Source organism: Achromobacter sp. EB05, assembly GCF_044232075.1.
Taxonomy (GTDB): Bacteria; Pseudomonadota; Gammaproteobacteria; order Burkholderiales; family Burkholderiaceae_B; genus Achromobacter; species Achromobacter dolens.
This window is the reverse complement of record NZ_CP155917.1, coordinates 1,586,184-1,642,235: the sequence shown is the minus strand read 5'-3', so window position 1 is coordinate 1,642,235 and position 56,052 is coordinate 1,586,184. Positions and strand designations below refer to the sequence as shown.

53 protein-coding genes and 1 other RNA gene (2 of these 54 running past the window's edge) are annotated in these 56,052 nt (G+C 66.6%); 13 read left to right on the top strand and 41 right to left on the bottom strand.

What is annotated here, in order from left to right; translation table 11 throughout:
- Positions 1-243 carry the beginning of a 1,2-phenylacetyl-CoA epoxidase subunit PaaA gene (gene paaA, locus AAID08_RS07470; protein ID WP_049072388.1) on the bottom strand. Its footprint begins 747 nt before the window's first position, so 243 of the gene's 990 nt are visible here — the first part of the coding sequence; the start codon lies at positions 241-243; its stop codon lies off the left edge, out of view.
- 173 nt (positions 244-416) lie between these two features.
- Here paaA and paaX point away from each other — a divergent pair, with 173 nt between their 5' ends.
- Positions 417-1,346, top strand: coding sequence for a phenylacetic acid degradation operon negative regulatory protein PaaX (gene paaX / locus AAID08_RS07465; protein ID WP_054501432.1), 930 nt, complete (start codon positions 417-419; stop codon positions 1,344-1,346).
- 9 nt (positions 1,347-1,355) lie between these two features.
- Here paaX and AAID08_RS07460 read toward each other — a convergent pair whose 3' ends face one another.
- Both AAID08_RS07460 and orn read right to left on the bottom strand, forming a co-directional pair.
- Positions 1,356-1,988 carry an NAD(P)H-hydrate epimerase gene (locus tag AAID08_RS07460; protein ID WP_175167623.1) on the bottom strand — a complete coding sequence of 211 codons (633 nt, stop codon included), beginning with the start codon at positions 1,986-1,988 and terminating at the stop codon, positions 1,356-1,358.
- A 36-nt stretch (positions 1,989-2,024) separates the two neighbouring features.
- Positions 2,025-2,570 carry an oligoribonuclease gene (gene orn, locus AAID08_RS07455; RefSeq protein ID WP_026382789.1) on the bottom strand — a complete coding sequence of 182 codons (546 nt, stop codon included), beginning with the start codon at positions 2,568-2,570 and terminating at the stop codon, positions 2,025-2,027.
- A 76-nt stretch (positions 2,571-2,646) separates the two neighbouring features.
- Between orn and AAID08_RS07450 the strand changes: the two genes are divergently transcribed.
- Positions 2,647-3,897, top strand: a complete 1,251-nt coding sequence (locus AAID08_RS07450) for a M48 family metallopeptidase (RefSeq protein WP_054501434.1) — start codon at positions 2,647-2,649, stop codon at positions 3,895-3,897.
- The gene (gene rsgA, locus AAID08_RS07445; protein ID WP_081273567.1) at positions 3,894-4,856 is read left to right on the top strand and encodes a ribosome small subunit-dependent GTPase A; all 963 of its coding nucleotides are present in this window, start codon (positions 3,894-3,896) and stop codon (positions 4,854-4,856) included. Before AAID08_RS07450 ends, rsgA begins: the two co-directional genes overlap by 4 nt.
- Positions 4,857-4,907: 51 nt before the next feature.
- Here the strand turns inward: rsgA and AAID08_RS07440 are convergent, their stop codons facing one another.
- Positions 4,908-5,639, bottom strand: a complete 732-nt coding sequence (locus AAID08_RS07440; protein WP_054501435.1) for a CoA pyrophosphatase — start codon at positions 5,637-5,639, stop codon at positions 4,908-4,910.
- 124 nt (positions 5,640-5,763) lie between these two features.
- On the bottom strand, positions 5,764-6,144 hold the full coding sequence (gene rplS / locus AAID08_RS07435; protein WP_006218237.1) for a 50S ribosomal protein L19: 381 nt from the start codon (positions 6,142-6,144) through the stop codon (positions 5,764-5,766).
- 234 nt (positions 6,145-6,378) lie between these two features.
- Here rplS and AAID08_RS07430 point away from each other — a divergent pair, with 234 nt between their 5' ends.
- Positions 6,379-7,251, top strand: coding sequence for a DMT family transporter (locus AAID08_RS07430; protein WP_054501436.1), 873 nt, complete (start codon positions 6,379-6,381; stop codon positions 7,249-7,251).
- Positions 7,252-7,333: 82 nt separating this feature from the next.
- Here AAID08_RS07430 and AAID08_RS07425 read toward each other — a convergent pair whose 3' ends face one another.
- The 17 genes from AAID08_RS07425 to AAID08_RS07345 form a co-directional block, all read right to left on the bottom strand.
- On the bottom strand, positions 7,334-7,795 hold the full coding sequence (locus AAID08_RS07425) for a hypothetical protein (protein WP_054501437.1): 462 nt from the start codon (positions 7,793-7,795) through the stop codon (positions 7,334-7,336).
- Positions 7,796-7,867: 72 nt separating this feature from the next.
- Positions 7,868-9,208: a PA0069 family radical SAM protein gene (locus AAID08_RS07420; protein ID WP_054501438.1), complete on the bottom strand. Its 1,341-nt coding sequence runs from the start codon at positions 9,206-9,208 to the stop codon at positions 7,868-7,870.
- Between the two features lie 212 nt (positions 9,209-9,420).
- On the bottom strand, positions 9,421-10,719 hold the full coding sequence (locus tag AAID08_RS07415; RefSeq protein ID WP_395757495.1) for a sulfate adenylyltransferase subunit 1: 1,299 nt from the start codon (positions 10,717-10,719) through the stop codon (positions 9,421-9,423).
- Between the two features lie 43 nt (positions 10,720-10,762).
- On the bottom strand, positions 10,763-11,671 hold the full coding sequence (gene cysD / locus AAID08_RS07410) for a sulfate adenylyltransferase subunit CysD (protein ID WP_395757494.1): 909 nt from the start codon (positions 11,669-11,671) through the stop codon (positions 10,763-10,765).
- Between the two features lie 40 nt (positions 11,672-11,711).
- The gene (locus AAID08_RS07405) at positions 11,712-12,461 is read right to left on the bottom strand and encodes a phosphoadenylyl-sulfate reductase (RefSeq protein WP_063584889.1); all 750 of its coding nucleotides are present in this window, start codon (positions 12,459-12,461) and stop codon (positions 11,712-11,714) included.
- Entirely contained in the window at positions 12,458-13,522 is a 1,065-nt protein-coding gene (locus AAID08_RS07400; protein ID WP_049072368.1) for a sulfate/molybdate ABC transporter ATP-binding protein, read from the bottom strand. Before AAID08_RS07400 ends, AAID08_RS07405 begins: the two co-directional genes overlap by 4 nt.
- A gap of 25 nt (positions 13,523-13,547) precedes the next feature.
- Positions 13,548-14,447, bottom strand: a complete 900-nt coding sequence (cysW, locus tag AAID08_RS07395; RefSeq protein WP_049072367.1) for a sulfate ABC transporter permease subunit CysW — start codon at positions 14,445-14,447, stop codon at positions 13,548-13,550.
- Positions 14,444-15,334 (bottom strand): sulfate ABC transporter permease subunit CysT, encoded by an 891-nt coding sequence (gene cysT, locus AAID08_RS07390; protein ID WP_064526926.1) that lies wholly within the window; start codon positions 15,332-15,334, stop codon positions 14,444-14,446. The genes cysW and cysT overlap by 4 nt, the downstream gene beginning before the upstream one ends.
- Before the next feature lie 24 nt (positions 15,335-15,358).
- On the bottom strand, positions 15,359-16,387 hold the full coding sequence (locus tag AAID08_RS07385) for a sulfate ABC transporter substrate-binding protein (RefSeq protein ID WP_049072363.1): 1,029 nt from the start codon (positions 16,385-16,387) through the stop codon (positions 15,359-15,361).
- A gap of 225 nt (positions 16,388-16,612) precedes the next feature.
- On the bottom strand, positions 16,613-17,254 hold the full coding sequence (locus AAID08_RS07380; RefSeq protein WP_006388282.1) for a peroxiredoxin: 642 nt from the start codon (positions 17,252-17,254) through the stop codon (positions 16,613-16,615).
- 153 nt (positions 17,255-17,407) lie between these two features.
- The gene (locus tag AAID08_RS07375) at positions 17,408-19,234 is read right to left on the bottom strand and encodes an acyl-CoA dehydrogenase (protein WP_395757493.1); all 1,827 of its coding nucleotides are present in this window, start codon (positions 19,232-19,234) and stop codon (positions 17,408-17,410) included.
- Between the two features lie 161 nt (positions 19,235-19,395).
- Positions 19,396-21,099 carry an aspartate-alanine antiporter gene (gene aspT, locus AAID08_RS07370; RefSeq protein WP_395757492.1) on the bottom strand — a complete coding sequence of 568 codons (1,704 nt, stop codon included), beginning with the start codon at positions 21,097-21,099 and terminating at the stop codon, positions 19,396-19,398.
- A gap of 35 nt (positions 21,100-21,134) precedes the next feature.
- Positions 21,135-22,949 carry a bifunctional aspartate transaminase/aspartate 4-decarboxylase gene (locus AAID08_RS07365; RefSeq protein ID WP_100504045.1) on the bottom strand — a complete coding sequence of 605 codons (1,815 nt, stop codon included), beginning with the start codon at positions 22,947-22,949 and terminating at the stop codon, positions 21,135-21,137.
- A 97-nt stretch (positions 22,950-23,046) separates the two neighbouring features.
- Positions 23,047-24,738, bottom strand: a complete 1,692-nt coding sequence (gene aspT, locus AAID08_RS07360) for an aspartate-alanine antiporter (RefSeq protein ID WP_063584886.1) — start codon at positions 24,736-24,738, stop codon at positions 23,047-23,049.
- A 199-nt stretch (positions 24,739-24,937) separates the two neighbouring features.
- Positions 24,938-25,867: an electron transfer flavoprotein subunit alpha/FixB family protein gene (locus tag AAID08_RS07355; protein WP_175144360.1), complete on the bottom strand. Its 930-nt coding sequence runs from the start codon at positions 25,865-25,867 to the stop codon at positions 24,938-24,940.
- Position 25,868: 1 nt separating this feature from the next.
- Positions 25,869-26,618, bottom strand: a complete 750-nt coding sequence (locus AAID08_RS07350; RefSeq protein WP_006388274.1) for an electron transfer flavoprotein subunit beta/FixA family protein — start codon at positions 26,616-26,618, stop codon at positions 25,869-25,871.
- A 79-nt stretch (positions 26,619-26,697) separates the two neighbouring features.
- Complete coding sequence (locus tag AAID08_RS07345) at positions 26,698-27,621, bottom strand: histone deacetylase family protein (protein WP_395757491.1); 924 nt, start codon at positions 27,619-27,621, stop codon at positions 26,698-26,700.
- 10 nt (positions 27,622-27,631) lie between these two features.
- Here AAID08_RS07345 and mltB point away from each other — a divergent pair, with 10 nt between their 5' ends.
- Complete coding sequence (mltB, locus tag AAID08_RS07340) at positions 27,632-28,792, top strand: lytic murein transglycosylase B (RefSeq protein ID WP_144655004.1); 1,161 nt, start codon at positions 27,632-27,634, stop codon at positions 28,790-28,792.
- A 37-nt stretch (positions 28,793-28,829) separates the two neighbouring features.
- Here the strand turns inward: mltB and AAID08_RS07335 are convergent, their stop codons facing one another.
- Positions 28,830-29,879 (bottom strand): cyclase family protein, encoded by a 1,050-nt coding sequence (locus AAID08_RS07335; protein ID WP_054501939.1) that lies wholly within the window; start codon positions 29,877-29,879, stop codon positions 28,830-28,832.
- A 134-nt stretch (positions 29,880-30,013) separates the two neighbouring features.
- On the opposite strand from AAID08_RS07335, the gene AAID08_RS07330 reads away from it, so the two are divergent.
- Both AAID08_RS07330 and AAID08_RS07325 read left to right on the top strand, forming a co-directional pair.
- Positions 30,014-30,724, top strand: a complete 711-nt coding sequence (locus AAID08_RS07330) for an IclR family transcriptional regulator (RefSeq protein WP_395757490.1) — start codon at positions 30,014-30,016, stop codon at positions 30,722-30,724.
- Positions 30,721-31,701 carry a tripartite tricarboxylate transporter substrate binding protein gene (locus AAID08_RS07325; RefSeq protein ID WP_064527124.1) on the top strand — a complete coding sequence of 327 codons (981 nt, stop codon included), beginning with the start codon at positions 30,721-30,723 and terminating at the stop codon, positions 31,699-31,701. Before AAID08_RS07330 ends, AAID08_RS07325 begins: the two co-directional genes overlap by 4 nt.
- Positions 31,702-31,817: 116 nt before the next feature.
- Here AAID08_RS07325 and cysM read toward each other — a convergent pair whose 3' ends face one another.
- From cysM to gyrA, 15 genes are all read right to left on the bottom strand, one after another.
- Positions 31,818-32,729, bottom strand: coding sequence for a cysteine synthase CysM (gene cysM / locus AAID08_RS07320; protein ID WP_054501451.1), 912 nt, complete (start codon positions 32,727-32,729; stop codon positions 31,818-31,820).
- 166 nt (positions 32,730-32,895) lie between these two features.
- Positions 32,896-33,408, bottom strand: a complete 513-nt coding sequence (locus AAID08_RS07315) for a ComEA family DNA-binding protein (protein WP_395757489.1) — start codon at positions 33,406-33,408, stop codon at positions 32,896-32,898.
- A 196-nt stretch (positions 33,409-33,604) separates the two neighbouring features.
- Complete coding sequence (rfaD, locus tag AAID08_RS07310; RefSeq protein ID WP_116792628.1) at positions 33,605-34,594, bottom strand: ADP-glyceromanno-heptose 6-epimerase; 990 nt, start codon at positions 34,592-34,594, stop codon at positions 33,605-33,607.
- Positions 34,591-35,532 (bottom strand): D-glycero-beta-D-manno-heptose-7-phosphate kinase, encoded by a 942-nt coding sequence (gene rfaE1 / locus AAID08_RS07305; protein WP_054501454.1) that lies wholly within the window; start codon positions 35,530-35,532, stop codon positions 34,591-34,593. Before rfaE1 ends, rfaD begins: the two co-directional genes overlap by 4 nt.
- On the bottom strand, positions 35,529-36,746 hold the full coding sequence (gene lapB / locus AAID08_RS07300) for a lipopolysaccharide assembly protein LapB (RefSeq protein ID WP_054501455.1): 1,218 nt from the start codon (positions 36,744-36,746) through the stop codon (positions 35,529-35,531). Before lapB ends, rfaE1 begins: the two co-directional genes overlap by 4 nt.
- 61 nt (positions 36,747-36,807) lie before the next feature.
- Positions 36,808-37,122 carry a lipopolysaccharide assembly protein LapA domain-containing protein gene (locus AAID08_RS07295; RefSeq protein ID WP_049072347.1) on the bottom strand — a complete coding sequence of 105 codons (315 nt, stop codon included), beginning with the start codon at positions 37,120-37,122 and terminating at the stop codon, positions 36,808-36,810.
- A 191-nt stretch (positions 37,123-37,313) separates the two neighbouring features.
- Positions 37,314-37,673 carry an integration host factor subunit beta gene (locus AAID08_RS07290; protein ID WP_006388263.1) on the bottom strand — a complete coding sequence of 120 codons (360 nt, stop codon included), beginning with the start codon at positions 37,671-37,673 and terminating at the stop codon, positions 37,314-37,316.
- A 3-nt stretch (positions 37,674-37,676) separates the two neighbouring features.
- Entirely contained in the window at positions 37,677-39,389 is a 1,713-nt protein-coding gene (gene rpsA / locus AAID08_RS07285) for a 30S ribosomal protein S1 (RefSeq protein ID WP_026382780.1), read from the bottom strand.
- A 174-nt stretch (positions 39,390-39,563) separates the two neighbouring features.
- On the bottom strand, positions 39,564-40,253 hold the full coding sequence (gene cmk, locus AAID08_RS07280) for a (d)CMP kinase (RefSeq protein WP_054501456.1): 690 nt from the start codon (positions 40,251-40,253) through the stop codon (positions 39,564-39,566).
- A gap of 30 nt (positions 40,254-40,283) precedes the next feature.
- On the bottom strand, positions 40,284-41,606 hold the full coding sequence (gene aroA, locus AAID08_RS07275; RefSeq protein ID WP_395757488.1) for a 3-phosphoshikimate 1-carboxyvinyltransferase: 1,323 nt from the start codon (positions 41,604-41,606) through the stop codon (positions 40,284-40,286).
- A gap of 5 nt (positions 41,607-41,611) precedes the next feature.
- Positions 41,612-42,514, bottom strand: a complete 903-nt coding sequence (locus AAID08_RS07270) for a prephenate dehydrogenase (protein ID WP_395757487.1) — start codon at positions 42,512-42,514, stop codon at positions 41,612-41,614.
- Entirely contained in the window at positions 42,511-43,632 is a 1,122-nt protein-coding gene (gene hisC, locus AAID08_RS07265; RefSeq protein WP_054501459.1) for a histidinol-phosphate transaminase, read from the bottom strand. Before hisC ends, AAID08_RS07270 begins: the two co-directional genes overlap by 4 nt.
- Before the next feature lie 7 nt (positions 43,633-43,639).
- The gene (gene pheA, locus AAID08_RS07260) at positions 43,640-44,725 is read right to left on the bottom strand and encodes a prephenate dehydratase (protein ID WP_054501460.1); all 1,086 of its coding nucleotides are present in this window, start codon (positions 44,723-44,725) and stop codon (positions 43,640-43,642) included.
- Complete coding sequence (serC, locus tag AAID08_RS07255) at positions 44,718-45,848, bottom strand: 3-phosphoserine/phosphohydroxythreonine transaminase (protein WP_054501461.1); 1,131 nt, start codon at positions 45,846-45,848, stop codon at positions 44,718-44,720. Before serC ends, pheA begins: the two co-directional genes overlap by 8 nt.
- A complete protein-coding gene (gene gyrA, locus AAID08_RS07250) occupies positions 45,848-48,505 on the bottom strand; it encodes a DNA gyrase subunit A (RefSeq protein WP_049072335.1) in 2,658 nt (885 codons plus the stop codon). The genes serC and gyrA overlap by 1 nt, the downstream gene beginning before the upstream one ends.
- A gap of 413 nt (positions 48,506-48,918) precedes the next feature.
- Between gyrA and ompA the strand changes: the two genes are divergently transcribed.
- From ompA to ssrA, 5 genes are all read left to right on the top strand, one after another.
- Entirely contained in the window at positions 48,919-49,512 is a 594-nt protein-coding gene (ompA, locus tag AAID08_RS07245; protein WP_054429492.1) for an outer membrane protein OmpA, read from the top strand.
- 142 nt (positions 49,513-49,654) lie between these two features.
- Entirely contained in the window at positions 49,655-50,383 is a 729-nt protein-coding gene (gene ubiG, locus AAID08_RS07240; protein WP_395757486.1) for a bifunctional 2-polyprenyl-6-hydroxyphenol methylase/3-demethylubiquinol 3-O-methyltransferase UbiG, read from the top strand.
- Positions 50,380-51,054 carry an HAD-IA family hydrolase gene (locus AAID08_RS07235; protein ID WP_175167614.1) on the top strand — a complete coding sequence of 225 codons (675 nt, stop codon included), beginning with the start codon at positions 50,380-50,382 and terminating at the stop codon, positions 51,052-51,054. Before ubiG ends, AAID08_RS07235 begins: the two co-directional genes overlap by 4 nt.
- 381 nt (positions 51,055-51,435) lie before the next feature.
- The gene (locus AAID08_RS07230; RefSeq protein ID WP_054501464.1) at positions 51,436-52,611 is read left to right on the top strand and encodes an MFS transporter; all 1,176 of its coding nucleotides are present in this window, start codon (positions 51,436-51,438) and stop codon (positions 52,609-52,611) included.
- Between the two features lie 88 nt (positions 52,612-52,699).
- Positions 52,700-53,088, top strand: a transfer-messenger RNA (tmRNA) gene (gene ssrA, locus AAID08_RS07225).
- A 123-nt stretch (positions 53,089-53,211) separates the two neighbouring features.
- On the opposite strand, the gene AAID08_RS07220 is transcribed toward ssrA, so the two are convergent.
- From AAID08_RS07220 to AAID08_RS07210, 3 genes are all read right to left on the bottom strand, one after another.
- Entirely contained in the window at positions 53,212-53,625 is a 414-nt protein-coding gene (locus AAID08_RS07220; protein WP_054501465.1) for a YidB family protein, read from the bottom strand.
- 109 nt (positions 53,626-53,734) lie between these two features.
- Complete coding sequence (locus AAID08_RS07215) at positions 53,735-54,964, bottom strand: lytic murein transglycosylase (protein WP_395757485.1); 1,230 nt, start codon at positions 54,962-54,964, stop codon at positions 53,735-53,737.
- Positions 54,961-55,881: a ferritin-like domain-containing protein gene (locus AAID08_RS07210; protein WP_240317363.1), complete on the bottom strand. Its 921-nt coding sequence runs from the start codon at positions 55,879-55,881 to the stop codon at positions 54,961-54,963. Before AAID08_RS07210 ends, AAID08_RS07215 begins: the two co-directional genes overlap by 4 nt.
- Positions 55,882-55,987: 106 nt before the next feature.
- Here AAID08_RS07210 and AAID08_RS07205 point away from each other — a divergent pair, with 106 nt between their 5' ends.
- Positions 55,988-56,052: the 5' end (the start) of a GNAT family N-acetyltransferase gene (locus AAID08_RS07205; protein WP_395757484.1), read on the top strand. The gene runs 1,075 nt beyond the window's last position; 65 of the gene's 1,140 nt are visible here — the first part of the coding sequence; the start codon lies at positions 55,988-55,990; the stop codon falls past the right edge of the window.

Sequence of the window (56,052 nt, the reverse complement as noted above, 5' to 3'; positions counted from 1 at the left end):
CTTGCGTTTGAGCGACGGGGCGCGCGTGATCCAGTTGCCTTCGGGCAGCATGCCCACGATTTCGGAGTGGGCGTGCTGCGAGATCTGGCGCACCAGGGTCTTGCGGTAGGCCTCGGGCATCCAGTCCTTGGCCTCGATCCGCACGCCTTCGTCGATGCGGCGCTGGAACGTCTGTTCACGGCCTTCGAGCTGGTCCGCGGTCTTGACCTGCTTGACGCCGGTTTCGACGAGTTGAGCGTACATGTTTTGTCTCCTTGAGACGGTTTGCGATAGCGCAAAGCAAACGCCGCGCAGGGCCGTCATGTCATAGGCGGATTATTTAATACAAAAAATCCATTGTCAAACTCAAATCTGTATCACATTGGATTTATGTATCATATTGAGGATCCCGATATCGGCCCCTTGCGGCCCCCCTTATGGCAAACCCTCAGTCGCCCCTGGACCGTTACCTGTCACGCCTCATCAAGAGTGATCCGCCGCGCGCCAAATCGCTTTGTGTCAGCTTGCTGGGGGACGCCCTGGCGCCCCATGGCGGCGCCATCTGGCTCGGCGACCTGATCGAATTGCTGGCGCCCCTGGGCATCAACGAGCGCCTGCTGCGCACCAGCGTGTTCCGGCTGGTCGCGCAGAACTGGCTGCAATCCGAACGGCATGGCCGCCGCAGCCTGTATCTGATCTCCGAGCAGGGCCTGCGCCACACGGCGCATGCGTCGCAGCGCATTTACGAAGGCGCGCCGCGGGAGTGGAGCGGAGAATGGACGCTGGTGGCGCTACCGCGCACTGGCAATGGCCTGGCCGAGCGCGCGGAACTGCGTCGCGAGCTGGTGTGGGAAGGATTCGGCATGGTCGCGCCCGGGCTGTTCGCCCATCCGCACACCGAGGCGCGCGCGGCGCACGACATCCTCGAAAAGCTGGGCATTCCGGACAAGGCGCTGGTGCTGTCGGCGCGCGATCTGGCGGGCGCCGGCGGGCTGCCGATCGCGAGCCTCGCGTCGCAATGCTGGAACCTGGAAGACGTGGCCGAGCAATACCGGCAGTTCAGCCGGAATTTCGGGCCACTGGAAAAACTGCTGGAAACGCCGCCAACGCCTTCCGACGCGTTCATCGCGCGGGTCATGCTGCTGCACAATTGGCGCCGGATCGTGTTGCACGATCCGCAGCTACCCGGCCCGATGCTGCCGGATAACTGGCCCGGCCACGCGGCGCGCGAGCTCTGCGGCCGCATCTACTGGCAGGTGTTCGACGCCTCGGAAGCCCACCTGGGCGCCCTGGCCGGCCGCGACAACGAACGCTACGCGCCACTGGCCGCCGACATCGCCACGCGCTTCGGCGGACGTCCGGCGTAAGACAGCGGCTCAGCCGCCGTCGCCGGCTTGCGGTATCGCCACGCCCAACGCGTCAACATGGGATTCGCCAACGGCAAGCGCCGCGCCGGGCTGAGTGAGGCCCCTGGCCCGGGCGATGAAAGATAGTGTCCAACGAGCAAGGATCGGGCGCCCCAGCCTCGCCCCGGTGTCGGCATCCAGGCCGCTGGGCACGTCAAGCGCCAGGATCGGCACTCCCCAGCCATTGACCTGATCGACCAGCGCCTGCCAATCAGCCCCCAGGGGACGGTTCAGGCCGATACCAAACAGCCCATCGATGACCAGATCCGGCGCCCGCTGCGAGTCGAGGGCGATTTCGGTCGAACCGCCTGCGGCGATCCAGCCCGCGTAGGCGCGGGCGGCGTCGGCGGGCAGGCCCTGCGCGCCCTTGGGCATCACGACCCGCACCTCAAACCCCATTTGCCGCAGGTCCGTCGCCGCCACCAGGGCATCGCCGCCATTGTTGCCGGGCCCGGCCAGCGCCAGCACCGAGGCGCCGGGCGGCACGCGCGCGGCCACGAAGCGGGCCGCGGCGGCGCCCGCCAGCGGCATCAGGCGCCGGCCCTCGGCCAATGCCTGGCGCTCGGCGGCCCGGATCCGGGCGACGGGATGGGAGCTTGGCATGGCGATTGGCGGGCGAGGCCGCCACGTCGGGGCGGTTTACACCTTCAGGAAGTGTTCGCGGTAATACTTCAGTTCGTCGATCGATTCATAGATGTCGGCCAACGCCTCGTGACGGCTCTTCTTCTCGAAACCCTTGTACACGGCCGGCGCCCAGCGGCGCGCCAGTTCCTTGAGCGTGCTGACATCCAGGTTGCGGTAGTGGAAGAACTGTTCCAGGCGCGGCATGTAAGCAAACATGAACCGGCGGTCCTGGCTGATGGTGTTGCCGCACAGAGGCGACTTGCCGGCCGGCACGTGCTGCGCAAGAAACGCCAACAGCGTATCCTCTGCCTGCGCCTCGGAAATCGTCGATGCGCGGACCTTGTCGATCAGGCCGCTCTTGCCATGAGTGGATTTGTTCCAGTTGTCCATGGCGTCGAGCAGGCTGTCGGACTGGTGCACAACCAGCACGGGGCCTTCGGCGACCACGGTCAGGTCGGCCTCGGTCACCACCACGGCGACCTCGATGATGCGTTCTTTTTCAGGGTCCAGGCCGGTCATTTCCATGTCGAGCCAGACCAGGCGGTTTTCGTTCACAGCCATATAATTTGCCTATAAAAGACGCGATTTTCAAACCCGCGATTTTCGCACATACCCATTTGAGCCGGCCGCATCGCCCATGTTCACATTGCTGTTCGTTGCCTTCCTGCTGACCGATATTGCCGTGCGCATGTGGCTGGCCAGTCGCCAGATCCGCCACGTGGCGCGCCATCGCGACCAGGTGCCGCCGGAATTCTCCCACCGGATCGGCCTGGCGAGCCATCAGCGCGCCGCCGATTACACGGTCGCCAGGGTCAGGCTGGGCATGTTCGAACGCACCTATGATGCCATCCTGCTGATCTGCCTGACGCTGATGGGCGGCCTGCAGGTCATCGACCTGTGGGTAGGCCAGCTTACCAGCAACGACTTCCTGCGCCAGATGTTGCTGCTGGTGGCCGTGGCGCTGCTGCTGGGCCTGCTGGGGTTGCCCTTCACGCTGTGGCGGCAATTCAAGCTGGAAGCCCGCTTCGGTTTCAACCGCATGACGCCCGAGCTGTTCATCTCCGACGCGGCCAAGGGGCTGCTGGTGGCGGCGGTGCTGGGGCTACCGCTGGCGGCCGCGGTGCTGTGGCTGATGGGCAGCGCAGGGCAGTACTGGTGGATCTGGGCCTGGGCGCTGTGGACGGTGTTCAACCTGGCGCTGCTCATCGTCTATCCGATGTTCATCGCGCCGCTGTTCAACAAATTCACGCCACTGTCCGATCCGGAGCTGGCCGGCCGTATCCAGCGCCTGGCGCAGCGCTGCGGCTTTGCGCTCAACGGCCTGTTCGTGATGGACGGCTCGCGCCGTTCCGCCCACGGCAACGCCTATTTCACCGGCTTCGGCCGCTCGCGCCGCATCGTGTTCTTCGACACGCTGCTGGCGCGCCTGAACGCCGACGAGATCGAGGCCGTGCTGGCCCACGAACTGGGCCATTTCGCCAAGCGCCACATCATCAAGCGCATCGTCTTCAGCTTCGCCGCCGCGCTGGGCTTTTTCGCCATCCTGGGCTGGGTCGCCCAGCAACCCTGGTTCTACGTCGGCCTGGGGGTGCTGCCCCAACTGGGCGGCCGCAACGACGCCATGGCGCTGCTGCTGTTCTTCCTGGCCATCCCCGTTTTCACCTTCGTCTTCACGCCGCTGGCCAGTTGGTATTCGCGCCGCGACGAGTTCGAGGCCGACCGCTACGCGGCCGAGCAGAGCTCGCCCGATCGCCTTGTCTCCGCCCTGGTCAAACTCTACGACGACAACGCTGCCACCCTGACGCCCGATCCCGTGCACTCCGCCTTCTACGACAGCCACCCCCCCGCCGCCGTGCGCATCCGCCACCTGACGGCGCCCGCGGCATGAGCATGAACGACCGGAACAAGACCGCCTTCCAGGACGCGCCCCAGGCGGGCGGGCGCGGCGACGCCGCCAACGAAGGCCGCATCATCGCGGCGCATGGCCGTCACTACACCGTCGAGCTGGCCGATGGCAGCCTGCGCAAGTGCTTCCCCCGCGGCAAGAAAGCCGGCGCGACAGTCGGCGACCGCGTCCGCATCACGCCCCAGGGTCTGGACGAGGGCGCCATCGATGCGATCCTGCCGCGGCGCAATCTGCTGTACCGCTCCGACGAAATGCGGTCCAAGCAGTTCGCCTCCAACGTCGACCAGTTGCTGATCGTGGTGGCGGTGCAGCCGACCTTCTCCGACGATCTCACCGGCCGCGCGCTGGCCGGCGCCTGGAGCGCCGGCATCGCGCCGTTGATCATCCTGAACAAGACCGACATCGTCGACGCCCTGCCCGCGGCCCGCGCCCGCCTGGCGCCAATCGCCGCGCTCGGCGTGGACATCATCGAACTGAGCGCGCTCGAACCCGAAAAGGTCCACACGCTGCTGGCGCCGCGCCTGGCCGGCCGCACCAACCTGCTGCTGGGACAGAGCGGCATGGGCAAGTCGACGCTGCTGAACGCGCTGGTGCCGGACGCCGCCGCGCCCACCCGCGAGCACTCGACCGCGCTGGACATGGGCAAGCACACCACCACCAGCACCCGCCTCTATCACCTGCCCGCACCGGGCGGCGACCTGATCGACTCGCCGGGGTTCCAGGCCTTCGGCCTGCAACACCTGAGCCGCGAGGACATCATCCGCGGCTTTCCGGAGTTCACCCAGCCGATCGAATCCTGCCGCTTCTACAACTGCACCCATCGCCATGAGCCGGGCTGCGGCGTGGTCGCGGCGCTGGACGCGGGCGCGATCGATCCGGCCCGCTACGCGCTATATCTGCGCATCCTGGACGAGAACCTGGCGGGACAACAGCGGTATTGAGCGACCCACGAGGCGGCGCACGAGGGGCGCAGCAATCGCGCGCCCGCCTTGTCAACGCGGCTGCAAGCCGTTGCGCAGCAGGTGATAGAGGTTGCGCAGCATGCCGGCGGTGGCGCCCCAGATGAAGTGGCGGCCATAGGGCATGCCGTAATAGTGGCGCACCCGACCATCCTCGAGCCGCGCCTCGTACAGGCGGTGATTGGCCGGGTCCATCAGGAAAGACAGCGGCACCTCGAACACCTCGGCCACTTCGAACGCGTCCGGCGCCAACTGGAAGCCCGGGGTCACCAGCGACACCACGGGAATGATCGAGAAACCGGTGGCCGTCAGGTACGGCGGCATGCTGCCCAACACCTCGACGTGGTTGGCCGGCAGCCCGGTTTCCTCCTGTGCCTCGCGCAACGCCGCGGCGATCGGGGTGGCGTCGCTGGTCTCGATGCGGCCACCCGGAAAGCTGATCTGGCCGGCGTGATCATGCAAATGCGCCGCGCGCTGAGTCAGCATGATGTGCACGCCGTCATCACGGGTCACCAGCGGAATCAGCACGGCCGCCGGCACCGGCGCGCCTTCGCGGCCGGGATAGCGCAGATCGTTGTCGCGCGAGAGCTCAAGCGTCCAGGTGGAAGGCTGGCTGAGCGTGCCGCGCAGCTGGTCGGGCGTGAGCAGGCCGGACGGCACCGCCGGCAGGGAATCGTTGGCGACGACCCAGGGTTGCGACGCCGGATCAAATCCGGGGCGCGCCAATGGCCGTCGCGGCCGAGCGGAAGACGAGGAATCAGACATACGGCTTTTCAAAAAAGAAAAAGGCACCCTCGCAGGTGCCTTTTTAACCCGGAAACCCGTGCCGAACGAAAACGCTGGATGGCGTGTGCGTCCGACACTGGTGGGGCCGTGTGCCGATAAGCGATCAAGCCGCCGAGGCTTGCTTGCTGACCAGCTTTTCCTTGATACGCGCCGACTTGCCCGAGCGGTTGCGCAGGTAGTACAGCTTGGCGCGGCGCACGTCGCCGCGGCGCTTGACTTCGATGCCGGCGATTTGCGGCGAGTAGAGCTGGAACGTACGTTCCACGGCTTCACCCGACGAAATCTTGCGCACGGTAAACGCGGAGTTCAGGCCGCGGTTGCGCTTGGCGATCACGACGCCTTCGAAGGCCTGCACGCGCTTGCGGGTGCCTTCAACGACGTTCACGCTCACGATGACGGTGTCACCGGGAGCAAATTCAGGCTTGGCTTGGCCGCCGGTCAGGCGGGCAATCTCTTCCTGTTCCAGGATAGCGATAAGGTTCATTGAGAACTCCTAGATCATCATGCCTTTGCGGACTAAAGCGCTTTGCCGTTCGATGTTGTTCACGCCTGCCAAAAAGGCCAGGCCATGTACCGCAAGCAGAGGATGAGATTTGGCAAACCAATGATTCTACACCAAAAATTGGCGGATGCCTCAGGTAACATGGCGCCCTGCCCGCAGGTTTGCGGTACCCTAGCGGTTTCTGTAACAAACACGTCATAAGACGCTGTTCCCCTCATGTCGTACTCGTCCCTGTTATTGGTCGTCCTGGCGGCGATGGCCCACGCAACGTGGAATCTGCTTGCCAAGCGCGCGGCCATGGTGGGCGCTCCGTTCGTGTTCGCCTACGGCCTGTGCGCTTCGGTACTGTATGCGCCGTGGGTGATCTGGGTGCTGCTGCACGACGGCATGACCTGGACCTGGCCCGTGGTGGGGGCGATCCTGACATCCAGCCTGTTGCATCTGGGCTACAGCCTGTGCCTGCAGCGCGGCTATCAGGTGGCCGATCTGTCTGTGGTGTACCCGATCGCCCGGGGCACCGGCCCCCTGCTCTCCACGACTGGCGCCTTCCTGCTGCTGCGCGAACCGGCCACCGCCACCGGCATTGCCGGCATGCTCTGCGTGGTGATCGGGGTGCTGCTGATCGCCACCCAGGGACGGCTGGCGATCTTCCGCAACGCGCAGGCCTGGGTGGGCGTGCGCTGGGGCATGGTGATCGGCCTGTTCATCGCCGCCTACACCGTGGTGGATGCCTATGGCGTCAAGGTGCTGCTGATCAGCCCGGTGCTGTTCGACTGGTTCACCTGTGTCACCCGCACCGCGATGATGACCCCGCACATGGTAAAGCGCCGCGCGCAGGCGTGGGAACTGATGCGCGGCCACTGGCATCTGGCCCTGGCGGTGGGACTGCTGTCGCCACTGGGCTACATCCTGGTGCTGTATGCGCTGCGCAATGGCGCGCCGCTGAGCCTGGTGGCGCCGGCGCGGGAAATGTCGATGATGCTGGGCACGCTGGCAGGCATGTTCCTGCTGCGCGAGAAAGTCGGCCCCGGCCGTCTTGCGGGCTGCCTGTCGATCCTGGCGGGCGTCGTGCTGCTGGGCTCGACCTGAAAAGCCCCGGCCCGGTGCTGGAACCGGCGCCACCTTCCGTGCAGCCATCCTGCCGGTTTCGGACTCCGGCGCCGGCCTGCTCTCAAAAGCCGCCGGCCACGCCCAACCACATGAGGGCGGGAATCATCGCGCCCCACGCCAGCACCAGCACCACGTCCACGACCATGCTTTTCACGCTGACCTGATCCGACACCGGTTCGACCGTGGCGTTGCCCAGGCTGCGCTCGCGGGGCGCCTGGACGACGTTGCCGACCGGCAGGGCGTCGACCGCCGCCGGCGGAAACGGCCACCGGCCGGGCAGCGTGCCCGCCCGCTTGCGCGGCTCGACTTCCGCGGGCGTCGCCACGCCGTCAGCGGCGGGCACCGCAAGATCGATGGATACGGCGCCCCTCGCATGGCTGCTCGCCGGCGTGGCCGACCCGGGCATGGCCAGCCCCGCGAAGCGCGCATAGATGGCGCGGGCGCGTTGCGCCGCACGGCGCAGCGGTGTCAGGGAAACAACGGCGAGATCATCCGGCAGGACGGAAAGCTGAGCGGTGTTCATGAGGAACTCCTAATAACGCGATCAAGAACCGCGGCGACACGCCGCGGCGGCGACCCACGGCTGGGCCGTGGGTCAATCGAACAACGACAACTGCCCGGCGACCATCGCGCGCAACTGGCGCGCGCCGCGCCCGTAGGCGCCGGCAACCGGCAAGGCACTGGCAAAAGGGACCCCTGAAGACGCTTTCGCGTCAGCCGGGGATGGGAAAACGGGAGCGCCGGCAGCGGCTGGCGGGAACAAGGCGGCCGAACCACCGGCGGGCGCCGGGGCCAGGAAACGGTCGCAGTCGAGGGCAAGCCGGTGGCGGTTCAGGCCAAGCTTGCGGGTGGCCACGGCGAAGCGCTGGCGCAGCAGGTCGGCCCAGATGCCGGTGCCCCGCATGCGCGAACCGAAGTTGGGATCGTTGCGGCGGCCGTTGCGCAGGTCTTCGATACGGTGGAGCACGCGCTGCGCACGGTCGGGGAAATGGGCGTTGAGCCAGTCCTCGAACAGCGTTTTGACTTCCCAGGGCAGGCGGATGACGGTGTAGCTGGCGTAGTGCGCACCGGCCGCCTTGGACTCCTGCAGGATGTGTTCCATGGCGTCATCGTTGATGAACGGGATCACGGGCGCCACCAGCACGCCGACCGGCACGCCGGCGGCGGTCAGGCTGCGCACGGCCTCCAGGCGGCGCCACGGCGCCGCGGCGCGCGGCTCGAGCGTGCGGGCCATGTCGGCGTCCAGCGTGGTGATGCTCATGTAGACGACCACGAGGTTCTGTTCGGCCAACGCCGCCAGGAGGTCGAGGTCGCGCGCCACCAGGGCGTTCTTGGTGACGATGGTGAGGGGGTGGCGGGTCTCGAGCATCAGCTCGAGCATGCCGCGCGTCAGGCGCCAGTCGCGCTCGATGGGCTGGTAGGCGTCGGTGGCCGATCCGATGTTGATGGGCGACGGCTTGTAGCCGGGACGGCTGATTTCCGCCCGCAGCGCCTCTACGGCGTTGGCCTTGGCCACCAGCCGCGTCTCGAAATCGAGGCCGGGGGAGTAGCCCAGGTAGGAATGGGTGGGACGGGCGTAGCAATAGACGCAGCCATGCTCGCAGCCACGGTAGGGATTGACGGCCACGTCGAAGGGGATGTCGGGCGAATCGTTGCGCGACAGGATCTTGCGGGCTTCTTCGGCGGTGACGGTGGTCTTGGGGGCTGCGGGCGCCCGGCGGACGTCGGGCAGGATGGGGATGACGGAAGTATTGGGGACGGCATCAACGAAATCGGCCGGGAGGCCCGAAGCGGACCAGCCATCGTCGACCTGCACGCGATCGTCTTTCTGGAAGCGATGCCGAACATTAGTAACCGCACCCCGACCGCGCAAGGCGGCGGGGGCGGCAGCCGGGGACCCAGAACCGGCGGGAAAAGAATGATCGGTGCGTGCCATGAAAACAACTGTACAAAAACACAGTGGTTTTGACAAGCACCAAAAGCCTTTTCGTAAGACAGCCCCACTTTACCGCAAGACGAAGACGGCGTCCGGACAATTCGATTTCATGTTGCGATATCGCCCGGAAACCCGCGCCGGCATTGGGTTTGGAATAAAAACAACACCCAAAAACCGGTACGGGGCGGGCCCTTCCCGCCCCGACTTGCGGTTTACCGAAGCATGCCCGCCGCCGCGGTCTGATGCGTGGCTTCGTCGATCAGGATGAAGGCGCCGGTGGCGGGCACATCGGCGTATCGATCGACCGCCAACGACTCGCGCGTGGTGAACGCGACGCGACCGATGTCGTTCATGCGCAGCGTGCCTTCGGTGTTCTCCACTTCCTGCAGTTCGTGGATGTCGCGATGCGAGAGCACCGCGCGGATCTTCGCCGACGTCAGTCGCGTGCCATGCTTGAGCAGATACTTGCGCGCGAGGTTGAGCGCCTGCGCATCGAGCCAGCACAGCTCCGCCTCGAATTCGCGCGCGACCTGCGCCGGCGCCGCCGCGTGCACGATCACGTCGCCGCGCGAGACATCGACGTCGCGGTCCAGCACCAGCGTGACCGAGTCGCCCGCCACCGCTTCATCGAGTGCCCGATCGAACAACCGCACTTCCTGCACGCGCGCGGTCACGCCCGACGGCTGCACCGCGATCTCGTCGCCGGGACGCAGCACGCCGCTGGCGATGCGGCCGGCATAGCCGCGGAAATCGTCCTTGCGATTGCCATCGTGGCGCGCCACCCACTGCACCGGAAAGCGCAGCGGACCCGCGCCGCCGTCGCCGCTCAGATCCAGCGACTCCAGCAACGTCAGCAGCGGTTGCCCCGAGTACCAAGGCGTCTTGTCCGACCGCGTCACCACGTTGTCGCCGTTCAGCGCCGACAACGGCAGCGCGTCGAAGTGAGCGATGCCGAGCTTGCCCGCCAGGTCGGCATAGGCGGCGCGGATACGCTCGAACACGGCCGGGTCCCAATCCACCAGGTCCATCTTGTTGACGGCCACCACGATGTGGCGGATGCCCAGCAGGCGGGCGATGGTGCTGTGGCGCTTGGTCTGCGGCAGCAGCTTGCCATCGGCGGCGCGGGTGGCGTCGATCAGGATCACGGCCACGTCGGCGGTCGATGCGCCGGTCACCATGTTGCGGGTGTACTGCTCGTGGCCGGGCGCGTCGGCGATGATGAACTTGCGCGCCGGAGTCGAGAAGTAGCGATAGGCCACGTCGATGGTGATGCCCTGCTCGCGCTCGGCCTCAAGGCCATCCGTGAGCAGGGAGAAGTCGATGCCGCCCTCGGCCACGCGCTTGTACTTGGCGCGCGAGATGGCGTCGAGCTGGTCGGCGAACACGCCCTTGCTGTCATACAGCAGGCGGCCGATCAGCGTCGACTTGCCGTCGTCCACCGATCCCGCGGTGATCAGGCGCAGCACGCCCGTGCCGGCGCCCGAAAGAAAAGAATCGTTTACTGCGTTCATATGCGTCCCCTGTCGGCCGGCCAGGCGCCGGCCACTCGTGCGATCAGAAATAGCCTTCCTTCTTGCGGCGCTCCATCGAGGCCTCGGAAGTCTGGTCGTCCATGCGCGTGGCGCCGCGCTCGGTGATATCGGTCACCGCGGTCTCGGCGATGATGGCGGCGGTATCGGCGGCATCCGAGGCCACCGGGCAGGTGCAGGAGATATCGCCCACGGTGCGGAAACGCACCGACAGGCGCTCGACCGTGTCGCCGTCCTGCGGCGGCGTCAGGCGCGTGACCGGCACCAGCAGGCCCTTGCGCCGCACCACCTCGCGCTCGTGACTGAAGTAGATCGACGGCAGCGCCAGCTGTTCGCGCTGGATGTACTGCCAGACGTCCAGCTCGGTCCAGTTGGAGATCGGGAACACCCGCATGTTCTCGCCGCGGTGCACCTTGGTGTTGAACAGGTTCCACAGTTCCGGGCGCTGGGCCTTGGGGTCCCACTGGCCAAACTCGTCGCGGAACGAGAAGATGCGCTCCTTGGCGCGCGCCTTTTCCTCGTCGCGGCGGGCGCCGCCGATGCAGGCGTCGAAGCCGAATTCCTCGATCGCCTCCAGCAGCGTCACGGCCTGCGCCGCGTTGCGCGAATCGGTCTCGCGCCGCAGCACCAAGCTGCCGCGCTTGATCGAGTCCTCGACGCTGCGCACGATCAGGGTCTCGCCCAGTTCGGCCGCACGCGCGTCGCGGAAGGCGATGACCTCGTCGAAATTGTGGCCGGTGTCGATGTGCATCAGCGGGAACGGAAAGCGCCCCGGCCGGAACGCCTTTTCGGCCAGGCGCAGCAACACCACCGAATCCTTGCCGCCCGAGAACAGCAACACGGGCTTCTCGCTCTCGGCCGCCACCTCGCGCATGATGAAAATGGCTTCCGATTCCAGCCAGTCCAGGTGGCTGCGTTGAATCACTGCGGACATAGGTATTCCCCTAAAACGAATTCTTGATACGTGACGGGCGTCAGGCGCGCGTGGTTTCCGCGACGATGCCAATGACCCGGTTGCCTGCGTGCAGGCCGCATTCCTTGGAGTCCGACGACTCCCACCACCAGCGCCCGGCCCGCAGGTCTTCGCCCGGGCGGATAGCGCGGGTACAGGGCTCGCAGCCGATGGACGGATAGCCCTGGTCGTGCAGCGGGTTGTAGGGAATGCCCAGGCCGCGGATCACGCCCCAGACATCCTCTTCGCGCCATTCGGCCAGCGGGTTGAACTTGTAGAGGCCGAAGGTGGCGTCGTCCTCTTCCAGGTGCAGTTCACCGCGCGTGGTCGATTGCGCGCGCCGCTGCCCGGTGATCCAGGCGCCGCGTCCGGCCAGCGCGCGCTTGAGCGGCTCGACCTTGCGGATCTGGCAACAGGCCTTGCGCAGCTCGACGCTCTCGTAGAAGGCATAGGCGCCGTGCTCTGCCACATGGCGCTCGACCGCCCCGGACTCGGGTCGATACACGGTGATCTCGCGTCCGTAGCGTTCGCGCACCGCGTCCAGCACGCCCAGCGTTTCCGCGTGCAGCCGGCCGGTGTCCAGCGTGAAGACCTCCAGGTCCAGGCCGGCGCTGTAGATGGCGTGCGTCAGCACCATGTCCTCGGCCGCCAGCGACGAGGCCAGCGCCGCGTCGGGATAGCGCTGGCGCGCGTCCGCCAGCCGCGCGATCAGTTCGTGCCAGCGAACCGCAAGGGCCGGCGCCAGGCCGGCGGCGAGATCCGCGGCCGTCATGCTTGCACCGCGAAGACACGCGCCCGGCGCGGGCGGGCCAGCAGGATATCGCCATCGCGCAGCGCCAGTTCGCGATAGAGATGCTCGGGCACCTCGGCCTCGATGACGGCGTCGGAATCCTGGCTGGCCAATTCCAGGTAGGCGCTGGGGCCGGCCAGGTAGGCATGCGACAGGCGCACCGGGATGCCGGCGCCGCCAGCGTGATAGCGTTCGATATCGAATTCGTGCGGCCGCACGTAGGCGGTGGCGCGTTGCGACTCGGCCTGCGCCAGTTCAGGCGCCGGCAACGACAGCCCGGCGCCTTCCCAGACGCCGCGGCTCGCCACGCCCTGCAATTGATTGACATCGCCCAGAAAGCCGTAGACGAACGGAGTGGCCGGCCCCTCCCAGACCTCGCGCGGGGTGCCGACCTGTTCGATCCTGCCGGCGTTCATCAGCACCACGCGGTCGGCCACTTCCAGCGCTTCTTCCTGGTCATGGGTGACGAACACGCTGGCCACGTTCAGCTCATCGTGCAGGCGGCGCAGCCAGCGGCGAAGCTCCTTGCGCACCTTGGCGTCGAGCGCGCCGAACGGCTCGTCCAGGAGCAACACGCGCGGCTCCACCGCCAGCGCGCGCGCCAGCGCGATACGCTGGCGCTGGCCGCCCGACAGTTGCGCCGGGTAGCGGTCGGCCAGCCAATCGAGCTGCACCAGGTTGAGCAGGTCATGCACCTTGCGCCGGATCTGGTCTTCCGGCGGCCGCTGCGAGCGATGCTTGACGCGCAGGCCGAAGGCAACGTTCTCGAACACCGTCATGTGCTTGAACAGCGCGTAGTGCTGGAACACGAAACCGACCTGGCGCTGGCGCACGTCCACCGCGGTGGCGTCCTCGCCGGCGAACAGCACGCTGCCCGTGTCGGCCGATTCCAGCCCGGCGATGATGCGCAACAGCGTGGTCTTGCCGCAGCCCGAAGGCCCCAGCAGCGCCACCAGCTCGCCCGTCTCGATGTGCAGCGATACGTCATTGAGCGCGCGGAACTGGCCGAAGCGCTTGGATAGATTGCGAACCTCGATACTCATGCTTGTCTCCGTCTGGCCGGCCGCGTCAGGCGACGGCCGGCTTGATGGCCGTCGCCGGCCCGGGATACTCGACCGGCAGCTCCGCCGCCTTCAGGTAGCGCGCGTTGCGCCACTCGACCACGTTCTTGGCCACCAGCGTCACCAACGCCAACAGCGCCAACAGCGAGGCCACCGCGAATGCCGCCGAATACTGGTATTCGTTGTAGAGAATCTCCACATGCAGGGTCATGGTGTTGGTCAGGCCGCGGATCTGGCCCGACACCACCGAGACCGCGCCGAACTCGCCCATGGCCCGCGCATTGCAGAGAATGGCGCCGTACAGCAGGCCCCACTTGATGTTCGGCAGCGTCACCCGCCAGAAGATCTGCCAGCCGTTCGCGCCCAGCGTCAGCGCGGCCTGTTCTTCCTCGCTGCCCTGCGCCTGCATCAGCGGAATCAGCTCGCGCGCGACGAAGGGAAAGGTCACGAACAGCGAGGCCAGGATGATGCCGGGCACGGCGTAGACGATCTTCAGGTCGTGCGCCTGCAACCAGCCGCCGAACCAGCCCTGGGTGCCGAACAGCAGCACGAACACCAGGCCGGCCACCACCGGCGACACCGAGAACGGCAGGTCGATCAGCGTGATGAGGAACTGCTTGCCGCGGAACTGGAACTTGGTGATGGCCCAGGCCGCGGCCACCCCGAACACCAGATTGACGGGCAAGGCGATCGCCGCCACCAGCAAGGTCAGGCGGATCGCGGCCAGGGCGTCCGGCTCGACGATCGCTTCCAGGTAGAGCGCCCAGCCTTTGCGGAATGCTTCGTAGAACACCGCGGCCAGCGGCACCAACAGAAACAGCGCCAGAAAGCCCAGCGCCAGGAACAGCAGAATGCCGCGCACCCAGCGCGGCTCGGTCAGGTGCGCGGGACGGTCAACAAAGCTCATGCCTGTCTCCCCAGGCCGCGACGGGCCTGCCAGCCCTGCAGCAGATTGATGACGAAAAGCAGCACGAACGACAGCACCAGCATCACGGTGGCGATGGCGGCGGCGCCGGCGTAGTCGAACTGCTCCAGCTTGGCGATGATCAGCAGCGGCGTGATCTCGGACACCATCGGCATGTTGCCGGCGATGAAAACCACCGAGCCATACTCCCCGACGGCGCGGGCGAACGCCAGCGCGAAGCCGGTCATCAGCGCCGGCAACAGGGTCGGCAGCAGCACGCGGCGGATGGTCTGCCAGCGATCGGCGCCAAGGCTGGCGGCGGCCTCCTCGATTTCGCGCTCGATGTCTTCCAGCACCGGCTGCACCGTGCGCACCACGAACGGCACGCCGATGAAGATCAGCGCGATCACGATGCCCAGCGGCGTGAACGCCACCTTCAGGCCGAACCAGTTGGCCAGCGGCGCGCCCAGCCAGCCCTTTTCGGCGTACAGCGCGGTCAGGGCGATGCCGGCCACGGCGGTGGGCAGCGCGAACGGCAGATCCACCAGCGCGTCCAGGATCTTCTTGCCGGGAAAGCGGTAGCGCACCAGCACCCAGGCCACGATGGTGCCGAACACCAGGTTCACCAGCGCCGCCAGCAGCGAGGCGCCGAAGGTGAGCTGATAGGAGGCCAGCACCCGTGGCGCCGTAACCGCGTCCCAGAAGCCCTGCCAGCCCAGCGAGGCGCTCTTGATCGGCAGCGCCGCCAGGGGAATCAACACGAGCACGCTCAGGTACAGCACCGCGTAGCCCATGGAAATGCCGAAACCGGGCAGCACGCCCGGGCTGTTGCGCCGAACGGCAAAAGGCGCCTGCGCGCCCTTTGCCGTCGGAATCGAGGCTGAAGTCATGGCCGTCGTCCGCTGGTTGTCCGCTTACTTCTTCTGCGGCTGGTAGATCTGGTCGAAGGTGCCGCCGTCGCTGAAGTGGTCCTTCTGCGCCTTGCGCCAGCCGCCGAAGATCTTGTCGTCGATGGTCACCAGCTTGACCTTGGGGAACTTGCTTTCGTACTTGGCGGCCACGGTCTTGTCGATCGGCCGGTAGTAGTTCTTGGCGATGATCTCCTGGGCCGCCGGGGTGTAGAGGAATTCCAGGTAGGCCTGGGCCGCGGCACGGGTGCCCTTCTTGTCGACGATCTTGTCGACGATGGCCACGGGCGGCTCGGCCAGGATCGACAGCGACGGCACCACGATGTCGAACTTGTCCGGACCCAGTTCCTCCAGCGCCAGGAAGGCTTCGTTTTCCCAGGCCAGCAGCACATCACCCACGCCGCGCTCGACGAAGGTCGTGGTGGCGCCGCGGGCGCCGGTATCGAGCACCGGCACGTGCTTGAGCAGCTCGCCGACATAGGCGCGCGCCTTCTCTTCGCTGCCGCCGTTCTTTTCCAGCGCGTAGGCCCAGGCGGCCAGATAGTTCCAGCGGGCACCGCCCGAGGTCTTGGGGTTGGGCGTGATCACCTGCACGCCGTCCTTGACCAGGTCGTCCCAGTCCTTGATGTGCTTGGGATTGCCCTTGCGCACCAGGAACACGATGGTCGAGGTGTAGGGCGAGCTGTTCTGCGGCAGGCGCGCCTGCCAGTTCTCGGGCAAGAGGCCGCGGTCGGCGATGGCGTCGATGTCGTAGGCCAGCGCCAGCGTCACCACGTCGGCTTCCAGGCCGTCGATGACCGAGCGCGCCTGGCGGCCGGAGCCGCCGTGCGACTGACGGATGGTCAGGTCGACGTTGGCCTTTTCCTTGTACTGCTTGATGAAGGCGTCATCGATGGCGCGATACAGTTCGCGCGTCGGGTCGTACGACACGTTCAAAAGAGTCTGCTTCTGCTGCGCCTGCGCCGGCGCGATCGCGGCGAGAGACATCGTCACTGCGGCCAAGGCGGCCAACCATCCGGCTTTCCTGAAAGACATTCCCTGCTCCCTTCGCGTGTTTGGCAATGTGGAAGCAAGTTTGCCGGGGGCCTGTTCTGAACGGAACGAATCATTCTTTGATTGCTCATCGCTCCCAGGCATATAGCGCGGCCGCCGCCCCCTGTGAAAAAGCCGCGCATTCCCAGGGAATACGCGGCTTTGCGGGTGGCTAGCGCCAGAATCCGGGCAAGCGGTGACGCACCGCCTTGCGCACGGATTTCTTATTTACTTATTCGGTTGGGGCGTAATGCGCAGATAGGGACGCACCGCCTTGTAGCCCTTCGGGAACTTCTGCTTGATCACCGCTTCGTCCTGCAGAGACGGCACGATGATGACGTCGTCGCCGTCTTCCCAGTTGACCGGCGTGGCCACGCTGTGGCTGTCGGTCAGTTGCAGCGAGTCGATGACGCGCAGGATCTCGTTGAAGTTGCGGCCGGTGCTGGCCGGATACGTGATGATCAGGCGCACCTTCTTGTTCGGGTCGATGATGAAGACCGAGCGCACCGTCAGCGTGGCGTTGGCGTTGGGGTGGATCATGTCGTACAGCTCGGACACCTTGCGGTCCTTGTCGGCCAGGATCGGGAAATTGACCTTGGTCGACTGGGTGTCGTTGATGTCCTCGATCCACTTGGTGTGCGAGTCGGTGCCGTCCACCGACAGCGCCAGCACCTTCACGTTGCGCTTGGCGAATTCGTCGGCCAGCTTGGCGGTGTAGCCCAGCTCGGTGGTGCAGACAGGCGTGAAGTCGGCCGGATGCGAGAACAGCACGCCCCAGCTATTGCCCAGATACTCATGGAAACGGATCGGGCCGGCCGAGGATTCCTGTTCGAAATCGGGCGCGGTGTCGCCCAGGCGTAGATGACTCATGGTGTCTCCTGCTTGCGGATTCAGGTTACGGAATCGACCGGCCGCCACGTCCGGCGGCCGGCCTGAAAAACGTTTCGGCGGCGGCCTGTGCCGCCCCTGGAAACGATTCTTCCATCAAACCTGTTGCAGGGGAAATACGCAAGACATATAACCTTATGCAATATTCGCGGCCGCGCCGCAGGCGTCCGCCACCACGCCGGCGCGCACCGCCGCCGACAGCGCCAGGGCGCGCGGCAGGATGTGGGCGGCGTAGAACAATCCCGTCGCCAGCTTCTCGCGATGGAACGGATCGGTCGATCCCCCCGCCAGGAGCCGGCGGCACGCCAGCACCGCGCGCGCCATCTGCCAGCCGCCATGCACGACGCCGGCCAGCATCAGGTACGGCACGCTGCTGGCGTACACCGCCCGGATATTCGCCGCGGATTGTTCAAGGATGAATTCCACGCCCGACTCATAGGCCTGGATGGCGCTGTCGAGGTTGTCGCGCAGCAGGCGCAGGCCGTCGCGGTCGGCGGCGGCCGCCCGCGACGACTCGGCCTCGACCGCCCGCAAGGTCTCGCGCATGGCCGAGATGGCGGCGTAGGCGGTGGCGCCGCCATCGCGCTGCGTCTTGCGGCTGACCAGGTCATTGGCCTGGATCGCGGTGGTGCCCTCGTAGATCGGCAGGATGCGCGCGTCGCGGTAATACTGCGCGGCCCCGGTCTCCTCGATATAGCCCATGCCGCCATGCACCTGGATGCCGAGCGAGGCTACCTCCACCGCCGATTCGGTCGAGAAGCCCTTGACGATGGGCACCATGTATTCGTAGAACGCGCGGTTGCGGGCGCGCTGCTCGGGATCCGGGTGATGCGTGCCTTTGTCGTGCGCGGCGGCGGTCACGTACGACACGGCGCGCGTCGCCTCGGTGAGCGCCTTCATGGTCAGCAGCATGCGCTGCACGTCCGGATGGCGCGCGATCGCGACCGCCGCGGAGGAACCTTCCACCGCCCTGCCCTGCACCCGTTCGCGCGCATAGGCCAGCGCGTGCTGGTAAGCCCGCTCGGACACGCCGATGCCCTGCTGCCCGACCGAATAGCGGGCCGCGTTCATCATGATGAACATGTATTCCAGGCCGCGATTCAACTCGCCCACCAGATAGCCGACCGCGCCTTCGCCCGCCTCGCCCTTGCCCGAGCCATACAGCAGCACGGCCGTGGGACTGCCATGGATGCCCAGCTTGTGCTCCAGCGAGGCACACCAGACGTCGTTGCGCGCGCCCAGGGCGCCATCGGCGCCGACCAGGAACTTGGGCACGATGAACAGCGAGATGCCCTTGACCCCGGGCGGCGCGTCCGGCGTGCGCGCCAGCACCAGGTGGATGATGTTCTCGGCCAGGTCATGCTCGCCGTAGGTGATGAAGATCTTCTGGCCCGACAGGCGATAGCTGCCGTCCTCCTGGCGCACCGCGCGGGTGGCGACCTGGGCCAGGTCCGAGCCGGCCTGCGGCTCGGTCAGGTTCATGGTGCCAGTCCATTTACCGCCGATCAGGTTGGGCACGAACTTCTTGCGCTGTTCTTCCGAGCCGACGGTGAGGATGGCCTCGATCACGCCGTCGGTCAGCATCGGGCACAACGAAAACGCCAGGCTGGCGGCCTGGATGTTTTCGCCAGGCGCGGCCGCGACCAGCTTGGGCAGCCCCTGGCCGCCCCAGGCCTGCGGATGCTGCAGTCCCTGCCAGCCACCGGCGGCATAGTCCTTGAATCCCTGGGCGTAGCCTGGCGTCGCGGTCACATGGCCGTCGTTCCAGACGGGCGGGCGGGTATCGCCGGGTACGTTCAGCGGCGCGATCGCCTGCTCGACGAAGCGGCCGTTCTCTTCCAGGATGGCGTCCACCAGATCGGGCGTCACCTCTTCGAATCCGGGCAGTTTGAGGACGTCGTCCAGGCCGGCCAGTTCCTTCAGCGCGAAGCGGAAATCCTGCAGCGGGGTAAGGTAGGGCATCTTGTCTCCATGAGCCTGCGCCCGTGACGGCGGGGGCGGCGGGGTGCGATGGGATGCCGCCTTGGGCGACACGCATGGCGCGGTCGATGGCGGTCTCGGTAGTTTCCCTAGCCTATGTTAAACCCTCGCTCCGCCTCATGGGGCAACGCGCCCTGCCGGCCTCATCCACCGAGGTGATGCGCCAGCGACACAATGATCGGCCCCAGCACCGGCAACAGCACGTTGGCGATGGCGTAGGTCACGGTGTAGCCCAGCAGCGGCACCGCGCTGCCGCTGGCGCCCAGGATGGCGCTGATCGCCGGCGTGCTGACGTGCTGGCCCGCGATGGCGCCGACCAGCAGCGGCCCCTCTATCTTGAGCAGCTTGTGCCCGACCCACAGCGACAGGCAGGCCGGCCCGAGCGATACCAGCAGGCCGATCAGCGGCAGCACTGCGCCGTGCTCGCGGATCAGCGACACCGCCTCCGGCCCGGCCGACAGGCCGACGCAGGCGACAAACACCGCCAGCCCCAGATCCTTGAGCAATTGCACCGCCTGGTCCGGCATGTGCCCCAATGCGGGCCGCTTGGCGTTGATCCAGCCGCACACCAGGCCGCTGACCAGGGCGCCGCCGCCGCTGCCCAGCGACACCGGAATGCCCCAGAGGCGTGCCCCCAGCGCGCCGATCATCAAGCCCGCGAGAATGCCGAAGGCCAGGAACACCAGGTCGGTCACGCCGCTGCGCCGCAGCTCGTTGCCCAGCCCCGCGCCGGCCTGCGACAACTCGGGCTCGGCGCCCACCAGCGTCACCAGGTCGCCATACTGCACCACGGTGGCAGGCGTGAGCGGCAGCATATGACCGGACCGCTGGATCGACTGCAGGAACACGCCCCGCGCCCGCTGCGCGCGCGGCCCCTTGGCCAATTCGCCCAGGGTGCGGCCATTGGCCGTCTTCCTGTTGACGATGACCTGCAGCTCGGCCAACTGCAGGTCATCGGCATGCGCCTCCGGCAACTGGATCTCCGGCCCGACGACCGAGCCGGCCCGCAATGCGAAGCGGCGCAGGCCCAGCACGACGACGATGTCGCCGGTGGCCAGGCGGTCCTCAGGCGTGGGCGCGATCGCCTCGCCATTGCGCAGGATGCGGCTGATGGCGGTGCGTCCGCCCAATTCGGCTTCGACCTCCCCCACCGTCCTGCCGTCCGCGTCCTTGACCACGTGCGAGCGGCCCACCAGCCGCGGCAGGGTCGGAAGCAGGTTCTCGTCGGGCTCGCCCGGTCCCCCGCCCAGTTTTTCCTCAAGCGCTTTGGAGGCTTCGCGCAGGTTGATGCGCAACAGGGCTGGCGCCACCTGGCTGGTGAAGAACACGATGCTGATCAGGCCCACCAGATAAGTCAGCGTGTAGGCGGTGGCGATATTGGCCTCCATGCGCTGCACGTCGGCGTCGGGCAGACCCAGGTGCTTGAGCGCCTCCGCCGCGGTCCCGACCACGGCCGACTCGGTTGCCGCCCCCGCCGCCAGCCCCGCCGCCGTGCCCGCGTCGAGCCCGAACAGCGGCACCGCCAGCAGCACGACGGTCAGCACCAGCAGCGCCTCGATGACCGGCAGCACGATGTAGCGCAGGCTGGAGCGGTTCAGGTTGGCGAAGAACTGCGGCCCGCCGGAATAGCCCATGGCGAAGATGAACAGGGCGAACGCGACCTCCTTCAGGTCGCCGCGCATCTGGCAGCCGGTCTGGCCAATCAGCAGGGCGACGATGAGCGTGCCGCACACGCCCCCCAGCTGAATCGGCCCGACCTTGAGCTTGCCGATCAGGTATCCCAACCCCACCGTCAGGAACAGCACCGCGATGGGCACGTTATTGAAAAACCCGACTGAGCACGTCATGAGGTCATGTCACCCTGGATGTCCGACGATGGCGACTACTTCGCCCCTTTGGTGGCGGAACGCTCGGCCTTGGCGGCCTGCTTGACCGCCTGCTTCACCGCCTTCTTGGCGGCTTGCTTGCCGGCGGCCTTGCGCTTGGCGGCGGCGGGCTTGACCTTCTGGCCCTTGCCGGCGGTCGGACCAGAACGCACCAGTTGGCCGGCCTTCCAGGCCTCGACGTACTCCGTGGCGGCCTCGACCATATGCTTGCCGATCTTGGAATAGTCGCCATCGTCCAGGTTGGCCAGGGAAATGCGGATCGACCACGGCGGGCCGCCGAAGCCGCCGCCATCCATGAGCACCACGCCGGATTTCTCGGCCAGGCGGAACAGGAAGTCGACCGGCTCGTAGTTCGACGCCATGTACTTGCAGAAGGCGTCGCCATAGGTGTTCTTGGCCCACACCATGAAGTCCAGCTCGACGTAGTACCAGCCACGCATCGGATCTTCCGGCGGCAACGGCGCCCCCAGGCCACGCCACAACGCATCGCGGCGGGCGCGCACGATCTGCATGGTCAGGTGTTTGTACGCGTCCTTCAGGTCCAGCAGATGAGATAGCGCGAAAAAGCCCATCTGCACCTGCTGCGGCAACGACAGGCCGGCGGTGTGGTTCAACGCCACATTGCGGCTGTCGGCCACCAGCCGGTCGATGAACTTGAGCTTCTCGGGCTCCATGGTCATGGCGCCGTAGCGCTTGTTCAGCCGGTTTTTCCAGGATGCCGGCAATTCGGCGATGCGGCGGTCCATGGTGTTCTTCTCGTGGATCGCGATCACGCCCAGGCGCCAGCCGGTGCAACCGAAGTTCTTCGAGAACGAATACACGCAGATAGTGTTGTGCGGCACCTCGGCCATCAGCGAACGGAAGTTGGGCACGAAGGTGCCATACACATCGTCCGTCACCAGCACCAGGTCCGGATTCTTGCGGATCAACCCCACGATCTGTTTCATCTCTACCGGGCTGAAAGCCACCGACGGCGGATTGCTGGGATTGACGGTCACCGCCAGCTTGATCTTGGGGTTCTCCAGCTTGGCGATTTCCGAGGCGGGATAGTGCCAGTCGTGGGTGCCATCAGCGCGCACGCTGCTGGCATTGATGGCGACAATCTTGAACTGGAAGCGCTCCAGATGCGCGATCTCGATATACGGCGTGAAGGTCGGCAGGAACAGCGCAATGGTGTCGCCCTGCTTGAGCAGGCCGTTCTGCATCAGCGAATCGAAGATGTAGCACATAGCCGCCGTGCCGCCTTCGACCGGGAACAGGTCGAACTTGCCCTTGGGCGGACGGCCATCGCACATTTCCTTGATCAGGTAGTCGTGCAGGATCTGTTCAAGGTGCACCAGTGCGCGCGGCGGCACCGGATAGTTATCGCCGATGATGCCGTCGGTCAGCTCGTGGATCCACTCATCCGGCACGAAGTTCTTGACCTTCACGCCATACTCCAGGACGCCGGCCAGGAAGTCCGCTCCCGCCGCGCCCTTGTTCTTGGACAGGAACTTGCGCAGGCGGTCGGCGCAGCCCTTCTTGGGCGGCATGCCCGCCAGGATGACGTCGTCGCGCACCCGGCGCGCTTCCTTCATCGCGAACTGGCCCAGCAGAAAGAAAGCGTCGCGCGGCTCGGTGGCGATCCAGTTCGGATTGCCACGCCCGGCGTTCAGCATGGTCAGCACGGCGGTCTGCTGACTTTCCTTGGCCAACGTGATCAGGTAGTCCTTCAATTCGAAGGGCGACAGTTGCTCCAGGTCGCGCTGGCGCGAACGGGTGGTCTTGAGGGCCGAAGCCAGGCTGACGGTGAGAGGCGCGGTGGAAGCCATTATTCAGTACTCCTGTTTTGCGATTGACAGGCGCTTGCCGGGGGCGCGGCCCCCGGAATCCGCAGGCCCGCCCGCATGCGCGCGGGCGGGAATCCCGCTAGGTCATGAGCATGACGATGACAATGCCCCAGATGATGAGCAGGGTATTGCCGATGGCGTAGGGCACGGTGTAGCCCAGGGCGGGCACCTGGCTCTTCGCGGTCTCGGTGATCTGGCCGATGGCGGCCGTGGTGGTGCGGGCCCCGGCGCACACGCCCAGCACGATGCCCGGGTGGAACTTGAAGACGTAGCGGGCGATGTACACCCCCAGGATCATCGGTACGCTGGTGGCGATGATGCCGGCGATGAACAGCTTGGCGCCGAGCTGCTGGAAGCCCTGCACGAAGCCCGGCCCGGAACTGATGCCCACTACCGCCACGAAGGCCGTCAGGCCGACCGAGGTCAGGAACCAATGCACCGGTTCCGGCACTCGCCCGAAGGTGGGATGCACCGACCGCAGATAGCCGAAGATCAGGCCGGCGATCAGCGAGCCGCCCGAGGTCGACAACGTGATGGGAATGCCGCCGACCGTCAGCACCAGCGTACCAAACAGGCCGCCCAGCAGGATGCCGAAGCCCACGAACACCATGTCGGTCTGCTCGGTGGCGCGGTCCACGTAGCCCACCTTGCTCACCACCCGTTCGACGTCGCGCTTGGCGCCGAGGATGAACAGGCGATCGCCCCGGTCGAGCTTCAGGCCCCAGTTGACCGGCATTTCGTGACCGCCGCGCACCACTTTGCGCAGGAACACGCCGCGACCCAGCTCGCGCACCTGTTCCATTTCGGATATTTCCTTGACGGTCTTGCCGGCCAGGTTCTTGTTGGTGAGCACCACCTCGACAATCTCGGCGGGCAGGTTGATCAGGTCACGGTCCTCGACCTCGGTGCCGATGATCCCGGCCGCCTGCAGCACCAGCGCGTCATGCCTGCCGGCCACGCCCAGCACGTCGCCGGCCTGCAGCACGGTGGTGGAATCGGCGTCGAGGATCTGGTCGCCGCGGCGGATGCGTTCGATGAATACGCGCGCCTCGACGAAGCGCGATTCAATCTCGCCCACTGTCTTGCCGACGAATTCGGGATGGTCCAGCCTGTAGGCGCGGGAAATGAACTTGCGATAGCCCGACAGCTCCATCGAATCCGCCCCGCCGGACATCTTGGCTTCGTACTCCTTGCACTCCTTGACGATGTCCACGCGCATCAGCTTGGGGCCAAGCGAGGCCAGCAGCCAGGCGCTGCCCACCGTGCCGAAGATGTAGCAGACCGCGTACGCCACCGGGATGCTGTCGATCCATTTCTTCTTGGTGGCCGCGTCGATGCCCAGGCCGTTGATGGTATCGGTCGCCACCCCCATCACCGCCGAAATGGTCTGCGCGCCGGACAGCAGCCCCGCGCCGGTGCCGGCATCGAAGCCGAAGCCCACGGCAGTGCCCCAGGTCACCAGCAGGCAGATGACGCAGATGATCACGGCGAAAATGACTTGCGGCAGGCCATCGCTTTTCATGCCGCGAAAGAATTGCGGCCCGACGCCATAGCCCAGGCCGAACAGGAACAGCAGGAAGAAAACCTGTTTGACGATCGGGGCGATCGTGATATTGAGCTGGCCGACCAGCACACCGACCAGCAAGGTGCCGGTCACCGCCCCCAGGTTGAATCCGAATATCTTCTTGGCGCCTATCCAATACCCCAGCCCGAGGGTAAGGAATATTGCCAGTTCAGGGTATTTCCGCAGAGTGTCAAATAACCATTCCATCCCGAATCTCCTTCGTTATGTACCGGCCAAGCACTTGCGCGAATCCTAGCTGCGCGCGGCATACATTATCAGAATCTTTCCAAAGATCAAAAGATTCCCACTATAAATATCAAATAGTTTCGTTTGTCAGGTGCAATAAAAAAGCCCGCGGACACATAATGTCCGCGGGCTTTTGGCATTAACGCCGGGGCGCGTCGGCTTACAGCGCGCCGGTCAGTTCGGGAACCACCTGGAACAGATCGCCCACCAGGCCATAATCGGCCACGCCGAAAATCGGCGCTTCGGGATCCTTGTTGATGGCGACGATGACCTTGGAATCCTTCATGCCGGCCAGATGCTGGATGGCGCCCGAGATACCGACGGCCACGTACAGTTGCGGCGCAACAATCTTGCCGGTCTGCCCGACCTGCCAGTCGTTGGGCGCGTAGCCGGCGTCGACCGCGGCGCGCGAAGCGCCCAGGGCGGCGCCGAGCTTGTCGGCCAGCGGATCCAGGATCTTGAAATTCTCGGCGCTGCCCAGGCCACGGCCGCCGGACACGACGACGCGGGCGCCGGCCAGTTCGGGACGGTCGCTCTTGGCGACTTCGCGGCCGACGAAGCTCGACAGGCCGGAATCGGCCACGGCGGCGACGTCTTCCACGGCAGCCGAGCCGCCCTGCGCGGCCACGGCGTCAAAGCCGGTGGTGCGCACGGTGATGACCTTGACCGGGTCGGCCGACTGCACGGTGGCGATGGCGTTGCCGGCGTAGATCGGGCGCTGGAAAGTGTCGGCGGATTCCACGCCGATGATGTCGGAGATCTGAGCCACGTCGAGCTTGGCAGCCACGCGCGGGGCGACGTTCTTGCCCGAGGCGGTGGCCGGGAACAGGATGTGGCTGTAGCCGGAGGCCACGGCCAGCACCTGGGCGGCGACGTTCTCGGCCAGGCCGTCGGCCAGTTGCGGCGCGTCGGCCAGCAGCACCTTGGACACGCCAGCCGCCTGCGCGGCCTGGTCGGCCACGGCACGGGCATTGGCGCCGGCGACCAGCACGTGGACGTCGCCTCCGATCTTGGCGGCGGCGGCGACGGCGTTCAGGGTTGCGCCCTTGAGCTGGGCGTTATCGTGTTCGGCAATAACCAGCGTCGTCATCTCAAACCACCTTCGCTTCGTTCTTGAGTTTGTCCACCAGGGCCGCGACATCGGCCACCTTGATGCCGGCCTTGCGGGCCGGCGGCTCGCTGACCTTGAGCGTCTTCAGGCGCGGCGCCGGATCGACACCCAGTTCTTCCGGGGTGACGGTGTCCAGCTGCTTCTTCTTGGCCTTCATGATGTTCGGCAGCGTGACGTAACGCGGCTCGTTCAGGCGCAGGTCGGTGGTGATGATGGCCGGCAGCTTGAGCGTCAGCGTTTCCAGGCCGCCGTCGACTTCGCGCGTGACCGTGGCCTTGCCATCGGCCAGCTCGACCTTGCTGGCGAACGTGGCTTGCGGCCAGTCCAGCAGCGCGGCCAGCATCTGGCCGGTCTGGTTGGCGTCGTCGTCGATGGCCTGCTTGCCCAGGATCACCAGTTGCGGCTGTTCCTTGTCGACGAGGGCCTTGAGCAGCTTGGCCACGGCCAGCGGTTGCAGTTCGGCGTCGGTCTGGACCAGCACGCCACGGTCGGCGCCGATGGCCATTGCGGTGCGCAGGGTTTCCTGGCATTGCGCAACGCCGCAAGAAACCGCCACGACTTCGGCCACGGCGCCCTTTTCCTTCAGGCGGGTGGCTTCCTCGACGGCGATCTCGTCAAAGGGGTTCATCGACATCTTCACATTGGCGATATCCACGCCGGTCTGATCAGACTTGACGCGCACCTTGACGTTGTAGTCAACGACGCGCTTGACAGGTACCAACACCTTCATCCCGCTGCCTCCAAATGGAAATAAATTCCCGGCGGATCAACGACCCGCCGGGATCGCATTGCACAATTTTTTCCTGATTCTACAGCTTCGCCAGCGCCCGTATATGGGCCACGACGCTGCGCCCCAGGGCGGACAGGTTGTAACCGCCCTCGAGCGTGCTGACGATGCGCCCCTGGCAATGGCGTTCCGCCACCTCCACGAGCTGCTCGGTGATCCATGCATAGTCGGCCTCCACCAGCCCCATTTGACCCATGTCGTCCTCGCGGTGGGCATCGAAACCGGCCGAAATCAGAATAAGTTCCGGGCGGTGCGCCTCCAGCCGTGGCAGCCAGGTGTCCGTGACGATGGCACGGACAGCAGCGCCCGCCGTATAGGCGGCTACAGGCACGTTGACCATGTTGGCCGCCGGATGTTCGGTGCCGCTGTTGGGAAAGAAGGGATGCTGGAAAATGCTGCACATCAGCACCCGCTCATCGCCCGCGAAGACGTCCTCGGTGCCGTTACCGTGGTGCACGTCGAAATCGACGATCGCCACCCGCGACAGGCCGTGGAAGTCCATGGCGTGGCGGGCCGCGATGGCCACGTTGTTCAGGAAGCAGAAGCCCATCGCCTGCGTGCGGCAGGCATGGTGCCCGGGCGGACGCACCGCACAAAAAGCCGTGCGGGCCTCGCCGCCGATCACCGCGTCGACCGCCGCCACCCCTGCGCCGGCAGCGTACAGCGCGGCCTCGTAGGTATGCGGATTCATCAGGGTGTCGGGATCTATCGGGTAATACCCTTGCTCGGGCGTATGTCCGCGCAAATCGTCCAGATACTGGACAGTGTGCACCCGCAGCAAGTCATGGCGCGACGCCTGCGGCGCCTGCCGGTCATCCAGATAGGGCATCAGGCCGCTGGCAAGCAATTGGTCGGAAATGGCGTCCAGCCTCTGCGGGCTCTCCGGATGCCAACTGCCCATTTCATGCAAGCGGCATGCCGGGTGGGTAAGATACATGGTCTCCATAAGGAAGATTATGTTCACCTGTCGGCGATTACTGCAACTCGGCACCTTGTCGGCCCTCCTGGCCGGCTGTTCCACCACCGCTCCCACCGCCTCGAATCCCTCCGCCGTCCAGGCCCCCGCGGCCACCGCCGGCAACCCCGCCCCCATCCGCATCGGACCCGCGGCGCCGCCCCCCGGCCCCGAACTGGCGGACGACGGCCCGGCCGCCCTCACCCCCAGCGGCGTCCTGCGCCCCGAGGTGCGCAGCTTCGTCGAAAGCCTGGCCGTCGAACGCAATCTGCCGCTGCAGCCGATGGTCTCGGCGCTCGAAAGCACGCGCTACAACGCCACCGTGGCGCGCCTGATCGCGCCGTCACCGCCGGGGAAAAAGATCTGGCGCAGCTGGCTGACCTACCGCTCGCGCTTCGTCGAGCCCAAGCGCATCGGCTGGGGCGTGGAGTTCTACAACGAGCATCGCGACCAACTCAACCAGGCCGCGCAGCGCTTTGGCGTGCCGGCGCCGATCATCGCCTCGATCATCGGCGTTGAAACGCTCTATGGCCGCAACATGGGCAATTTCCGCGTGCTGGACGCGCTGACCACGCTGGCCTTCGATTATCCGGACCCGGCCAAGCCCGAGCGCGCCACCATGTTCCGAGGCCAACTGGCCGACTTCCTGACGCTGGCCATGACCGGCAAGCTCGACCTCGAAACGCGTGGCTCCTACGCCGGCGCCATCGGCATGCCGCAATTCATGCCCACCAGCATCAAACACTACGCGGTGGACGGCGACGGCAGCGGCCATATCGACCTGACCAACAACACCCGCGACGCCATCATGTCGGTCGGCAGCTTCCTGTCGCAGCACGGCTGGCAACGCGGACTGCCGGTATTCGCGCCGGTGACGTTGCCGGCCGATCCCACCGCGCTGGTGGACGGCGGCCTGGAACCCAAGCAGACCTGGGGCACCCTGACAGCGGCCGGCGCGCGCCTGCAGCCCGGCGCCTCGGCCAACGGCTGGGGCAGCCAGCCCATGGGCGTGGTCGATCTGGTGGAAGAAGCCCGCGGCACCGCGCAATACCGCGTCGGCACGCCCAACTTCTTCGCGCTGACGAAGTACAACCGCAGCTACTTCTACGCCACTGCCGTGGCAGATCTGGCCAGCGAAATCGAGGCGCGCGTCGGCCGCTGAGGGGCCGGTGCCCGCCGCGCCCGCGCCGCCGCAGGCTTCATACCGTGGCCACCGGCGTGGCGGGCGAACCCACCGCGCCCGGCAGGTTCAGCGGCGGCGCGGTCAGGAGGAAGCGGCTGCGGCCGTTGGCGGTCAGCCAGCGGGCCAGCGCGCCCAGATACCACATCTCGCCGATCGGCAGGCCGAGCTTGAAGATGCAGTGGTGGTGCAGCGGCAATGCCGCGCAGCACGCGTTCGGCTTCTGCGTCGGGTAGATCTCCAGCGCGTGGTTGTCCGACGCCATGGCGGCCACCTTGGAATCGGTGATCCACTGCAGCAGCTTCTCGTCGCTGCCATCCAGCCCGGCGCAGATCTCGTGCAGGGTGTGGTGGTCCGGCTGGCGCTGCTTTTCCAGCAGCGCATCGCCGAATTCGGTATGGAACAGCACGATATCGCCCTGCTCGATCTCGATGCCATCGGCCTCGATGATGCGCATCAGATCGTCGTAGCCCACCGACTTCTGCTCGCGGCCATAATGCCGGGCCAGGTCCACCATGACGCCACGGCTCTGCAGGCAGGATTCAGCCAGGTGGGTGATGTCCAGTTTCTTGGCATGGGAGGCGCCGCCACGCCCCAGGTCGGTCTTGGCGAAGCCATTGTCGACGTCGTAGTCCACCGGGCCGACCACGTGTTCGTTGGGACGGTAGCCGTTGTAGTAGACGCGCTCGGGCAGGCCATCGCCATTGGCGTCGAACAAGGCGCCCACGTGCGCCAGCGAATCCCACTGGGTCGAGTACTGCAGGCTCATCTCGACGATGTCGTCGCTCAGCACATCGACGCATCCCGGACGCAGGCGGCCCAGCGGAAAGTTCAGGTACTGGTCGCCGTCGCGCTCGGTCGGCCGCAGCTTGGGCGGATGGCGGCGCACATTGACGCCGTTGCCGCCGGGATAGTCCAGCGGCAGCGACAGACAGAAGCTCAGGCCCTCGCGGACTTCCTGGATTCCCTTCATCACGTTCGCGGGAGTGATGTAATTCAGGCAACCCCGTTGGTCATCAGGGCCGAAGTCTCCCCAGTTCGATCCCTCGGGACGGTTCTTCCATCTCATGTGGCGCGGCTCCTTGGCCATGAATTAAGAATTTGACACAAATTTATCACATATAGGATAATAACATCATGGATGTGAAAACAGCCGCATGAGTCCTGGATGTTCTGAACCTCTTCGCCGAGGCGCAGAAGCCATTGCTGTACAGCGAGATCGCCGCGCAGATGGAGATTCCGCTGTCCAGTTGCCATGGTCTGCTCAAGACCATGGTGGCGCGCGGCTATCTGTACGAGATCGGCAAGAAGCACGGCTACTACCCGACGCAGAAGCTGATCCACGTCGCCACCCTGATCTGTCGCAGCGATCCGCTGAACGCCGTGATCGAACCGGTGCTGGCGCGGGTGCGCGACATCACCGGCGAGACCGCCCTGCTGGCCAAGCTTGCAGACGACAAGGTCGTGTACCTGATCGTCGCCGAGTCCAAGCAGACCATCCGCTTCTCGCATCAGCCCGGCGGATTCAAGGCGGTGCACGCCACCAGCTCGGGCAAGGCCCTGCTTTCGGTGCTGTCCGAGGACGAGCGCCAGAAATGGTTCAAGACCTATCCCGGCTTCGCCTCGTACACCGAAACCACCCTGACCAGCCAGGCCGCGTTCGAGCGCGACCTGCAGGCCGGCATCCAGCGCGGCTGGCAACGTTCCCTGGGCGAAAACGTCGAGGACGTGATGTCCATCTCGCTCGGGTTCCGCGCCTATGAACAACCCTTCGCCATCGTGGTGGCCGGCCCCCTGGGGCGCATGCAGAAGAACGAAGCCACCACTGGCCAGCAACTGAAAGAGGTCAAGGCGCTGCTGTACGCGGCCCTGCCCTCGGCCAACCTCACCTTTGTAGGAGAAGACAGCAGATGAACAAGCGCACTTTGCTCGCCGCGGCATGCTCGGCGATCGCCATAGGGGCCCTGCCGCTGGCTGGCGCACAGGCGCAGGACGCCTATCCCGACAAGCCGATCCGCGTAATCATGCCGTGGGCCGCGGGTGGCCCGACCGACGTGGTGGGCCGCGTGATCGCGGTGCGCATGGGTGAAATCCTGGGCCAGCCGCTGGTGATCGAAAGCCGTCCCGGCGCCAGCGGCACCATCGGCGCCGCCCAGGTCGCGCGCGCGCCGGCCGATGGCTACACCGTGCTGATGAACCCGTCGGTGCAGGGCATCTACCCCGCCCAGTTCAAGAGCCTGACTTTCGACCCGATCAAGGATTTCCGCATGGTCGGCGTGCTGGGCACGGTGCCGATGGTGGCCGTGGTGCCGCCCGACTCCAAGTTCAAGACCTTCGGTGAGCTGATCGCGCAGGCCAAGGCCCAGCCGGGTTCGCTTAGTTTTGCCTCGCCCGGCGTGGCCACGCTGCCGCACCTGGCCGGTGAGCTGATCAACACCACCACCAAGGCCTCCATCTCGCACGTCGGCTACCGCGGCAGCAGCCCGGCCCTGACCGACGTCGCCGGCGGCCACGTCGACCTGATGTACGCACCGCTGGCGCCCGCCCTGCCCCTGATCCAGAGCGGCAAGGTGCGCCCGATCGCCGTCACCACCAAGACCCGCCTGGCCGAGCTGCCCGACGTCCCGACCATCGCCGAGAATGGCCTGCCCGGCTTCGACATCGTCACCTGGTACGGCATGTGGGTGCCCAAGGACACGCCCGAACCCATCATCGCCAAGCTCAACAAGGCCATGATCGAGGCGTCGCAATCGCCCAAGGTGGTCGAGGCGCTGAAATCGCAAGGCACCCTGCCCAGCACCATGAGCTACCAGGAAGCCGAAGCCTTCAACCTGGCCGAAAGCGCACGCTGGATCAAGGTGATGAAGGACGCCAACATCCAGCCCGAATAAGGACTGGACGGGCGCGGCGCCGCGCGATCGGGCCCGCAACGCAAACGCCCCACGCTCCGGATGGCATCCGGGACGTGGGGCGTTTTTCCTGGGGCGAAGCGGCCCCGTGCAAGGCGTCAGTTGTTGAAGACGCCCGTGGACAGGTAGCGGTCGCCGCGGTCGCAGACGATGAAGACGATGGTCGCGTCGTTCACGCGCTCGGCCACGCGCAGGGCGGCGACCAGCGCGCCGGCCGACGAAATGCCGCCGAAGATGCCCTCTTCAGCCGCCAGGCGGCGCGCCATGGCTTCGGCCTCGGCCTGCTCGATGGACTCGTAGGCGTCCACGCGGCTGCGGTCGAAGATCTTGGGCAGGTAGGCTTCCGGCCATTTGCGGATGCCGGGAATCGATGACCCCTCGGCCGGTTGCGCGCCCACCACCTGCACCGCCGGATTACGCGACTTCAGATAGGTGGACACGCCCATGATGGTGCCGGTCGTGCCCATGGCGCTGACGAAGTGCGTGACGCGGCCGTCGGTCTGGGTCCAGATTTCCGGGCCGGTCGTCTCGACGTGGGCGCGCGGATTATCCGGATTGGCGAACTGGTCCAGCACCACGCCGCGCCCATCGGCCTGCATTTCCGTGGCCAGGTCGCGGGCGTATTCCATGCCGCCCTTGTCGGCCGGCGTAAGGATCAGCTCGGCGCCATAGGCCGTCATGGCGGCGCGGCGCTCCACCGACAGGTTGTCGGGCATGATAAGGATCATGCGGTAGCCGCGCATGGCGGCGGCCATGGCCAGCGCGATACCCGTGTTGCCGCTGGTCGCCTCGATCAGTGTGTCGCCCGGCTTGATGTCGCCGCGCTCCTCGGCATGCTTGATCATGGAGAGCGCCGGCCGGTCCTTCACCGAGCCGGCCGGATTGTTGCCTTCCAGCTTGGCCAGGATAACGTTGCCGCGCGCCGCGCCTGCGGCGCCGGGAATGCGCTGCAGGCGCACCAACGGCGTGTTGCCGACGGTCTGCTCGATAGTGGGATAGGTAGTAGTCATGGGGCCGATGATAACCCCGCCCGGCGCGACGCGTCGCCAAAAGCCGCGCTCGCGCCAGGGGTTCCGTGCCTGGCGGCGCCAGCCCCGCCAGGCGCCGGGCAAGGCCCGAATCCGCCCCGGCCATGGCGGCGGACATGGCAACGCAGGCAGGCCGAGGCGGCGCCGGTCAAGGCCGGGTTGGCGCGGCGGGCTTGCCCGCCTGGGCCGCGCCGGGCCTGGCCCCGACACCCGCGGGGGCGCCCTTGGCGGCGCCCGCCCCTGCCGCGGACCGGGCCGACGCCGGGACCGCCGGTTTCGCGCCCGCGGCCTTCGGCTCGGCGCCGGCCGCGCCAACCGTCAGGCCGGCGGCCCCCAGGGCCTCCGCCTTCTTCTGGCTGATGCCGCGTACCCGGTCGGCCAGGTCCTGCAGCGATTCATACTTGCCGGCGCGGTCGCGTTCGCTGACGATGATCTGCGCCGTGCGCGGCCCGATGCCGCGGATGCCCTCGAGCTGCTGCACGGTGGCATCGTTCAGATCCAGCGCCTGCGCCGGCGCGTGCGCCACGCCGACGACCAGCAGGGCCGCACCCAGCGCCTGGCGCAACACCGGCGTACCGCGCCGCGCGGCGACGGGTCGTTGACGGCGCCACGGCAGCGCGGGCAGGCGGCGGGCAACGGTGGAATGGAGGAAGGGATTCATGGACAGGTCTCCGGAAAAGGCGTGGCGCAACGGTTGCCGCGCCACCTCCGGATCATGGCCCGCGCGCCGCGCCCGGCGGTTGCGCTGTGCATGGATTGATCCACCTCGGCAACTGCGTAGGCCAAAAAAAGCCGCCTCGGAAGGCGGCTCTGTTTCAAGTCGGCACGGCCACAGGCCGGCGGCGGCCGTTATCGGCCTACTTGCGCGCGCGCCAGTAGCGCACGTACTCGGCCACGCCGGTCTGCACGTCGCGCATGGGGGCGGTAAAGCCCGCCGCGCGCAGGCGGCTGACGTCGGCCTGGGTGTAGCTCTGGTAACGGCCCTTGAGGTCATCCGGGAACGGGATGTAACGAATCAGGTCCAGCTCGACCAACTGGGCCAGCGTCAACTGCGCCTCGCCGCGTTCGGCGCGCAGCGTATTCACCACCGCCGCGGCGACGTCGTTGAACGGCTGGGCCCGGCCCGTGCCGCAATTGAACACGCCCGACTGCTCCGGATGGTCCAGGAAGTGCAGATTGACCGCCACCACGTCCTCGACCGAGATGAAGTCGCGGCTCTGGCCGCCGTCCACATAGCCATCCCAGCCGGCGAACAGGCGCACGTGGCCGTGTTCCAGGAACTGGTTCATGTTGTGGAAGGCCACCGAGGCCATGCGGCCCTTGTGCTGCTCGTGCGGACCGTAGACGTTGAAGTAGCGCAAGCCGACAACCTGGGCGGTCAGGGAGTCCATGCGCTTGCGCAGCACTTGGTCGAACAGCAGTTTGGAATAGCCGTAGACGTTCAGCGGGCCTTCGTTGGCCGGATCTTCCACGTAGATCGATGAACCGCCGTAGACAGCGGCCGACGAGGCATACAGGAAAGGAATGCGGCGCGCCTGACAGAATTCGAACAATTCCAGCGTGACGCGGTAGTTGTTGTCGAGCATGTAGCGGCCGTTGCGCTCGGTGGTGTCCGAGCAGGCGCCCTGATGCAGAACGGCGCGGATCTGCGGCAGGCTGCCATCGGCGACGCGGCGGCGAAAGTCGTCCTTGTCCAGGTAGTCGGCGATCTTGCAGTCCACGAGATTGACGAACTTGTCGCCCTCGGTCAGGTCATCGACCGCGATGATGTCTTCGATGCCACGGCGATTGAGGCCGCGAACCAGGTTGCTGCCAATGAAGCCCGCGGCTCCGGTAACGACGATCATGAGAGTTCTCCTGCCAGTTCGGCGGCGGTGACGACGGACGTGCCCAGCTTGCCCACGGCGATGCCGCCGGCCCGGTTGGCCCAGCCCATGGCATCCGCCCACGGCAGGCCGATGGCGCGCGAGACGGCCAGCGTCGCCAGCACGGTATCGCCCGCGCCGGACACATCGAACACCTCATGCGCCTGCGCGTCGATGTGCTCGCGGCCCGTGTCGGTAAACAAAGTCATGCCCTGCTCGGAACGCGTCACCAGCAAGGCTTCCAGGTCCAGATCGGCGCGCAGGCGTTGCGCCCGATCGGTCAGTTCGGATTCGGAATTCCAGCGGCCGACGGCCTGCTGCATTTCGGAACGGTTGGGCGTGACCAGCGTGGCGCCGCGATAGCGCGAATAGTCATCGCCCTTGGGATCGACCAGCACCGGGATGCCGGCGCTGCGGGCCAGCGCGATCAGCGACTCGACCCGCGTCAGCACGCCCTTGGCGTAATCCGACAGCACCACGATGTCGTGGTTGGCCAGGTGGCGCGCCAGCGCGGCATCGATGCTGTCGAGCGCTTCCTGCGCCGGATGCTGCTCGAAGTCGACGCGCAGCAACTGCTGCTGGCGGCCCAGCACGCGCATCTTCAGCGTGGTGTGCAGGCTCAGGTCGGTGATCAGGTCGGCCTGGATGCCGGCCTCGGCGGCCAGGCGGCGCACGCTGTCGCCGGCCTCGTCCTCGCCCAGCACGCCCACCAGCGTGACATGGCCGCCCAGCGCGGCGACGTTGCGCGCCACGTTGGCGGCGCCGCCCAGGCGGTCCTCGCGGCGCGCGACGCGCACCACCGGCACCGGCGCCTCGGGCGAAATACGCTCCACCTCGCCAAACCAGTAACGGTCCAGCATGACATCGCCCACCACGAGCACGCGGCTATGCGAAATGGATTCGGCGGGAAATTGGCTCATTCAAGTTCTTCCAGACGACGCGGCGCGTAGGTTTCCCAGGCATTGCAGCCAGGACATTGCCAGTAGAAACGGCGCGCTTGAAAACCGCAGCTCCGGCACGCGTAGCGGTCCAGTCGTTGCGTATGCTTGTGGATCAGGCTGCGCAGCAGCGTGAGGTCGGCCCCGGGCACGGGGCCCTGTTCGGTGGCGCCTTCCGCGTTGGCCAGTTCGGCCTCCAGCAGCCGGTCCAGGCCGAGCAGCGAGGGATGGCTGCGCAGCGCGCCGCGGGCGAACGCCCAGGCCGGCGCCGAGCCTTGCTGCACGCGCAGCTCGCGGAACACGACATTGAACAGGTCGAGCGAGGCATGGCGGGCGTACTGGCGCTGCAGCAACTCCAGCCCGGCCTCGGCCTGGCCCGCGGCGCGGTAGTTGGCCAGCAACTGCTCGGCCACCAGGCCGGCGTACTCGGGGGCGTCGGTCATGACCGACTCCAGGTACAGGCGCTCGCGCTTGGGATCCTGCTCGATCAGCGCCAGGCGCGCGCGCAGCATCGCGGTGCGCACCATGGCGCCCTTGCTCGACATGCCGGCATCCGCGGTCGACAGGGCGTGATCGGCGGCATCCAGGGCGGCGTGCGCGGCATCGACATTGGGCGGCTTGGCGGCCAGTGCGGTCGCGGCCTGCTCGCAGTAGTAATGCACGATCTGCGGCACCGGCTCGTCGACCAGGCCATGCAGCGTCTTGACGGCCTCGATGGCGCGCGGCCAGTCGTGCTCGGATTCGTAGATGCGGATCAGCGAGCGCAGCGCCGGCAAGGCATAGCGGGTGTCCTTGAGCTGCTCGAAGCCGCTTTCGGCGCGGTCGAGCATGCCGGCCTTGAGGAAATCCTGCGCCAGTTCATGCTGGGCGTGCTCGCGCTCGGCGGCGGGCAGGTCGGAACGGTTCAGCAGGCTCTGGTGCACGCGGATGGCGCGCTCCATTTCACCGCGGCGGCGGAACAGGCTGCCCAGCGCGAAGTGCAGTTCGGTCGTCTCGGGATCGAGCTTGGCCACCTCGACGAACGCGTCGATGGCGCGGTCGGGCTGCTCATTGAGCAGGAAGTTCAGGCCCCGGAAATACGAATCGGGCAGGCTGCGGGTCTCCCGCAGCATCTGCCGGATGTCGAAGCGCGCGGCCAACCAGCCCAGCGCGAACAACACCGGCACGAATATCAACCACCAAGGTTCAAAATCCACTATGCGGGCTCTTGCGTAGATTCAATGCGGAAAAGAAAGGCCTGCGGATGGCGCGGCGCCGTCACAGCGGCGACATCGGGGCGACGGCTTCCGGCGGCACGGCCGGCGTGGTGCCGGCCACGGCGGCCTGCACGCGGTCGAGTTCGCGGCGCAGGCGGATGGCCTCGCGGCGGCGGCGCATGGCGGCGGGCACGGTCAGCAGCAGGCCGAACAGGGCGCCGACCACGAACACCACCAGCATGACGACGATCAGCGGCACGTCCTGCACCACGTAATCGGCATAGAACTTCACGGCGACGGGATCGGTGTTCTTCAACGCGAACATCAATACCGCCACGAACACGAGCAATCGCAGGGCCCAGACAAGGTAGCGCATGACGCATGCTCCTAAGAATTCGAGAGGGTCAATTGTAAGCGACCTCCACACCTCGTGTATCGACCATCAAAGGCACGCCTTCGATGGTCGCCAAGCCTGCTGGCGGGAAGCCCAAAAACAAAGCCCCTTGATTGCTCAAGGGGCTTTGCTCGCGGTCCGATCCGCCCGAAGGCGGCCTGCTGGCCGTGCCGTCAATGCATGGCGTGCAAGCCAGCCATGGACGGCATCGGTTCGCTCGATCCAGAGGATTGAGCGTCCTCGTCGTTGCCGCCGACCAAGTCCACCCGCTCGCGCAATTCCTTGCCCGCCTTGAAATGCGGCACCTGTTTACCAGGCACCAGCACTTGTTCGCCGGATTTCGGGTTGCGGCCGATGCGGGGAGACCGCTGCGACAGCGAGAAGCTGCCAAAACCGCGGATTTCGATGCGTTGGCCCGAGGCCAGGGCCTGGGTCATCGCATCGAGCACGGTCTTGACCGCGTAATCGGTGTCGCGGGCGGCCAGCTGAGGATAGCGGGCCGCCAAGGCGGCGATCAGCTCCGACTTGGTCACGAATTAACCGTCGTTGCGCTGTTGGTCCAGCTTGGCCTTCAGCAGCGCGCCGAGGTTGGTGGTGCCGGACGAAGCGCTGGCGTCGGACATGCGCTGGATCGTTTCGGCGGTTTCGGCGTTGTCGCGGGCCTTGATCGACAGTTGGATCGAACGCGTCTTGCGGTCGATGTTGACGATCATGGCTTCGATGTTCTCGCCGGCGGTCAGCACGGTGGTGGCATCTTCGACGCGGCCCGAGGAGATCTCGGAAGCGCGCAGGTAGCCTTCGACGTCCACGGACAACGTCACGACGGCGCCCTTGGCTTCGACCGACTTGATGGTGCCCGGAACCACGGCGCCCTTGTCGAACGTGGCAACGAAGTTGTTGAAGGGGTCGCCTTCCAGCTGCTTGATGCCCAGCGAGATGCGTTCCTTGTCGGTATCGATGCCCAGGACCACGGCTTCGATCTCGTCGCCCTTCTTGAAGTTGCGCACGGCTTCTTCGCCGGTTTCCGTCCACGACAGGTCGGACAGGTGAACCAGGCCATCGATGCCGCCGGGCAGGCCGACGAACACGCCGAAGTCGGTGATCGACTTGATGGCGCCGCGGACCTTGTCACCACGCTTGAAGTTGGTGGCGAACTCTTCCCACGGGTTCTGGCGGCACTGCTTCATGCCCAGCGAGATGCGACGACGGTCTTCGTCGATTTCCAGGACCATGACTTCGACTTCTTCGCCCAGGGTCACGACCTTGCGCGGATCGACGTTCTTGTTGGTCCAGTCCATTTCGGAGACGTGCACCAGGCCTTCGATGCCGGCTTCGACTTCAACGAACGCGCCGTAGTCGGTCAGGTTGGTGACCTTGCCGAACAGGCGGGTGCCTTGCGGGTAGCGGCGAGCCAGGCCCACCCACGGATCTTCGCCCAGTTGCTTGACGCCCAGCGAGACGCGGCTCTTTTCCTGGTCGAACTTGAGGACCTTGGCTTCGACTTCCTGACCCACTTGCAGGACTTCGGACGGGTGACGCACACGGCGCCAGGCCATGTCGGTGATGTGCAGCAGGCCGTCGATGCCGCCCAGGTCCACGAACGCGCCGTAGTCGGTGATGTTCTTGACCACGCCCTTGACCACCGCACCTTCGTGCAGGGTTTCGAGCAGCTTCTGGCGCTCTTCGCCCATGCTGGCTTCCAGCACCTGGCGACGCGACAGCACGACGTTGTTGCGCTTGCGGTCGAGCTTGATGACCTTGAATTCGAGGGTCTTGCCTTCGTACGGGGTGGTGTCCTTGACCGGACGCAGGTCCACCAGCGAACCCGGCAGGAACGCGCGGATGCCGTTGGTCATGACGGTCAGGCCGCCCTTGACCTTGCCGGTGATGGTGCCGGTGACCAGCTCGCCGTTTTCCAGGGCCTTTTCCAGTTGCAGCCAGGCCGACAGGCGCTTGGCGCGGTCACGCGACAGGATGGTGTCGCCGTAGCCGTTTTCCAGGGAATCGATGGCCACCGAGACGAAATCGCCGGGTTGCACTTCGAGCTCGCCCTGGTCATTCAGGAACTCTTCCAGGGGGATCAGCGCTTCGGACTTCAGGCCGGCGTTGACGACGACGAAGTTGTGGTCGACGCGCACGACTTCGGCGCTGATGACCTCGCCGGACTTCATGTCCTGGCTCTTGAGGCTCTGGGCGAAAAGGTCGGCGAAGCTTTCGCCGCCGGTGGCGGTAGTGGAAACGGAAGACATGGGGTTGAAATCCATTGGGCCGAAATGGCCGTTAAAAACACACCGCAGCGGATTGCCCGCCACAGTGGAGTCAAAATACCTGCCTGCCGGTTTGCCCTTGCGGGGTGTCCCGTGGGGGTGTCGCCTGGCCAGGACAGGGCCGATAAAAAAAACGATTGGCGGGGGGCTGCCCGATCAGTCGGTCGGGCGGGCCTGCCAGAGATCCAGTATTGCCTGCACGGTTTCCGCAATCGTCAGATTCGACGAATCCAGCACGTGTGCATCCGCTGCGGGAGCAAGCGGCGCCGTGGCGCGTTGCGTGTCGCGGGCATCCCGCTCACGCATGTCCCGCAAAAGGTCGTCTAGATTAGCAGAAATTCCCTTTTCGATCAACTGCTTACGCCGCCGCTCAGCCCGTGCGACCACGTCGGCCACCAGGAACACCTTCAGGGACGCATCAGGGAACACCACCGTGCCCATGTCGCGGCCGTCCGCCACCAGCCCGGGAGGCAGGCGAAAGGCGCGCTGGCGCTCGAGCAGTGCCTGCCGCACGCCGGGGAACGCGGCCACGCGCGAAGCGAAATTGCCAACAGCCTCGCGGCGGATCTCATGGCCGACATCGGCGCCTTCCAGGTAGACATGAGGGCCGTCGAAACGCACGTCCAGCGTCTCGGCCACGCGAGCCACGGCGGGCTCGTCGGCCGCGTCGACGCCCCGGTTGATCGCAGCCAGGGCGGTCAGCCGGTAGAGCGCGCCGCTGTCGAGCACCGCCCAGCCCAGCGCCTTGGCGACGCGGTGGGCGACGGTGCCCTTGCCCGAGGCGGTCGGGCCGTCGATGGTGATGACGGGAGCAGCGGAAGTCACGATCGGATCAGTCGAAGTCATGTAGGGAAAATGGGCCGGAGCCCGTGGTCGCTACGCCGACACCAGGCCGGCGTAGACATCAAAGTAACCCGGGAACGTCTTGCTGACGCAACCCGGATCCAGAATGCGCACCGCCGCCGGGCCGAACGCGGCCAGCGAAAAGCACATCGCCATGCGGTGGTCGTCCCAGGTGCCAATGTGCGCATCGCGCCAGCCCCCCTCAGCGGGTGGCGTCACGCTCAGCCAATCCGGCCCCGACTCCACCCGTGCGCCCAGCTTTTCCAGCTCGGTCTGCATGGCGTGGATGCGGTCGGTCTCCTTGACGCGCCAACTGCCGATGTTGCGCAGGCGGCAGGGGCCATCGGCGTACAGCGCCAACGCGGCGGCCGTCATGGCGGCGTCGGGAATCAGGTTGAAATCGGTGTCAAAGGCCTTCAGGCGACTGCCCTCGGCCACGCGCACGCCGGTCACTTCGATCCAGCCGTCGCCGTAGGTCACGCTGGCGCCCATGGCCGCCAGCGTGTCGGCGAATTTGACGTCGCCCTGGATGCTGTCGGCGCCCACGCCGGTCACCCGCAGCGGACCGCCGCCGATGGCGCCCAGCGCCAGGAAATACGACGCGGTGGAGGCATCGCCCTCGACCGCGATCCGGCCCGGGCTGCGGTAGCGGGCGCCGCCGGCGATGGTGAAGCGGCTCCAGCCGTCGCGCTGCACGGTCACGCCGAAACGCGCCATGAGGTTCAGGGTGATCTCGATGTAGGGCTTGGAGATCAGTTCGCCCAGCACCTCTATCACCACCGGCTGGCCGCTCTGGCCGGCCTGCAGCGGCGCGGCCATCAGCAAGGCGGTCAGGAACTGGCTGGAGACCGAACCCTGCACCTGCGTCACGGCCGGCGTCGCGATCTCGCCGCGGCCGATATGCAGCGGCGGGTAGCCAGGCTGCCCCAGGTAGTCGATGCGGGCGCCGAGCGCCTTGAGCGCATCGACCAGGTCGCCGATGGGACGCTCGTGCATGCGCGGCACGCCGGACAGGCGGTAGTCGCCGCCCATCAGCGCCAAGGCCGCCGTCAGCGGCCGGATGGCGGTGCCGGCGTTGCCCATGAACAGGTCGGCGCTGTCGACCGGAAAGCGGCTCACGCCGCGCACGGTGACGCGGCCCTCGGCCAGCTCGGACACCGCCACGCCCAACTGCCGCAGGGCAGCCAGCATCACGCGGGTGTCATCCGAATCCAGCAGCCCCGTGATGGCGGTCTCGCCCTCGGCGATGGCTGCCAGCAGCAACACGCGGTTGGAAATGCTCTTGGAGCCGGGCAAGGCCATGACGCCCTGCGCGCGCCGCACGCGCGGCAGATCCAGGAAAGGCAACGCGCCCATGTCGATTACTCCTTGCGCCAATTGCGGCGCGCCTGCGCCGCCGTGTCCAGCAATGCCAGCAAGGCCGCGCCGTCGCCGCCATCGATCGCGCGCTCGGCGCGGTCCAGCACGGCGCGCACGGCCGCCAGCTCCGCCAGCATGGCGTCGCGGTTGGATAGAAAGATATCGCGCCACATCTCGGGCGAACCCGCCGCGATGCGGGTGAAGTCGCGGAAGCCGCTGCCGGCCAGCGCCAGCCGCGTGGCGGCGTCCTCGGCGGTGGCGACCTGTTCCATGTACACCGACGACAGCAGGTGCGGCAGGTGGCTGACCGACGCCAGCACCCGGTCATGCGCGCCGGCCTCCATGTCGATCACTTGCGCGCCACAGGCCCGCCACGCATCGCGCACCAGGGCGATGGCGGCGGCACTATTCTCGGCCAGCGGCGTCAGGATGACGCAACGCCCCTGGTACAGGCCGGCATCGGCGGCATCGGGGCCGCTGCGCTCGGCGCCGGCGATGGGATGGCCCGGCACGAACTGGCCGATGCGCGCGCCCAGCGCCAGGCGGGCGGCATCGACCACCTCGGCCTTGGTGCTGCCGCCGTCGGTCAGCAGCGTCGCGTCACGCAGATGCGGCAGCATGCGCGCCAGCATGTCCTGCAGGCCGCCCACGGGCGTGGCCAGGAACACCAGGTCGGCGCGGGCGGCGGCCTCTTCGGCGCTGACAGCCTCGTCGATCAGGCCCAGCTCCACCGCGCGCGCCAGCGACGCGGCATTGCGGCCCACGCCCAGCACCCGTCCCACCTGCCCCGCCCGGCGCAAGGCCGCGGCGAAGGAACCGCCAATCAGGCCCACGCCGACGACGGCCAACACAGGAATCAGGGGGCCAGCGGCCCCCTGATTCGGCTTGGAGGAAGCGCCGTTCATTCGGACAGGATGGCGGTCAGCGCGTCGATGAAGCGGGCGTTTTCCTGCGGCAGGCCGATGGACACGCGCAGCCACTCGGGCAGGCCGTCGCCAGCCACGGGGCGCACGATCACGCCGCGCTTGAGCAGCGCCAGATTGATGCGCGGCGCATCGCCCACGTGCACCAGCACGAAGTTGCCGTAGCTGGGCACGTAGCGCAGCTTGAGGCGGTCGAAGGCTTCGCACAACTGCGCCTTGCCGGCCTTGTTGGACGTGTACGCCTGTTCCAGGTAGGCGGCATCGCCCAGCGCAGCCACGGCGGCGGCCTGCGCCAGCGTGTTGACGTTGAACGGCTGGCGCACGCGGTTGAGCAGGTCGGTCAGGGTCGGCTGCGCCACCGCGAAGCCCACGCGCAGGCCGGCCAGGCCGTAGGCCTTGGAGAAGGTGCGCGAGACAATCAGGTTGGGATAGCGGCGCACCAGCGCGGTGCTGTCGAACCGGAATTGCGGTTCCAGGTATTCGTTATAGGCCTCGTCCAGCACCACCGTGACGCGATCGCCGTGGGCGGCGTGGACGCGCTCCAGGAACGCGGCCACCTGCTCGCCCGGCACGAAGGTGCCGGTGGGGTTGTTGGGGTTGGCGATGAACAAGAGGCGCGTGTCGTCGGCGATGGCGTCGAACATGGCGTCCAGGTCATGGCCGTAGTCCTTGGCCGGCACCACGATGTGGCGCGCACCGCGGGCCTGCGTGGCCAGGCGATAGACCGCGAACGAATGCTGCGCGTAGACCGCCGACGTACCCGGCTCCAGCAATGCCAGCGCGGCGATTTCCAGGATGTCGTTGGAGCCGTTGCCCAGCGTGATCCAGTTCATCGGCACTTCGTAGCGCGCGGCCAGCGCGGCCTTCAGGTCGAAGCCGTTGGGGTCCGGATAGCGCGCCAGCGACTCGGCGGCGGCCAGCATGGCGGCGCGCGCCGACTGCGGCATGCCCAGCGGGTTCTCGTTGGAGGCCAGCTTGACGATCCCGGCCGGATCCAGCCCGAATTCGCGGGCCAGTTCCTCGATGGGCTTGCCTGCCTGGTAAGGCGCGATGGCGCTGACGTGCGCGGGAGCGGCGAGAGGCTTGGAAGTGTTGGTCATGGAGGACTCACGGCGCCGGGTAGGAACCCAGCACTTTCAGGTAGGCAACCTGCGCCCGCAGGGTATCCAGGGCGAGCGCGACATTCGGATCGTTGCGATGTCCCAGGACATCGACGTAGAAATAGTATTCCCACTCGCCGGTGCGGGCCGGGCGGGATTCGAAGCGCGTCATCGACACGCCGTTGGCCGCCAGCGGCGCCAGCATCTCGTAGACCGCGCCCGCGCGATTCGGCACCGCCAGGATCAGGCTGGTCTTGTCCTTGCCGCTGACCAGCGGCTCGATGTTGCCGATGGCCAGGAAGCGCGTGCGATTGTGCGGATCGTCCTGGATGCCGGCGCTGACGACCTGCAGGTTCCAGGCCGGCGCCGCCACCTCGCCGGCGATGGCGGCGATGGTCGGGTCGGACGCGGCCACGCGCGCGGCCTCGGAATTGCTGGCCGCGGCCACGCGTTCCAGGTCCGGGTAATTGCGTGTCAGCCAGCCCTGGCACTGGGCCAGCGCCTGCGGATGCGCGGAAATTGTCTTGATGCCGTCCATGTTGCCGGACTGCGACATCAGGCAATGGCGGATGACCAGCGAACGCTCGCCCAGGATGCGCAGCGGCGTGTTCAGCAGCAGGTCCAGGCTGCGGTTGACCGCGCCCTCGGTCGAGTTCTCGACCGGCACCATGCCGACGTCGGCCTGCCCCGCCTCGACGGCGCGGAAGACTTCGTCGAACGACACGCAGGGAAGCTTCTGCACGGCGTGGCCAAAATGCTCCAGCGCGGCCTGCTCGGAAAACGAGCCCTGCGGCCCGAGGTAGGCGACGGTCATGCCGCGCTCCAGGCCGCGACAGGCCGAAATGATCTCGGTCCAGACCGAGGCCACGCCGGCCGCCGGAAACGGACCGGGATTGAGTTGCTGCAGGCGCCGGATCACTTCGGCTTCACGTTCGGGACGCAGCACCGGACCGTCGGCGTGCGCGGCGTGCTTGACCTCGCCCACCTCCTGCGCGGCGCGGGCGCGCTGCGACAGCAAATCCAGGATTTGCGCATCGAGCGCGTCGATGCGGTCGCGCAAGGGGCGCAGCTTGCGCTGCAGATCGTCATCCATAGCGGCGCTCGAATTCCTTCAGGTACTCGACCAGCGCGGCCACGGCGGCCAGCGGCACGGCGTTGTAGATCGAGGCGCGCATGCCGCCCACGCTCTTGTGGCCCTTGAGCTGGGTCAGGCCGGCCGCGTCGGCGCCTTGCAGGAAGGCGTCGTTGAGCGATTCGTCGCGCAGCACGAACGGCACGTTCATGCGCGAGCGCACGGGGGCGTGGATCGGATTGCGATAGAAGCTGGTGCTATCAAGGTAGCCGTACAGCAGTTCGGCCTTGGCCTTGTTGGCCGCTTCCATGCCGGCCACGCCGCCATTGGCCTTGACCCACTTGAACACCAGCCCGGCGATGTAGATCGCGAAGGTCGGCGGCGTGTTGTAGCGCGAATGCTCGGCGGCCACGTTGGCGTAGTCGAACGCCGACGGGCAGATCGGCAGCGCGTGGCCGATCAGGTCGCGGCGGCAGATGGCCATGGTCACGCCGGCCGGGCCGGCGTTCTTCTGGGCGCCGGCGTACATCATGCCGCAGCGGCTGACGTCCATCGGACGCGACAGGAAATGCGAGGAAGCGTCGATCACCAGCGGCACGTCGGGCGCGCCGAGCGCGGCCGTGTCGGGCCAATCCAGGAACTCGACGCCGCCGATGGTTTCGTTGCTGCACAGGTGCAGGTACGCTGAATCCTTGCGCACCTTCCAGGTGTCGACCGGCGGCACCCAGGTGAACGGCGCCTGCTCGCGGCCGTCCAACTGTATCGCCTGACCGCTGGTGGCCGCGACCTGCGCGTCACCGTAGCGGCCGGCTTCCTTGTGGGAACGCGACGACCAGTGGCCGGTCACGACGAAGTCGGCCGCCGGCGTGCCGCGCCGTCCCATGAGATTCATGGGAACGATGGCGTTCTCCCCGGAACCTCCGCCCTGCATGAACATCACCGCGTAGTCGGGAGACAGGCCGAGCAGATCGCGCAGGTCGCTTTCCGCTTCGTCGCAGATCTGCACGAAGTGCTTGCCGCGATGGCTCATTTCCATCACGGACATGCCACTGCCGTGCCAGTCCAGCATTTCCGCAGCGGCTTGCTGCAGCACCACCTCGGGCAAGGCCGAGGGGCCTGCCGAGAAGTTCCAGGGGCGGGCCATTATTGCTCCGTAGGTTCCGTCGAATCCGTTGCAGCGGCGTCGCCGTTGCCCTCTTCCTGGCCATCGTCCAGGTCTTCGCTGTCATCGTCCGCGTCGCTCTCGACCACGCGGCGCACGCCGGACAGCGAGCTGCCGTCGTCGACGTTGATGAGGGTGACGCCCTGCGTGGCGCGGCCCATTTCGCGGATTTCCGCGACCCGGGTACGCACCAGCACGCCGCCGGTGGTGATCAGCATGATTTCATCCGAAGGCATCACCAGCACGGCGCCGACCACCTTGCCGTTGCGCGAGCTGGTCTGGATGGCGATCATGCCCTTGGTGCCACGGCCGTGGCGCGTGTATTCGGTGATCGGGGTGCGCTTGCCGTAGCCGTTTTCGGTGGCCGTCAGCACGCTCTGCGTTTCATCCCCGGCCACCAGCAGCGCAATCACGTTCTGCGTGTCCTCGAGCATCATGCCGCGCACGCCGCGGGCATTGCGGCCCATCGGGCGCACGTCGTTCTCGTCGAAGCGCACGGCCTTGCCGGCGTCCGAGAACAGCATGACGTCGTGCTTGCCGTCAGTGAGATCGGCGCCGATCAGGTAGTCGCCATCGTCCAGGTCGACCGCGATGATGCCGGCCTTGCGCGGGTTGGAGAAGTCGGACAGCGGGGTCTTCTTGACCGTGCCGCGCGAGGTCGCCATGAAGACGTAGTGGTCTTCGCTGAATTCCTTGACCGGCAGCACCACCGTGATCTTCTCGCCTTCGGCCAGCGGGAACATGTTGACGATCGGCTTGCCGCGCGAGTTGCGCGTGCCTTGCGGGACTTCCCAGACCTTGAGCCAGTAGACCCGGCCGCGGTTCGAGAAGCACAGCAGGAAGTCATGGGTGTTGGCGATGAACAACTGGTCGATCCAGTCGTTTTCCTTCATCGCCGTGGCCTGCTTGCCGCGGCCTCCGCGCTTCTGCGAGCGGTACTCGGACAGCGGCTGGCTCTTGATGTAGCCGCCGTGCGACAGCGTCACGACCATGTCGGTGGGCGTGATCAGGTCTTCGGTGTCGAGTTCGGTCGCGTTCAGCTCGATTTCCGAACGGCGCGTGTCCTTGGCGCCGGTGGAGAACTCGGCCTTGATGGCCTGCAGCTCTTCGCCGATGATGGTGGTGATGCGCTCGGGACGGGCCAGGATGTCCAGCAGGTCGGCGATGGCGGACATGACGTCCTTGTATTCGCCGACGATCTTGTCCTGCTCCAGGCCGGTCAGGCGCTGCAGGCGCATGTTCAGGATTTCCTGGGCCTGGGTGTCGCTCAGGCGGTACAAGCCGTCGCCCTGCAGGCCGAACTCGGCGCCCAGGTCGTCCGGACGGAAGGCCGCGCGGCCGCCCGGCGTGTCGCCGTCGGCGCGCGACAGCATTTCGCGCACCAGCGAGGAATCCCAGGACTTGGCCATCAGTTCCTGGCGCGCGACGGGAGGCGTCGGGGCGGCCTTGATGATGGCGATGAAGTCGTCGATGTTGGCCAGCGCCACGGCCAGGCCTTCCAGCACGTGGCCGCGCTCGCGGGCCTTGCGCAACTGGAACACGGTGCGGCGGGTGACCACTTCGCGGCGATGCTGCAGGAAGTAGTCGATCATCTGCTTCAGGTTGAGCAGGCGGGGCTGGCCGTCGACCAGCGCCACCAGGTTCATCCCGAAGGTGTCCTGCAGTTGCGTGTTCTTGTAGAGGTTGTTCAGCACCACCTCGGGCACTTCGCCGCGCTTGAGCTCGATCACCAGGCGCATGCCGTCCTTGTCGGACTCGTCGCGGATGTCGGAGATGCCTTCGATCTTCTTGTCGTTGACCAGCTCGGCGATGCGTTCCTGCAGCGTCTTCTTGTTGACCTGGTAAGGGATCGCGTCGACCACGATGGCCTGGCGGTTGCCCTTCTCCATGTCCTCGAAGTGGGTCTTGGCGCGCATGATGACGCGGCCGCGGCCGGTGCGGTAGCCTTCGCGCACCCCGGACATGCCATAGATGACGCCGCCCGTGGGGAAGTCCGGCGCCGGGATGATCTCCATGAGTTCATCGACCGAGCACGCCGGATTGCGCAGGCAGTAAAGGCAACCGTCGACCACTTCCTGGAGGTTGTGGGGCGGAATGTTGGTGGCCATGCCGACGGCGATGCCCGAGCTGCCGTTGACCAGCAGGTTCGGCAGGCGCGAGGGCAGCAGCAGGGGTTCCTGCTCGCTGCCATCGTAGTTGGGACCGAAGTCGACCGTTTCCTGGTCGATGTCCGCCAGCAGCTCGTGGGCGATCTTGGCCAGGCGGATTTCGGTGTAACGCATCGCCGCGGCGTTGTCGCCGTCGATGGAACCGAAGTTGCCCTGACCGTCGACCAGCATGTAGCGCATGGAGAAATCCTGCGCCATGCGGACGATGGTGTCGTAGACGGACTGGTCGCCGTGGGGATGGTACTTACCGATGACGTCCCCGACGATACGCGCGGACTTCTTATAGGCGCGGTTCCAGTCGTTGTTGAGCTCGTGCATCGCGTAGAGCACGCGCCGGTGGACGGGCTTGAGCCCGTCCCGCACATCCGGTAGCGCCCGCCCGACGATCACGCTCATCGCGTAATCGAGGTAACTGCGGCGCATCTCTTCTTCCAGCGATACCGGAAGCGTCTCCTTGGCAAAGGAATCCATATATATAACGACAGAATCGTGTAAGGAGGAACCCGGGCCGGGTAAACAGGAAATTCTATCATTCGATTGGGATCGCGGCCCCAAGGGCCCCGAGCGGCCATCGGCGCGGCCCCGCAACCGGATGTCGGCGGCAAGCGGCACCGGTGCGTTCGCCAAGGTCCCGCGAGCCTGTTGTCAAAAACCAACATGGCAAACGGATGGAGCGCGGAAAACGTCATATCCAGCACCAATGCGGCTGTCCAGGGAAGCCAAAGCCCCCCAAATGCCTTAAGATTGTTTCCAGCACGCAGGAAACCCAGTAGCTATTCCTTTGAACCAGCTCTTGGCGTTGCTATACTGGCCCCGTTTTCCTGATATGCGGCGGGGGTTCGCTGCGAGTCACTTATCCAGCTTCAAGCTCAACGAGGAGAAACATGAACAAACCCTCCAAATTCGCTCTGGCGCTCGCCTTCGCCGCCGTCACGGCCTCGGGTGTAGCCTCGGCCCAGACCTATCCCCAGACGGTGGACAACTGGCGCAATCCGTTCGGTAACGTTTGGAAGAACGGTACGAACGAACTGTGCTGGCGCGATGCGTTCTGGACCCCGGCCACCGGCATCCCCGGCTGCGACGGCGTTCCGGTTGCACAACAGAAGGCGAAGCCGGCCCCGATGGCGGCCAAGGTCGTGTTCAACGCTGACACGTTCTTCGACTTCGACAAGTCGACCCTGAAGCCAGAAGGCCGTCAACTGCTGGACCAAGTCGCCCAGCAAGCTCGCGGTATCGAGCTGGAAACCATCATCGCCGTCGGCCACACCGACTCGATCGGTACGGACGCCTACAACCAGAAGCTGTCCGAGCGCCGTGCCGCTTCGGTCAAGGCCTACCTGGTCAGCAAGGGCATCGATCCGAACCGTATCTACACGGAAGGCAAGGGTAAGAAGAACCCGATCGCTTCCAACAAGACGAAGGAAGGCCGCGCCCAGAACCGTCGCGTTGAAATCGAAATCGTGGGTAGCCGCAAGTAATTGCCGGACTAGCTACAATAAAGGGCCTCGCATCGCGAGGCCCTTTTTTTCGCCCGGCTTGCACTAATCCGGTGCAAACGCTCCGGCGCCCGCGGGCGCCGCCGACCCTCTATATATAGAGCCGTCTTATGCTGGACCGCCCATGAGCCCCCAAACCCACGATTCCGCCCAAGCCACCGTCAACGCAGACCAGGCCGAACTGGACAAGTTCGCCGCGCTGGCCAGCCGCTGGTGGGACCCCGAAAGCGAATTCAAGCCCCTGCACGCCATCAACCCCCTGCGTCTGGAATGGATCCAGGAAAGCGTGGGCAGCCTGGCGGGCAAGAAGGTGCTGGACGTCGGCTGCGGCGGCGGCATCCTGTCGGAAGCCATGGCCCGCGCGGGCGCCGAGGTCACCGGCATCGACCTGGCCGACAAGTCGCTCAAGATCGCCAAGCTCCACGGCCTCGAATCGGGCGTGAAGGTCGAGTACCGCAAGGTGCCGGTGGAACAACTGGCGGCCGAGCAGCCGGGCCAATTCGACGTGGTCACCTGCATGGAAATGCTGGAACACGTGCCGGACCCGGCCTCCATTGTGCGCGCCTGCGCGACGCTGACCAGGCCGGGCGGCTGGGTGTTCTTCTCGACCCTGAACCGCAATCCGAAGTCGTTCCTGTTCGCCATCATCGGCGCCGAATACGTGCTGCGCCTGCTGCCGCGCGGCACCCACACCTACGATATGTTCATCAAGCCGAGCGAACTGGCATCAGCCGCCCGCGGCGCCGGCCTGGAACCGGTGGGCATGCGCGGCATGGAATACAACCCGATCACGCAGATCTATTCGCTGACGTCCGACACCTCGGTCAACTACCTGATGGCTACCCGCAAATGAGCGCCCTGATCCTGTTTGATTTCGACGGCACGCTGGCCGACACCGCCCCCGACCTGGCCGCCGCCGCCAACCAGCAGCGCACCCGCCGGGGACTGGAACCCCTGCCCTACGAAACGCTGCGCCCGGTCGCGTCACAGGGCGCGCGCGGCCTGCTGCGCGTGGCGCTGGGGCTGAAGCCGGGCGATGAAGAATACGAGCCGACCCGCCTGCAATTCCTCGAAGACTACGCCGCCAGCTCCACCGTCCACAGCAAGCTGTTCCCGGGCATCGAGGCGCTGCTGGCCGATATCCGCCAGCGCGGCCTGTCTTGGGGCATCGTGACCAACAAGGTTACCTACCTGACCCTGCCGATCGTCGAACACCTGAACCTGACCCGCGACAGCGCCGTGCTGGTCTGCGGCGACACCACCGCCCACGCCAAGCCGCATCCCCTGCCGCTGCAGCATGCCGCGCGCGAGGCCGGTTTCGCCACCGACCGCTGCGTCTACGTCGGCGACGACCTGCGCGACATCCAGGCGGCGCACGCGGCCGGGATGCCGGCGGTCGCCGCCGCCTATGGATACGTCGGCGAAGAAGACAACATCAGCACCTGGGAAGCCGAGACCTGCGCCAACACCCCGGCCGAGCTGTGGGCGGCAATCGAGCCGCTGCTGCCGCGCGATCTGCGTTAAGGCGCCGTCATCCTCGCTGATCTCCCATGTCCCGCATCGCCGCCCAGCCTGGCGGCATGCGGGCCGGGATGACAGCGGCACGGCCGGATTAGTTGGCCTGACCGAACAATTTATCCGACTGAAAAGGGTTTATCCCCGGCCGCCGGTGAATTAAAGTGTCTTCAATGCAAGGCAATGCGGGTGCCTCCCGATTGCCTTTCCCGGCCAAAGCCGGGCGCCGCGCGGCGAAGCCCGCACGGCGACTCTCGTTACGCATCGACGGTTTGCCACCCTCATGCGCCCGCGCGCCGACGTCTCCCCGGCGCGCAACCTAGACCTTTTAGACCATCAATCCGTCCACCGCGCGTTGCCTCACAGCTTCGTGCGCACCTGGAATTGCCCATGCTTTTACCCATCCTGCTACTTTCGGCCGCCGGTTTCACCATCCTGACCACCGAATTCCTGATCGTCGGCCTGTTGCCCAGCCTGGCCCGCGATCTGGATGTCACGGTTTCCCAGGCCGGTCTGCTGGTGACACTTTTCGCCTTCACGGTGGCTGCCACCGGCCCCCTGCTGACCGCGCTGATGGCCAACATCGAGCGCAAACGACTGTTCATCAGCGTGCTGGCGCTGTTCGGCCTGTCCAACGCCCTGGCGGCGGCAGCGCCGAACATCTGGGTCATGGCCGTCGCCCGTTTCGTGCCGGCGCTGGCATTGCCGGTGTTCTGGTCGCTGGCCAGCGCCACCGCGGTGGAACTGGTGGGCCCCGCCCGCGCCGGCCGCGCCATCTCGATGGTGGCGTTCGGCATCGTCGCGGCGACGGTGTTCGGCATTCCCATTGGCGTGCTGATCTCCGACGCCTTCGGCTGGCGCGCGGCCTTCGGCGTGCTCTCGGCGGTGGCGTTCGCCAAGGCCCTGTTGCTGCTGCTGGCCTTCCCCAGCACCCGCATCCGCGCCGAAAACGTGAAACTGGTGACGCAACTGCGCATCCTGCGCAACCCGATCGTGGTGGGCCACGTGCTGCTGTCGTTGCTGGTGTTCACGGGCATGTTCACCGCCTACACCTACCTGGCGGACATGCTGGAGCGCCTGGCCGGCTTCAATGGCCAGATCGTCGGCTGGACCATGATGGCGTTCGGCGCCGTTGGCCTGATCGGCAACACCCTGGGCGGGCGCATGGTCGACCGTAGCCCGTTGGGCGCCACCGCGCTGTTCTCGTCGCTGATGGCGGTCGGCCTGGCCTTCGTGGCGCCGGTGATGCAATCGCATGGCCTGCTGGCCGTAGCGCTGACGATCTGGGGCATCGCCCAGGCGGCGCTGTTCATCGTCTGCCACGTGCGCCTGATGAAGTCGGCGCCGGAAGCGCCCGCCTTCGCCGCGTCGCTCAACATTTCGGGCGCCAACATCGGCATCGGGCTGGGCGCCGTGGTCGGCGGCCACGTAATCGACCAGTACGGCCTGGCCTCGCTCGGCTGGGCGGCTGCGGTCATCGTCGCGGTATCCGTCGCCCTGGCGTTCGTGCTCATGGCGGCCTCGCGCGCCCGTCCTGCCGGCAAGGCAGCCTGCGCCAACGCCTAGGCCACATTGCGGTATTCGCGCCACGTCCGGGCGGGCGGGCGCGGAAACGCAGCGGGCTATCGCGTTTACCAGTACAATAGAAGTTCTTGGGGCCGATCCGGATTCGACGTGGGTCGCGAAACAACTCAGGGCATGCCGAGCACCAGTACGCTCGTTAAACCACTGGAACACTACAAACGCCAACGACGAGCGTTTCGCTCTCGCCGCTTAAGCGGTGAGCCGCTGCACTGATCTGTCCTTGGGTCAGGCGGAGGAAGGCAACTTCCTAGGGGGGCAACCCTCGAACCGCAGCAGCGACATTCACAAGGAATCGGTTTGAACTGGGGTCACACGGTTCAAATTTAAATTACGTGAATCGCTCTGGTCCGGCCTGTCGGTTGGCTAAGTCCAGGGTTAAAACCAAATAGATCGACTACGCATGTAGAACTGGTTGCGGAGGGCTTGCGGACGGGGGTTCAATTCCCCCCGGCTCCACCAAATTTCCGCCATAGCGCCAAATGGCCGACCTTCACGGGTCGGCCATTTTTTTTGCAGCGGCCGCCACCGGCGGGAGTCAACAACGCGTGCTGCCGCGCACCGCGTTCAGGCTCATGCCGGGATTCAGCCGCGATTGCCGAACAGCCCCGACAGCGACGCCAGCAGGTCGGCGGGATTGAGCGACTGGCCGGGTTGCACCGCGCCTTCGGGAGTGGCCTTGTCAATCAGTTGCGGCAGCAGCGACGACAGCGAGCCCAGCACCGAGCCGGTGTCCTGGCCGGTCTTGGCGGCCAGTTCGTTGACCACGCCCGGGTCCAGCACCTGGCCGAGCTGGTCGGCGCTGACCGGCAGGTTCTGGCCCTTGCCGATCCAGGACGCGACGATCTCGCCCAGGCCGCCCTGCTGGAAGCTGGCGATCAGGCCGGAAAGTCCGCCCGGGTATTTGCTCAGTTGTTCGATCAGGGCGGGCAGCAGCGAGGCGGAACCTCCTTGCTGGCCGCCGCCGGCCATCGAGGCCAAGGTATCCAATAGACTCATCGCCGTTCTCCAGGAAAATCGGAAATCCAGTATAGGCCCGTGGCGGCGCCGATGTGGTCATCCAAAGGCCGGCAACCGGCGATCTTTGCAAAGCTTGTCGTTCCGGCCCTCAGCCCGCGCCGCGCGGGGCTGGCGAGGCCAGGGGAGCCTGGGAGGCCTTGAGGGCTTTCAGCGCCTTCTGACCGGCGCGGCCGTCGGCAGGCAGGCCGAGTTCGCGCTGCGCCGCGCGCAGGGCTTCGCGGGTGCGCTCGCCGATCATGCCATCGGGTTCGCCCAGCTCATAGCCGCGGGCGATCAGCAGCCGCTGCAATTCGCGCCGCTCGGCGCGCGACAGCCCCGGATCATTGGTCGGCCAGGCCTGCGCCAGCGGGCCGCCGCCACGCAGGCGGTCGGAGAGGTGCGCAATCGCCAGCGCATAGCTTTCGGCGGCGTTGTAGGAATACAGCGCATCGAAATTACGGGTCACCAGGAACGCCGGCCCCTTCGGTCCGGCCGGCAACAGCAGCCCGACGGGCGTATCGCCCCCGGGCAACGGCTTGCCGTCAGCGCGGGTCAGGCCCTGGCCGCGCCAGAACGACAGCGGACGCTTGTTCTTGCGTCCCGCGCCGGCGATGTTCGCGCCAGCGGGCAGGATCACCTCGTAGCCCCAGTCCAGGCCGCTGTTCCAGCCGGCGCGCTTGAGGAAGTTGGCCGTGGAGGCGAGCGCGTCGGGCACGCTGTCGATGAGGTCGCGGCGGCCGTCGCCGTCAAAGTCGACGGCCAACCGCAGATAGGTCGACGGCATGAACTGGGTCTGGCCGAACGCCCCCGCCCAGGAACCCTTGAGCTTGTCCGGGTCGATGCGCTCGTCCTGCACGATCTTGAGCGCGGCGAAGAACTCGCCGCGGAAGTACGCCTGGCGGCGCCCGAAGCAGGACAGCGTCGACAGCGAGGTCAGCAGCGGCCGTCCGCCCAGGGTGCGGCCATAATTGCTCTCCACGCCCCATACGGCCGCGATGGTGGCCGGGTCCACGCCGTAGCGCGCCGCGGCGCGGTCCAGTTCGGCACGCCAGCGCTCGATGCCGGCCTTGCCGTCGGCGACGCGCTCGTCGTCGACCAGCGCCGCCATGTAGTCCCAGATCGGCGTCTTGAATTCCGGCTGCGCATCCAGCAGGCCGATCACCGCCATGTCGGGCGACAGGCTGGCGGTATGCCGGTCGAACGTGGCGCCCGACACGCCCGCCTTTGCGGCGGGGGCGCGCAATCCGGCCAGGCAAGCGGCGAAGGTGTCGGCGGCGTGCGCGGCGGGCGCGGACAACGCCAGCATGGCGGCCAGGGGAATGGCGCGACGAAAGGTCATCGAGAAAGCGCTCCTGCGGATGCGTTGGCCGCGCCGCCGTCGGGGCGGCGCTGGCTGTCTTCGGCTTCGCCCATGACGGCGCGTTTGTCGAGCAAGGCGGCCAGTTCGGCCTCGTCGAAACCCGCCGCGCGGCGCGCTTCCATGTTGAAAGGGCCACGCAGCCGCGGCGCGTTGTAGCGGCTGGCCAGCTCGGCATAGCAGGCGACCGGCTCCCTGCCCTGCTCGGCGCACAGCCGCTTGTACCAATAGTTGCCGATGGCTACGTGGCCGATCTCGTCGCGCAGGATGATGTCGACGATGGCCGCGCTCCGCGCATCGCCGGCGCCGGCCAGCTTGTTGCGGATCAGCGGCGACGCATCCAGGCCGCGCGCCTCCAGCGTGCGCGGCACCAGCGCCAGGCGCGCCAGCAGGTCGCCGCAAGTGCGTTCGGCCATCTCCCACAAGCCGTTGTGGCCAGGAAAGTCGCCATAGGCATGGCCCAGGTCGGCAAGCCGCTGATTGAGCAGGTCGAAATGCGTAGCCTCTTCGCGCGCCACGCGCAGCCAGTCGCGGTAGAACGCATCCGGCATGCCGGCGAAACGCCAGAGGATGTCCAGCGCCAGGTTCACAGCGTTGAATTCGATGTGCGCCAGCGCGTGCAGCAGCGCCGCGCGGCCCTCCAGCGTCGCCATGGAACGCTGCGGCACCTCGGACGGCGCCACCAGCACCGGCGCGGCGGGCCGCCCGGGCAATCCATCCGGCGTCGCGTAGCGCCGCACGCTATCGAGCGGGGCATCTTCGCCGATGGCGCGCACCCGCGCCAGCTTGTCGGCCCAGCCGGTGGCGGCCAGCGCCTGCAGGGCCTGGGCACGCAGACAGGGCGTGCCGGGTTCGTGCGGATCGCTCCCGTTCACGGGAAGGATCGAATTGCTGTCCATGAAGATTTCCGGTGCGGGACGGAACAACGCCGCCCGCAAGACAATAACCATGCGCGGTCATCCCGCGCCGCGCGCCATGCGCCACTGAAGACTTTATCATTCGTTCATGGATTCGCCGCTACGCCTGACCATCGAGACCGACCTGTCGCGCATCGACGCCCGCCAATGGGA

Coding starts and splice junctions, on each gene's coding strand:
- paaX (WP_054501432.1), top strand. CDS start 417: ATGGCAAACCCTCAGTCGCCCCTGGACCGTTACCTGTCACGCCTCATC.
- AAID08_RS07460 (WP_175167623.1), bottom strand. CDS start 1,988: ATGCCAAGCTCCCATCCCGTCGCCCGGATCCGGGCCGCCGAGCGCCAG.
- orn (WP_026382789.1), bottom strand. CDS start 2,570: ATGGCTGTGAACGAAAACCGCCTGGTCTGGCTCGACATGGAAATGACC.
- AAID08_RS07450 (WP_054501434.1), top strand. CDS start 2,647: ATGTTCACATTGCTGTTCGTTGCCTTCCTGCTGACCGATATTGCCGTG.
- rsgA (WP_081273567.1), top strand. CDS start 3,894: ATGAGCATGAACGACCGGAACAAGACCGCCTTCCAGGACGCGCCCCAG.
- AAID08_RS07440 (WP_054501435.1), bottom strand. CDS start 5,639: ATGTCTGATTCCTCGTCTTCCGCTCGGCCGCGACGGCCATTGGCGCGC.
- rplS (WP_006218237.1), bottom strand. CDS start 6,144: ATGAACCTTATCGCTATCCTGGAACAGGAAGAGATTGCCCGCCTGACC.
- AAID08_RS07430 (WP_054501436.1), top strand. CDS start 6,379: ATGTCGTACTCGTCCCTGTTATTGGTCGTCCTGGCGGCGATGGCCCAC.
- AAID08_RS07425 (WP_054501437.1), bottom strand. CDS start 7,795: ATGAACACCGCTCAGCTTTCCGTCCTGCCGGATGATCTCGCCGTTGTT.
- AAID08_RS07420 (WP_054501438.1), bottom strand. CDS start 9,208: ATGGCACGCACCGATCATTCTTTTCCCGCCGGTTCTGGGTCCCCGGCT.
- AAID08_RS07415 (WP_395757495.1), bottom strand. CDS start 10,719: ATGAACGCAGTAAACGATTCTTTTCTTTCGGGCGCCGGCACGGGCGTG.
- cysD (WP_395757494.1), bottom strand. CDS start 11,671: ATGTCCGCAGTGATTCAACGCAGCCACCTGGACTGGCTGGAATCGGAA.
- AAID08_RS07405 (WP_063584889.1), bottom strand. CDS start 12,461: ATGACGGCCGCGGATCTCGCCGCCGGCCTGGCGCCGGCCCTTGCGGTT.
- AAID08_RS07400 (WP_049072368.1), bottom strand. CDS start 13,522: ATGAGTATCGAGGTTCGCAATCTATCCAAGCGCTTCGGCCAGTTCCGC.
- cysW (WP_049072367.1), bottom strand. CDS start 14,447: ATGAGCTTTGTTGACCGTCCCGCGCACCTGACCGAGCCGCGCTGGGTG.
- cysT (WP_064526926.1), bottom strand. CDS start 15,334: ATGACTTCAGCCTCGATTCCGACGGCAAAGGGCGCGCAGGCGCCTTTT.
- AAID08_RS07385 (WP_049072363.1), bottom strand. CDS start 16,387: ATGTCTTTCAGGAAAGCCGGATGGTTGGCCGCCTTGGCCGCAGTGACG.
- AAID08_RS07380 (WP_006388282.1), bottom strand. CDS start 17,254: ATGAGTCATCTACGCCTGGGCGACACCGCGCCCGATTTCGAACAGGAA.
- AAID08_RS07375 (WP_395757493.1), bottom strand. CDS start 19,234: ATGCCCTACCTTACCCCGCTGCAGGATTTCCGCTTCGCGCTGAAGGAA.
- aspT (WP_395757492.1), bottom strand. CDS start 21,099: ATGACGTGCTCAGTCGGGTTTTTCAATAACGTGCCCATCGCGGTGCTG.
- AAID08_RS07365 (WP_100504045.1), bottom strand. CDS start 22,949: ATGGCTTCCACCGCGCCTCTCACCGTCAGCCTGGCTTCGGCCCTCAAG.
- aspT (WP_063584886.1), bottom strand. CDS start 24,738: ATGGAATGGTTATTTGACACTCTGCGGAAATACCCTGAACTGGCAATA.
- AAID08_RS07355 (WP_175144360.1), bottom strand. CDS start 25,867: ATGACGACGCTGGTTATTGCCGAACACGATAACGCCCAGCTCAAGGGC.
- AAID08_RS07350 (WP_006388274.1), bottom strand. CDS start 26,618: ATGAAGGTGTTGGTACCTGTCAAGCGCGTCGTTGACTACAACGTCAAG.
- AAID08_RS07345 (WP_395757491.1), bottom strand. CDS start 27,621: ATGGAGACCATGTATCTTACCCACCCGGCATGCCGCTTGCATGAAATG.
- mltB (WP_144655004.1), top strand. CDS start 27,632: ATGTTCACCTGTCGGCGATTACTGCAACTCGGCACCTTGTCGGCCCTC.
- AAID08_RS07335 (WP_054501939.1), bottom strand. CDS start 29,879: ATGAGATGGAAGAACCGTCCCGAGGGATCGAACTGGGGAGACTTCGGC.
- AAID08_RS07325 (WP_064527124.1), top strand. CDS start 30,721: ATGAACAAGCGCACTTTGCTCGCCGCGGCATGCTCGGCGATCGCCATA.
- cysM (WP_054501451.1), bottom strand. CDS start 32,729: ATGACTACTACCTATCCCACTATCGAGCAGACCGTCGGCAACACGCCG.
- AAID08_RS07315 (WP_395757489.1), bottom strand. CDS start 33,408: ATGAATCCCTTCCTCCATTCCACCGTTGCCCGCCGCCTGCCCGCGCTG.
- rfaD (WP_116792628.1), bottom strand. CDS start 34,594: ATGATCGTCGTTACCGGAGCCGCGGGCTTCATTGGCAGCAACCTGGTT.
- rfaE1 (WP_054501454.1), bottom strand. CDS start 35,532: ATGAGCCAATTTCCCGCCGAATCCATTTCGCATAGCCGCGTGCTCGTG.
- AAID08_RS07295 (WP_049072347.1), bottom strand. CDS start 37,122: ATGCGCTACCTTGTCTGGGCCCTGCGATTGCTCGTGTTCGTGGCGGTA.
- rpsA (WP_026382780.1), bottom strand. CDS start 39,389: ATGTCTTCCGTTTCCACTACCGCCACCGGCGGCGAAAGCTTCGCCGAC.
- cmk (WP_054501456.1), bottom strand. CDS start 40,253: ATGACTTCGACTGATCCGATCGTGACTTCCGCTGCTCCCGTCATCACC.
- aroA (WP_395757488.1), bottom strand. CDS start 41,606: ATGGGCGCGTTGCCTTTCCTGGATCTGCCGCGCGTGCGGCGCGCGCAG.
- AAID08_RS07270 (WP_395757487.1), bottom strand. CDS start 42,514: ATGAACGGCGCTTCCTCCAAGCCGAATCAGGGGGCCGCTGGCCCCCTG.
- hisC (WP_054501459.1), bottom strand. CDS start 43,632: ATGACCAACACTTCCAAGCCTCTCGCCGCTCCCGCGCACGTCAGCGCC.
- pheA (WP_054501460.1), bottom strand. CDS start 44,725: ATGGATGACGATCTGCAGCGCAAGCTGCGCCCCTTGCGCGACCGCATC.
- serC (WP_054501461.1), bottom strand. CDS start 45,848: ATGGCCCGCCCCTGGAACTTCTCGGCAGGCCCCTCGGCCTTGCCCGAG.
- gyrA (WP_049072335.1), bottom strand. CDS start 48,505: ATGGATTCCTTTGCCAAGGAGACGCTTCCGGTATCGCTGGAAGAAGAG.
- ompA (WP_054429492.1), top strand. CDS start 48,919: ATGAACAAACCCTCCAAATTCGCTCTGGCGCTCGCCTTCGCCGCCGTC.
- ubiG (WP_395757486.1), top strand. CDS start 49,655: ATGAGCCCCCAAACCCACGATTCCGCCCAAGCCACCGTCAACGCAGAC.
- AAID08_RS07235 (WP_175167614.1), top strand. CDS start 50,380: ATGAGCGCCCTGATCCTGTTTGATTTCGACGGCACGCTGGCCGACACC.
- AAID08_RS07230 (WP_054501464.1), top strand. CDS start 51,436: ATGCTTTTACCCATCCTGCTACTTTCGGCCGCCGGTTTCACCATCCTG.
- AAID08_RS07220 (WP_054501465.1), bottom strand. CDS start 53,625: ATGAGTCTATTGGATACCTTGGCCTCGATGGCCGGCGGCGGCCAGCAA.
- AAID08_RS07215 (WP_395757485.1), bottom strand. CDS start 54,964: ATGACCTTTCGTCGCGCCATTCCCCTGGCCGCCATGCTGGCGTTGTCC.
- AAID08_RS07210 (WP_240317363.1), bottom strand. CDS start 55,881: ATGGACAGCAATTCGATCCTTCCCGTGAACGGGAGCGATCCGCACGAA.